Source organism: Mucilaginibacter sp. L196, assembly GCF_009765905.1.
Lineage (GTDB): Bacteria > Bacteroidota > Bacteroidia > Sphingobacteriales > Sphingobacteriaceae > Mucilaginibacter.
This window is the reverse complement of the sequence record NZ_LMUO01000019.1, coordinates 1311661-1369331: the sequence shown is the minus strand read 5'-3', so window position 1 is coordinate 1369331 and position 57671 is coordinate 1311661. Positions and strand designations below refer to the sequence as shown.

At 37.7% G+C, this 57671-nt stretch carries 42 protein-coding genes and 2 tRNA genes (2 of these 44 only partly in view); 33 read left to right on the top strand and 11 right to left on the bottom strand.

Annotated elements, in window-relative coordinates:
- The 3 genes from GSQ74_RS22240 to GSQ74_RS22230 all read left to right on the top strand — a co-directional run.
- A protein-coding gene (locus tag GSQ74_RS22240) for a methionyl-tRNA formyltransferase (protein WP_158996387.1) crosses the window boundary here: on the top strand, positions 1–720 show its 3' portion. Its footprint begins 195 nt before the window's first position; only the last 720 of its 915 coding nucleotides appear in the window; its start codon lies beyond the left edge, outside the window; its stop codon occupies positions 718–720.
- Between the two features lie 85 nt (positions 721–805).
- On the top strand, positions 806–1408 hold the full coding sequence (locus GSQ74_RS22235; protein ID WP_158996386.1) for a phage tail protein: 603 nt from the start codon (positions 806–808) through the stop codon (positions 1406–1408).
- An 83-nt stretch (positions 1409–1491) separates the two neighbouring features.
- Positions 1492–2649, top strand: a complete 1158-nt coding sequence (locus GSQ74_RS22230) for an ABC transporter substrate-binding protein (RefSeq protein ID WP_158996385.1) — start codon at positions 1492–1494, stop codon at positions 2647–2649.
- A 92-nt stretch (positions 2650–2741) separates the two neighbouring features.
- On the opposite strand, the gene GSQ74_RS22225 is transcribed toward GSQ74_RS22230, so the two are convergent.
- Positions 2742–2897: a hypothetical protein gene (locus tag GSQ74_RS22225; RefSeq protein ID WP_158996384.1), complete on the bottom strand. Its 156-nt coding sequence runs from the start codon at positions 2895–2897 to the stop codon at positions 2742–2744.
- Positions 2898–3102: 205 nt separating this feature from the next.
- On the opposite strand from GSQ74_RS22225, the gene GSQ74_RS22220 reads away from it, so the two are divergent.
- Together GSQ74_RS22220 and GSQ74_RS22215 are read left to right on the top strand one after the other, a co-directional pair.
- Positions 3103–4161 (top strand): sensor histidine kinase, encoded by a 1059-nt coding sequence (locus tag GSQ74_RS22220; RefSeq protein ID WP_158996383.1) that lies wholly within the window; start codon positions 3103–3105, stop codon positions 4159–4161.
- A 4-nt stretch (positions 4162–4165) separates the two neighbouring features.
- Complete coding sequence (locus tag GSQ74_RS22215) at positions 4166–4897, top strand: LytTR family DNA-binding domain-containing protein (protein WP_158996382.1); 732 nt, start codon at positions 4166–4168, stop codon at positions 4895–4897.
- Here the strand turns inward: GSQ74_RS22215 and GSQ74_RS22210 are convergent.
- A complete protein-coding gene (locus tag GSQ74_RS22210; protein ID WP_158996381.1) occupies positions 4835–7939 on the bottom strand; it encodes a lantibiotic dehydratase in 3105 nt (1034 codons plus the stop codon). The genes GSQ74_RS22215 and GSQ74_RS22210 overlap by 63 nt on opposite strands.
- A 648-nt stretch (positions 7940–8587) precedes the next feature.
- Positions 8588–10126: a phosphoenolpyruvate carboxykinase (ATP) gene (pckA, locus tag GSQ74_RS22205; protein ID WP_158996380.1), complete on the bottom strand. Its 1539-nt coding sequence runs from the start codon at positions 10124–10126 to the stop codon at positions 8588–8590.
- A gap of 391 nt (positions 10127–10517) precedes the next feature.
- On the opposite strand from pckA, the gene fbp reads away from it, so the two are divergent.
- Positions 10518–11558 (top strand): class 1 fructose-bisphosphatase, encoded by a 1041-nt coding sequence (gene fbp / locus GSQ74_RS22200; protein WP_158996379.1) that lies wholly within the window; start codon positions 10518–10520, stop codon positions 11556–11558.
- An 8-nt stretch (positions 11559–11566) separates the two neighbouring features.
- Positions 11567–12040 carry an Lrp/AsnC family transcriptional regulator gene (locus GSQ74_RS22195; RefSeq protein ID WP_158996378.1) on the top strand — a complete coding sequence of 158 codons (474 nt, stop codon included), beginning with the start codon at positions 11567–11569 and terminating at the stop codon, positions 12038–12040.
- A gap of 18 nt (positions 12041–12058) precedes the next feature.
- Here GSQ74_RS22195 and GSQ74_RS22190 read toward each other — a convergent pair whose 3' ends face one another.
- Positions 12059–13900: an AAA domain-containing protein gene (locus GSQ74_RS22190; protein ID WP_158996377.1), complete on the bottom strand. Its 1842-nt coding sequence runs from the start codon at positions 13898–13900 to the stop codon at positions 12059–12061.
- A gap of 148 nt (positions 13901–14048) precedes the next feature.
- Between GSQ74_RS22190 and GSQ74_RS22185 the strand changes: the two genes are divergently transcribed.
- The 4 genes from GSQ74_RS22185 to GSQ74_RS22170 all read left to right on the top strand — a co-directional run bounded on the left by GSQ74_RS22185 (position 14049) and on the right by GSQ74_RS22170 (position 17380).
- Positions 14049–15113 carry a hypothetical protein gene (locus GSQ74_RS22185; RefSeq protein WP_158996376.1) on the top strand — a complete coding sequence of 355 codons (1065 nt, stop codon included), beginning with the start codon at positions 14049–14051 and terminating at the stop codon, positions 15111–15113.
- 48 nt (positions 15114–15161) lie between these two features.
- Complete coding sequence (locus GSQ74_RS22180) at positions 15162–15734, top strand: porin family protein (RefSeq protein WP_158996375.1); 573 nt, start codon at positions 15162–15164, stop codon at positions 15732–15734.
- Positions 15735–15821: 87 nt separating this feature from the next.
- The gene (locus GSQ74_RS22175; protein ID WP_158996374.1) at positions 15822–16397 is read left to right on the top strand and encodes an RNA polymerase sigma-70 factor; all 576 of its coding nucleotides are present in this window, start codon (positions 15822–15824) and stop codon (positions 16395–16397) included.
- The gene (locus GSQ74_RS22170) at positions 16394–17380 is read left to right on the top strand and encodes a FecR family protein (RefSeq protein ID WP_158996373.1); all 987 of its coding nucleotides are present in this window, start codon (positions 16394–16396) and stop codon (positions 17378–17380) included. The genes GSQ74_RS22175 and GSQ74_RS22170 overlap by 4 nt, the downstream gene beginning before the upstream one ends.
- A 20-nt stretch (positions 17381–17400) precedes the next feature.
- Here the strand turns inward: GSQ74_RS22170 and GSQ74_RS22165 are convergent, their stop codons facing one another.
- The 6 genes from GSQ74_RS22165 to GSQ74_RS22145 form a co-directional block, all read right to left on the bottom strand.
- On the bottom strand, positions 17401–19176 hold the full coding sequence (locus tag GSQ74_RS22165; protein ID WP_158996372.1) for a hypothetical protein: 1776 nt from the start codon (positions 19174–19176) through the stop codon (positions 17401–17403).
- Positions 19177–19519: 343 nt separating this feature from the next.
- Positions 19520–20308, bottom strand: coding sequence for a DUF4249 domain-containing protein (locus tag GSQ74_RS22160; RefSeq protein ID WP_158996371.1), 789 nt, complete (start codon positions 20306–20308; stop codon positions 19520–19522).
- A 4-nt stretch (positions 20309–20312) separates the two neighbouring features.
- Positions 20313–22649, bottom strand: a complete 2337-nt coding sequence (locus GSQ74_RS22155; protein ID WP_158996370.1) for a carboxypeptidase-like regulatory domain-containing protein — start codon at positions 22647–22649, stop codon at positions 20313–20315.
- A 288-nt stretch (positions 22650–22937) separates the two neighbouring features.
- Entirely contained in the window at positions 22938–24191 is a 1254-nt protein-coding gene (locus tag GSQ74_RS22150; protein WP_158996369.1) for an MFS transporter, read from the bottom strand.
- Between the two features lie 56 nt (positions 24192–24247).
- Positions 24248–24466 (bottom strand): hypothetical protein, encoded by a 219-nt coding sequence (locus GSQ74_RS22830; RefSeq protein ID WP_254060951.1) that lies wholly within the window; start codon positions 24464–24466, stop codon positions 24248–24250.
- Positions 24463–25515: an Hsp70 family protein gene (locus GSQ74_RS22145; protein WP_254060950.1), complete on the bottom strand. Its 1053-nt coding sequence runs from the start codon at positions 25513–25515 to the stop codon at positions 24463–24465. Before GSQ74_RS22145 ends, GSQ74_RS22830 begins: the two co-directional genes overlap by 4 nt.
- Positions 25516–25848: 333 nt before the next feature.
- Here GSQ74_RS22145 and GSQ74_RS22140 point away from each other — a divergent pair, with 333 nt between their 5' ends.
- The 9 genes from GSQ74_RS22140 (at position 25849) to GSQ74_RS22100 (ending at position 44128) form a co-directional block, all read left to right on the top strand.
- A complete protein-coding gene (locus GSQ74_RS22140; RefSeq protein ID WP_158996368.1) occupies positions 25849–28389 on the top strand; it encodes a kelch repeat-containing protein in 2541 nt (846 codons plus the stop codon).
- Between the two features lie 326 nt (positions 28390–28715).
- On the top strand, positions 28716–31940 hold the full coding sequence (locus tag GSQ74_RS22135) for a TonB-dependent receptor (protein WP_158996367.1): 3225 nt from the start codon (positions 28716–28718) through the stop codon (positions 31938–31940).
- An 11-nt stretch (positions 31941–31951) separates the two neighbouring features.
- The gene (locus GSQ74_RS22130) at positions 31952–33892 is read left to right on the top strand and encodes a RagB/SusD family nutrient uptake outer membrane protein (RefSeq protein ID WP_158996366.1); all 1941 of its coding nucleotides are present in this window, start codon (positions 31952–31954) and stop codon (positions 33890–33892) included.
- An 11-nt stretch (positions 33893–33903) separates the two neighbouring features.
- Positions 33904–34659 (top strand): DUF3823 domain-containing protein, encoded by a 756-nt coding sequence (locus GSQ74_RS22125; RefSeq protein ID WP_158996365.1) that lies wholly within the window; start codon positions 33904–33906, stop codon positions 34657–34659.
- A 71-nt stretch (positions 34660–34730) separates the two neighbouring features.
- Entirely contained in the window at positions 34731–36917 is a 2187-nt protein-coding gene (locus GSQ74_RS22120; RefSeq protein ID WP_158996364.1) for a hypothetical protein, read from the top strand.
- Positions 36918–36991: 74 nt separating this feature from the next.
- Entirely contained in the window at positions 36992–39271 is a 2280-nt protein-coding gene (locus GSQ74_RS22115; protein ID WP_158996363.1) for a GH92 family glycosyl hydrolase, read from the top strand.
- Complete coding sequence (locus GSQ74_RS22110) at positions 39261–41756, top strand: glutaminase family protein (RefSeq protein ID WP_254060949.1); 2496 nt, start codon at positions 39261–39263, stop codon at positions 41754–41756. Before GSQ74_RS22115 ends, GSQ74_RS22110 begins: the two co-directional genes overlap by 11 nt.
- A gap of 170 nt (positions 41757–41926) precedes the next feature.
- Positions 41927–42949, top strand: coding sequence for an LLM class flavin-dependent oxidoreductase (locus tag GSQ74_RS22105; RefSeq protein WP_158996362.1), 1023 nt, complete (start codon positions 41927–41929; stop codon positions 42947–42949).
- Between the two features lie 309 nt (positions 42950–43258).
- On the top strand, positions 43259–44128 hold the full coding sequence (locus GSQ74_RS22100) for a universal stress protein (RefSeq protein WP_158996361.1): 870 nt from the start codon (positions 43259–43261) through the stop codon (positions 44126–44128).
- Positions 44129–44182: 54 nt separating this feature from the next.
- Here GSQ74_RS22100 and GSQ74_RS22095 read toward each other — a convergent pair whose 3' ends face one another.
- Positions 44183–44974 carry an AraC family transcriptional regulator gene (locus tag GSQ74_RS22095; RefSeq protein ID WP_158996360.1) on the bottom strand — a complete coding sequence of 264 codons (792 nt, stop codon included), beginning with the start codon at positions 44972–44974 and terminating at the stop codon, positions 44183–44185.
- 84 nt (positions 44975–45058) lie between these two features.
- Here GSQ74_RS22095 and GSQ74_RS22090 point away from each other — a divergent pair, with 84 nt between their 5' ends.
- From GSQ74_RS22090 to metN, 13 genes are all read left to right on the top strand, one after another.
- Complete coding sequence (locus tag GSQ74_RS22090; RefSeq protein ID WP_158996359.1) at positions 45059–46399, top strand: TolC family protein; 1341 nt, start codon at positions 45059–45061, stop codon at positions 46397–46399.
- A 1-nt stretch (position 46400) separates the two neighbouring features.
- Positions 46401–47474, top strand: a complete 1074-nt coding sequence (locus GSQ74_RS22085) for an HlyD family secretion protein (RefSeq protein ID WP_158996358.1) — start codon at positions 46401–46403, stop codon at positions 47472–47474.
- On the top strand, positions 47467–49062 hold the full coding sequence (locus tag GSQ74_RS22080; RefSeq protein WP_158996357.1) for an MFS transporter: 1596 nt from the start codon (positions 47467–47469) through the stop codon (positions 49060–49062). The genes GSQ74_RS22085 and GSQ74_RS22080 overlap by 8 nt, the downstream gene beginning before the upstream one ends.
- Before the next feature lie 314 nt (positions 49063–49376).
- Complete coding sequence (locus GSQ74_RS22075) at positions 49377–50297, top strand: family 2A encapsulin nanocompartment shell protein (RefSeq protein ID WP_158996356.1); 921 nt, start codon at positions 49377–49379, stop codon at positions 50295–50297.
- On the top strand, positions 50281–51966 hold the full coding sequence (locus GSQ74_RS22070) for a family 2A encapsulin nanocompartment cargo protein cysteine desulfurase (protein ID WP_158996355.1): 1686 nt from the start codon (positions 50281–50283) through the stop codon (positions 51964–51966). The genes GSQ74_RS22075 and GSQ74_RS22070 overlap by 17 nt, the downstream gene beginning before the upstream one ends.
- A gap of 2 nt (positions 51967–51968) precedes the next feature.
- Positions 51969–52781 (top strand): serine O-acetyltransferase, encoded by an 813-nt coding sequence (locus GSQ74_RS22065; RefSeq protein ID WP_158996354.1) that lies wholly within the window; start codon positions 51969–51971, stop codon positions 52779–52781.
- 29 nt (positions 52782–52810) lie between these two features.
- A complete protein-coding gene (locus GSQ74_RS22060) occupies positions 52811–53569 on the top strand; it encodes an SDR family oxidoreductase (RefSeq protein WP_158996353.1) in 759 nt (252 codons plus the stop codon).
- Positions 53570–53774: 205 nt separating this feature from the next.
- Positions 53775–54575 carry a phytanoyl-CoA dioxygenase family protein gene (locus GSQ74_RS22055; protein WP_254060948.1) on the top strand — a complete coding sequence of 267 codons (801 nt, stop codon included), beginning with the start codon at positions 53775–53777 and terminating at the stop codon, positions 54573–54575.
- A 107-nt stretch (positions 54576–54682) separates the two neighbouring features.
- Positions 54683–55951, top strand: coding sequence for a cation:proton antiporter (locus GSQ74_RS22050; RefSeq protein WP_158996351.1), 1269 nt, complete (start codon positions 54683–54685; stop codon positions 55949–55951).
- A gap of 7 nt (positions 55952–55958) precedes the next feature.
- Positions 55959–56114, top strand: coding sequence for a hypothetical protein (locus GSQ74_RS22045; RefSeq protein ID WP_158996350.1), 156 nt, complete (start codon positions 55959–55961; stop codon positions 56112–56114).
- Between the two features lie 66 nt (positions 56115–56180).
- Positions 56181–56251 (top strand) — tRNA-Cys (locus GSQ74_RS22040).
- 143 nt (positions 56252–56394) lie between these two features.
- Positions 56395–56466: transfer RNA gene (locus GSQ74_RS22035), tRNA-Cys, on the top strand.
- Positions 56467–56754: 288 nt separating this feature from the next.
- Positions 56755–57671: the 5' portion of a methionine ABC transporter ATP-binding protein MetN gene (metN, locus tag GSQ74_RS22030; RefSeq protein WP_305777736.1), read on the top strand. 121 nt of this gene lie beyond the right edge of the window; 917 of the gene's 1038 nt are visible here — the first part of the coding sequence; the start codon lies at positions 56755–56757; the stop codon falls past the right edge of the window.

Below are 57671 nucleotides of genomic sequence, written 5' to 3'. Positions count from 1 at the left end.
GAGTGGCTTACACAACAAGAGCCAGACTTAGTGATAGCATATACATTTTCATATAAAATACCCGCAGATTTGTTTTCAATTCCTGTTTATGGGTTTTATAATGTGCATTATAGTTTGCTGCCGGCATATATGGGGCCATTCCCGGTATTTTGGCAAATAAAAAATGGTGAAAAAAAAGGAGGTATAAGCATCCATCACATGGATGAAAATTTTGATACCGGCCCGGTTTTTATACAGCAAGAAATAGCCATTTTACCCGGAGAAACGCAAGGATTATATTCAGCAAAGCTGAGTGTTTTTTCGGTGAATCTTATACAGGAATTTATAAGTAAAATTAAGATAGAGCAGCCATTAACCTTAACTCCAACCCAAAGCTATCATCCAAGGCCAGAACCTAAAGATTTTACAATTTATTGGGACAAAAATACAGCAAGCGAGATTGAAAATCTCACAAATGCCTGTAATACTGAAATAGGAGGGGCTATAACTAGTTTCAGGGGGCAAATGATTAGGGTTTTAGAGGTTGCAAAAGCAACAGTTAATGGTGCCGCAGCCTCGCTTCCCGGAACAATTGTTTATAGCGATACAGCTAATGGTATATATGTGGCTTGTAAAAATAATGAATATTTGAAATTGAATGTTTTACAAACTGCCGAAGGTATATTCTCAGGAAACAAGTTTGCTTCAATAGGAATACAGGCTGGTGAATCTTTTAATTAATTTTTTTTAAAATATTCTAAAAAGATAAAAAAAAAACTAATTTAGTACTCAATAAAAACTAAACCACAATCTAAAACCTTAAACAATGGACACCTACATGGGAACTATCGTAGCTTGGGCACCAAACTACGCACCACAATCTTGGATGTATTGCCAGGGACAAACGCTTTCAATTAGTTCAAATAATGCATTATTTGCAATAATTGGCACCACTTATGGCGGTAATGGACAGACTACCTTTCAATTACCTAACTTAGCAGGAAGAGTTCCTGTAGGAGTAGGAACAGGAGCCGGACTATCAACTTATGCTTTAGGGCAAGTTGGCGGCACAGAAAAGGTCACACTTAATATTAGTCAATTGCCTTCGCATACACACGCGGCAACAGTATCAGGTATGGTAGTTAATTCTATAACTATTCAAGCATCAAGCCAGGATGCAACAGATCATGCACCTTCTGTTACAGCTAACAGCTTAGCGGCGCCTATTTATCTTGGCGATGGTACCACGGTTGCCGGGTTTAATAATTCAGCACCCGATACTGCACTTAATGTGGCTGCATCTGCAACCATCTCCGGAACTGTAACAAACGCTTTAACTGGTGGCAATCTTCCTGTCCCTATAGTACAACCATACCTGGCGTTAAATTACATTATTTGTGTGCAAGGAATTTTCCCTCCACGTAATTAATATAATTTAATATAAAGCTTCAATTTATATACACTATATTGAAAGGTTCCGGTAATTCCGGGACCTTTTTAAATTAATACCTAATGGCAAAAATAAAAGTAGGGGTATTTGTCCCTTATTCAGGAATATATAGGAATTTAAGATCGGATTTTTTAAATGGTATTGATGCTGCAATCCCGGAAGCGCTAAAAAAAGATATTCTTTTTCAACCTGAATTTATTCAAACCGGCAGCACCAAGCAAGTTGAGGATGCCTTTCGGAAACTTGTTCTTTTTGAATCCGTTGATCTGTTAACCGGAATTGTAAGTACAAGTATACTTGCTAATCTTATCCAATCAATCAATACAGAAAAAATTCCTTGTATTATAAATAATCTTGGTGGCTATATGCCAATTGAAAGGCTTTCATCTCCATACCTTTTTTATAATAGCATGCACCTGTGGAAAAGTGAGTGGGCAATAGGAAAATGGATGCAAAATAAGTTTGGCGGTATTCCGGCCATAGGTTCCCATATTTATGATTCCGGGTATAATATGCATGAATGTTTCAGGATAGGCACTGTGGCATCTGGTGCTGATGAATGCAGACTTCATATTTTAAAATTAGAAGGGTTGCAGGGGTTTGCAGATACCGCGCCATTAATTGAAATTTTCAAGTATGAAGAACCATCTCACGCTCATATCATATTATCAAGTAAAGAAGGTACAGAGTTTATAAATAAATTTTATTCAGATGCTATTGCAGATAAAATACCAATTTCTGTAAGCCCTTTTATGGTTAATGACGATGACATATTTGACTTTAATAAATCGCCAGAAATTATAAATGCACTCTCATGGGATTATAATATTAACAATTCGGAAAATGTCAGATTTAAAAACGATTACGAGCAGGCTTTTGGCACTAAACCAAATGTGTTTGGCCTGTTAGGTTACGAAACAGGGCTAGCAATAACCCAAGCAATAGATAAATTAAATAATGGCCGTCCAGATAAAAATAAACTTACCGAGGCATTAAGCCAAACAGATATGAATGGCCCGCGTGGTAAAATAGCAATAAGTACGATTGATTTGAATACACCACAACCTATATATATCCGATCGGCAAAAATAGATGGAAACAATCGCCAAATTAAAAATGAAGTGATTGATGTTGTTAACGGAATAGAATGGAACGATAAAACATTAGCATCGGTTCGCCATGGCAATCATAGTTGGCAAAATCCATATTTGTGTGTATAATATTATAATAACAGAGTATGCGCTATTTTACAGTCCATACTCTGTTATTAAGATTTAGGTTTGTTTATTATAGGTAGATATAATATTGATAGTTACGCACGGTAAATAACTTGCGTCATTGTTGTTGTTATTATTGTTGTATTAGTAGTTGGATCATTACCAACATTCATCCCGCCGAAATTATCTTTTTTAAAGCCATACACCTGTTTGGTTTTAAGTTTTTTCAATTTTTGTAATGTTGCTTTCATGTCTGATTGTTCTAATTCTCACTCAAATTATGAAAGCATTAACACTTCAAAAAAGTTATTACACCAAATGCGGTATTGTATATATCAGTTGCATTAATTGGCTGATATTATCGGTTTGTTAATATTGAAAATCATTATTGAATTTAATTTTCAAGAGAAAAATTAAATTAGGTATGTTTGTTATGCCTAATAAACATTGTAAACTTTGACTAAAAACGTAAGATTAAGCGACCTAAAACCACATATTATTTTCTGGGCAATATTTATCACTTATGAAATAGTTTTTATTTATTGTCTGGTAAACAGACTTTCAAGTTTAGGTGATTATGTTGGGTCTTATTTTTTAAATATTGGTTTGTTTTATTTTAATGCTCATTTTGTATTTGAATGGGCAATTAATGAGAAGAGAAGAAATTATTTTTTACTTATTTTATTAATTATATTAGAAATTATTGCCTATTTAATTGTAAAGAGAGGATTATATTATATATACGATATATTTAAAATCCCTATTAGTCCTCCTTATACCACAATTAAAGCATTTTTTCTCCAAAGTGTGTGGAGAGGTGTTTATTTTACTCTTTTAAGTATCGGTTACTGGTTTGCATTATCTACACTCAAAAGCAGAAAAAAAATATCTGATCTTGAAAACATTCAACTGAGAAATGAACTTCAAAATCAGGTACTGGAGAAATCATTATTGTCAGCAGAGAACGCGTATTTAAAATCGCAGATTAATCCTCATTTTTTATTAAATACGTTGAATTTCTTATATAATTCAATTGCTAAGTTTTCCGAAAAAACTGCTGATAGTATATTATTACTGTCTGATATAATGCGTTATGCATTAACCAGTACTGATGCGGATGGAAAAGTAAGATTAGATCAGGAAATTGATAATATTGAAAGCTTTTTAAAGTTAAACCAGGCCCGATTTAATCAGCGCTTGTGTATTGATTATGAAACTGATGGCGATACTTATGGTTTACGAATTATTCCGCTAGTGCTAATTACATTTGTTGAAAACGTTTTTAAATATGCAGATTTGTTAAATTCAGCCAGTCCTGCAAAAATTTCTATTCAAATTGTGGGAAATACTTTGATTTTTTCTACATATAATTTGAAACGTAAGTCTGTACAATTCGATAGCCATGGTATTGGAATTGAAAATGTTAAAAGTCGACTGGATAATTATTATCAGTATGAGTTAATCATTGATGATAATGAATCTGACTATAAACTAATGCTAAAAGTTAACCTGTAATATTATGAGTACTTGTTATGTTATTGACGATGAGGAGCACGCTATTGATACGATAGTTGGGTATATTAATAAGTACCCAGGATTAAACCTGATAGGAAGTTCTATTAATCCGCTTCAGGGTATAGAAGATATAAGGAACGCAGAACAAGTTGATATTGTATTTTTAGACGTAGATATGCCTGAATTATCGGGCATGGATGTCGCCGACATAATATCGTCTTTTACATCCGTTATATTTACTACTGCATTTCCTAATTATGCATTGCAGGCTTTTGAGAAAAATGGTTCGGATTTTTTATTAAAACCTATATCCTTTGAACGATTTGTTAAATCTGTAACAAAAGTTCAAAATTTGATTAAAGCAAAATCAACGTTAGACAATACCTCCGAAAACGATCAATATTTCTTTATCAATCCGGGAGTAAAAGGAAAAATGATTCAATTGAATTATTCAGACATATTATATATAGAGGGACTAAAGAATTATGTTGTAATTTATACAACGGATAATAAGTACATCACTTATTTATCAATGAAAGAGGTTGAAAAAGCCATCCCTCAAAATAGATTTATACGAATACACAAATCCTATATTGTGAGTTTAAATAAGATAAAATCAATAGATGGTAATAATGTTATTATGTCGCAAAATAGCGAATTACCAATAGGTATATCATTTAAAGATAGCTTTATTGATACGATTAACACTAAAACCCTCAGAAGTTCCAGAAAGTAATGATGCCGTTTTTGTTCTTCTGGCTTCCAACGATAAATGATGCTTATAAAGCAAATAGTAAATAATAAACTCTTGTTTACGATGGTTTTCTATGAAAACTCTGTTTAAGTGCATGTGAAGCAGGTCCGCTACCAATTTATTAAGCTTCTCATTAGAAAAAGTGCTGGTTTTAGTTTTTAATAAATTTAAAGCTTTTACATAGTTGTTAAACTCTTTTTTTCCTGCAATAATAATTATGTTGTTTTTATTAGCATCCATGTTATTAATAAATGCAGAGTGTTCTCGATATTTATTATCCAATTGAATTTTTACAGATTTGCTATCCTCAAACTCATGCTTCATACTTGCATGAATAAGATGGAGTAAATTAATATACTCTGTCGAAGATTTAAGAAAAACCACAAGTATGATATTTGCTGTTAACAAGGCTAAATGTAATTCGTAATAACCTGATTCTATTTTTGGATTTTTTCTAAGGAAATTAACAACTAGATCACTACTAGCTTCAAACATTCTTTCTGCATATTCAATGGTATAGGCTCCGTATCTTTCTATTTCTCTTTTGTAAGTATCTAATAGTAAGTTACTTACACTTCCTTTTTCAAAACCACTCCGTATGCTTTTTTCAAAATATTGTATAACTGCAGCGGTGTTGTTTCTGTTGATTAGTACCCTTACTCGTAAATGATTGTCAGTATCAATATATCTTATAAAATACCAGCATTTTAATATGTTTTGTTTTCTTAATCCGTTTATAATCTTATTTATGTTTTTTAGTAAGATATTGTTTGATACGGAAGGGTGGCTATATAATTTAAAATATAGCCACTCATCACCAGGAAGATAAGTCCTTTTTGTTTTGCTTTTTTTTATTGATAATGGTTCCATCGACATCGGGTTATATGTAACACTATTACTTATAACAGATGTTATGAATTGCCCGCAAAGAGGCTGATCATCTATATTTTTGACTAATGCAGTAGGGTCAAGGAATACTTCTTGTAGTATTATAGAACTTTTACTGCTGATCACCTGCATAAACATTTGTACCGATTCATGATCATCACAATCAAAATACAGTTGATTATCACCTTCAGTAAGGGCGAAGTTTTTTTTTAGTCTTAAGTTTTTATATAAAATGTTGCTATCACCTGTGTTTTTGAATTCTTTTTTTAATTCGGTGATTTCATCTGTGTTTAATATCCATGTTGCGGGAAAAAGAATGCAATTTTTATATTCAATCCTGGGATAAAAATTAAGGCCGGGGAGTAAAGATTTTAAATCAATGATGTAATTGGATTTTAGCCCCTGATGCTGTAAGTCACATAAAAATCTATATATTGAAAGATCGCTTCTTGTATAATTATAGGCCGAACTTAATCGGGGGATTATAATCTTATTTAACTTCTTAGATCTTATGATGATTTGATCGTTCATTACAGAAACCGTAATATCAGATAGGCTTATTATATTATTTCTGTTTAATGTTGAGTATACGCCAATAGGAATTTCATATTGGCGTACACCCGCATTAGAGTTGATATTAGCCGAGTGTTCGTCGTTAAAGCATGAAATCTCAACAAAAATAACATCTTTGTTAAGTTCCCTTTCCTGTAAGTCAATTGCTTGGCTTTTAGCTAATATTTCGGTATTGAATTGCGTAAACCGACCTAATAAGGATGTTGCGGTACAGCCACCGGCCTGTTCTATCCAAATTTTGTTGCCATATATTCTAAATATGACTGAAAAGCTAGGCGGTGTTTTAGATTCAGATTTATGCTCGAGTTTTTCAAGATCTTTATCTGAAATTATAATAGCTTGATCGTCTTTAACTTTTGAAAGTTTCGATAAAAAAAATTCATGAATGGGTGTCCAACTAAAATTCAAGTTGTTTGACTGGATGTCTAAATGAATGCCATTTAACAAGCCACTGCTAATTAAATTACTTTCCAGTCCTTCATATCCTACACCAGCTTCGCGGTCAAGTGCTACTAATAATGGTATTTCTTGATTTTCAAATCGGGCTATAAACCGATTTTTAAAATTTGTAAGTGATTTTGATTTAGTATCATATGTTAACTTATCAAGACAATTTAAACCCTCTTTTATATCTTGTTGATACTTTATATTAAGTAATGAATTTGTCTTTTTTTCGTAACCCACATAGAACTTAGATTTTAATACTCGCTTACAATTTATAAACTCACTACTTTTAGTTAAGCTTTTAATATTTACATCATTGTAATGCTTAATGTTATCAATAATGTATTTGTACTTTAAAATGCTGTCAGGTAAACGACCATTGGCCGAGCTTTCGGATATCATATCTGTTATTCTTTCAAAGTACCTTTTGCCTGACATGTTTGGATCTAGTTCAGAAACCAACAAGCCTGCATTTATAAGATCGTTAATATAATCATCAATCTCATCATCAAATCCAATTAATTCATTAAGCCAGTTTGTTAATTGAGCCTTAGTTTTTCCGTTTTTACAGAAAATGATAATTTTATTAAGTAAACGATCAGACTTGTAAGAGGAAATTAAGAAAAGGATTCTTTCTTCTTTTATGTCATAATTGTGAGTTAAATATCGCTTTTCATTTTTAATGCTATAAATGGAGTTATTTGAATAGTATTTTAAATTATCAATTATGTTTAATGTTTCAATCTCTCTGGCTACATCAATTATAAACTGAAAATCAGGATTAACATATAAACGATCTTCTCCCAACAAAATACATGATCGTGCATCCTCAAATTTGCACCAGTCAAGTGACGTAAACGCTGAAAACATACCAAATGGAGTTGGGCGGTAACACATCCGGTTGAAATATTTTTGTAGGCTGAATTTTACTTTTTTATCAAGTAAATGGTAATTAAAGTCATGACGCATTAATTCCATATAAAGGCTTTCACTGGCAAAAAAAATTGCTAGTTGAAAAAAATGTAGTTTAATAATACTCTCCGGGTTAGAGTTGTAATCATTATAGCTCAACGTTGGAGTTCTTAAAAAAACATATGAACTAAAACTAACATTAATCATTTGTGAATTGTTTATTAAATCATGAGTATCTATAGACTTATGTAAATATTTTATAGAATTACTACTGAAATTTATATGGAAAAATATAGTCAAAGGTTTTAGATCTGGTATTGAAATATTTTAATATTTCGACACAGCTAAATATACTAAAAGATATATTTAATAGGTTGGATTGAAGAGAAGCTTTTTTATTTTGTATATCAAAAAGCCTAAATGGTATATGTTAAAACCGTATTAGTGTAATTATTTTTCTTTTGGTATAAGGATGGCTATCTTTATATCAACAAAGAGGAAATTGATTGAATTTTATAAGTGAGTATCAATATAGGTTGCACTTTTCTGATCTCACTATACCCGATATATTTAAACAAGAACTTAAACCTTATCACAATTATATCTAATATTTCTATTCAGAAATAAATACTTCCAACACAATTTCAATTATTCTGCTTCAATATTTTAAATATTTTGAAAAGATTATTTAATACCCTTAAAGAGCTGCTATATACAACATTTATTATATAGACATACGATTATGATGCTATTGTTGTAGCATGATTGTATTTAGATATTGCAGCTGGTATAGCTATTAAGTTGATACTTTATCCGAAGGTAGTAATCACTGAAGAAAAATAATAAAAGTTTATCCTAGCTTAATTGAGGATGATTATATAGCTGATGATTTTTATCAAATAATTCAACTAATTTTCTCGCAGTCTCATCATATGCGTTTTTATCAGACCACATATCGCACGGATTCAATAATGCTTGTGATGATAAACCTGGGCAACTTTGAGGTACTGATAAATGAAAGATAGAATGCTCCTGGTAATGTGCCGTATCCAGCTTGCCACTTAATGCAGCATTAACCATAGCCCTGGTATTATTGATGCTAATACGATAACCCTGTCCGTAAGGGCCGGCTGTCCATCCGGTATTCACTAACCACACTTTCACCTTATGCTCTTTTAATTTTTTGCCAAGTAGAGTAGCATAAAACTCCGGGTGTAATGGTAAAAAAGGTGCCCCAAAGCATGCACTGAAAGTTACTTTTGGTTCAGTAATACCAACTTCGGTACCTGCAATTTTTGCCGTGTAACCGTTTATAAAATAAAACATAGCCTGTTCTTCGGTTAAAAGGCTTATTGGAGGCAATACCCCATATGCGTCACAGGCCAGAAAAAATATATTTTGAGGATGGCCGCCTAATGCCGGTGCTTTGGCATTAGGAATATATTCAAGCGGGTAGCTGGTTCGAGTGTTTTCTGTAATGCTTTTATCCGAAAAATCAATATGGTTTGAATTCTCAAATTGTATTGCATTTTCTACCAATGCACCCGGTTTTATTGCATTGAATATTTCCGGTTCGCATTCTGCAGATAGATTAATTATTTTTGCATAGCAACCACCTTCAAAATTAAAAACACCCTGGTTGCTCCAGCCGTGTTCATCATCACCTATCAATTTACGCTGGCTATCAGCGCTTAATGTTGTTTTGCCCGTGCCGCTTAAGCCGAAAAACAAAGCTGTATCTCCGTTTGCTCCTTCATTGGCGCTACAATGCATACTTAATACATTATGTTCATAAGGAAGAAGAAAATTTAGCGCCGTAAACACTGCTTTTTTAATTTCCCCTGTATAACCACTGCCGCCAATTAATATAGTTTTATGCTTGAAAGAAAGAATAGTGAAATTTTTTTGCCGGGTGCCATCAATAATTGGATTTGCTTCAAAATTAGGGGCCTGTATAATCAACCATTCGGCGTTGAAACTCTTTAGCTCGTCTGCATCTGGCTCAATTAACATATTGCTTGCAAAGTGATTTGACCAAGGGTTTTCGTTAATCACACGTACTGATAATTGGTAACGATTATCGGCACAAGCAAAAAGATTGCGGGCCCATATTTCCGGTTTGTTATTAAGATACGCGATAAGTTTATCTTTTAATTGCAGGAAACTGTTTTCGTCAATTGGATTATTAAACTTGTTCCAGTCAACGCTTTTTATATTGATGTTGTCCTCTACTAAAAATTTATCTTCAGGGCTTCGTCCTGTAAAATTTCCTGTTTTTATCAATAGTGCACCGGTATCAGTCAAGGTACCTTCTTGTCGTGCAATAGTTTGGCCAGCCAATTTTTCAATAGGCAATTGCTCGTGTACAAGCGTTGTGAACATTGGGTTATTCATACAGTTATTTTAATCGTTAATAGCTCCGGATTTATAGTTGTTGCTATTGTGGTTTATAATTTGTTTAAAGTGCCAATAATCACAGCCTTTATACACTACAAAGGTGGGTTGTTTGGCAGGTGAAAACCATATGATTGGGTTAATTTGGTGAAAATAACTTTAAAAGCCATTTTTTTTAGTTTTAAAGCGAATTATTGCATGATGATTTGAGCTTGTTTTAGTTTTTTGAACTTTATTTCACTTAATAATCTAATCTCAATACACTATCAATATTTATTTTTGAATGATAAATATTGCTATTTTGTGCTAATAAATTGTTTTATAGATGTTTTTGTGCTTTATTTGCTTATCTGTATTAGATGGTTTATGTTGTACATTTTACACTAAGTATATGTTTGGATTAAAAACTTTAGGACAATTTATTATTGAGAAGCAATCGGATTTTCCTTATGCCAAAGGCGAGCTGTCTCGCTTATTACGTGACATAGGCATAGCCGCAAAAATTGTTAACCGGGAGGTAAACAAGGCGGGACTTATGGATATTTTGGGTAAGGCTGGTAGTACAAATATTCAAGGCGAGCAGCAACAAAAGTTGGATGTGTACGCTAATGATCAATTTATAAGTGCGCTTAGCAGTGGAGGAGAGTGTTGTATTGTTGCTTCTGAAGAGAATGATGAAATAATTCGTATTGATTCAGCAGTTTCTAAAGGTGCAAAGTATATTGTAGCTATTGATCCGCTTGATGGTTCGTCAAACATTGATGTTAATGTACCGATTGGGACAATTTTTTCTATTTACCGACGTAAAAATCTTGAAGTACCAGCTTCATTGGCTGATGTATTGCAAAACGGCACGGAACAAGTAGCGGCAGGTTATATTATCTATGGTTCATCAACCATGTTGGTTTATACAACCGGAAAGGGGGTTAATGGCTTTACACTTGATCCTTCAATTGGTGAATTTTGTTTATCGCATCCAGATATGAAAACCCCGGAAACAGGAACAATTTATTCAATTAACGAAGGTAATTATGTTCATTTTCCTCAGGGAGTTAAAAAGTATATTAAGTATTGCCAGGTAGAGGATAAGCAAACACAAAGACCTTACACGTCGCGTTATATTGGTTCTATGGTGGCGGATTTACATCGTAACTTATTAAAAGGCGGCATTTTTATATATCCTGCCACTGCATCAGCACCTAATGGTAAATTACGATTGGTTTATGAATGTAACCCGATGGCTTTTATTATTGAACAAGCCGGAGGTAAAGCTACAAATGGAGAAAGCCGGATACTCGAGTTGCAAGTAACGGAGTTACACCAACGTTCGCAGATATTCATAGGATCGCGTTGTATGGTGGAAACAGCTGAACGATTCATGCTAGAAGCCGGTAAGTTATCATTTGCTGATATACCTGCTTTAACTATTTAACTTCGATTATGATTAATAAAGAACTTGATAAAATTGATATTGGTATCCTGAATCTGCTTCAAAAAGATGCTACGATTACCCATAAGGCTATAGCGCATATATTAAATATTTCACCCACTCCGGTACATGTTAGGGTAAAACGTTTAGAAGATGAGGGTTATATAAAACGTTATGTGGCCATTATCGACCATAAAAAAGTTAACCGGGGTTTAATTGCCTACACACAAGTGCAGGTTAAGCCACATGCGGAAGAGAACTTGATAGCATTTTTAGATGAAGTAATTAAGCTGGATGAGGTGCTCGAATGCAGTCATTTAACAGGTAAATTTGATTTTTTACTGAAAATTGCTGTAAAGGATATGGATGAATACAATCGTCTGCTCAGAAATAAGCTGGCCAGACTTCCCAAGGTTGATAATATGGAAAGCTTATTTGTAATGTCACAAGCGAAACAGGAAACAGGAATAAATCTTGGTAAATAATTATCAAGATTTATTTACTTAAACAGTTAAATAGTCCCAGGCACTTTGATAACCTCCAATTGATTCTGAATAACTGATTAAATCTGTATAAAATGGCAAACGCGCCAATGTTGAGCTGTCGCCAACTATAACTAGTTTTTTCTTTGCCCTGGTCATGGCCACATTCATCCTGCGGATATCAGCAAGAAAGCCAATCTCCCCATCAGGATTGCTGCGAGTCATGCTAATAATAACCATATCACGTTCCTGTCCTTGAAAGCTGTCGATGGTATTTACAGATATATTAGCCGCCATTTCTGAAAACAGCTCTTTTAACAATCTGATCTGTTCGCGGTACGGTGAGATTACCGCAACAGAGAATGGCTCAATCCCTGGTAGAAAGTTTGTTATATAATTAAATACAAATGCTGCCTCTTCCGGATTAGCCATACTGGTTCCTTCGCTCTTTTCACTAAAACCACAACCGGCCGTATCAATAAAAAGAAAAGGAATGTCATCATTAAAAAGCAAGCCTGAAGCTACGCTACTATGCGCCAGTAATTTACCTCCGTAAAACTCTTGTGACGAAAACTGCATAATGTTCTGGTGCATTCTATATTGCTCATCCAATAATATCACCGCGTTTGGGTGTAGCGCAACGCATTTTTCTAAAAGAGTAACATTCAAACCACCGCGTGCTGCATTATCAGATTTTATGGTAGGGGGGAGTTGATGATGATCACCGGCCAATATTACTCTTTGCGATTTTAATATAGGTATCCAGCAAGCAGGTTCCAGTGCCTGCCCGGCCTCATCAATAAATACTGTTTTAAACTTTTGTTTTCTAATCGTCCAATGATTTGATCCGGCCAGCGTAGCGGTAATAATCTGGGCTTTGCTTACCAGATCATCAATTATAAATTCTTCTGTTTTTGCAACTTCCCGCATAATTTTGTGCGCTTCATCAAACAAAGCTTTACGTTGTTCACGTTCCGCTTTGCCAAAATTGCGCTTATACTTATGCCCCATGTTTTTATATTCGGATGCTTGTTTTTTTAGTTTTTTGCTTTCCTTCATATAAGGATGATTAGCCATCTGACTATCCAAAGTCAATGACATTAGCTTATCAGAAACTCTGGTTGGATTGCCAATTCGTAAAACATTCAATCCTTCTAGCGCAAGTTTTTCGCTTAGCAAATCTACTGCCGTATTGCTTGGTGCTACTACCAAAACCTGTTCAGTTTTTGCCGTTAATTTAATTGCTTGTACAAGTGTTGTAGTTTTTCCAGTTCCCGGGGGACCGTGAACGATAGCCATGTCGTTAGCGGTAAGTATTTTATTAACAGCTAGGTTCTGGCTTTGATTTAAATTAGGGAGTGTTACATCAGAAATGGCAAAGATGGGTTCCCTTATGCCAATTAATGTGTCAACTAACCGATTATCTTTTAATGCTGAGGCTTGTTTAAGGGCCGCCTGCATATCGTCATAACTATTATCGTCAAATAGCAATTCTACACCAAGTTTTCCCTCTCTGCTCCAATCAGGCAACTCCTCAGTGAACAGATTGATTTTTAGTCGATTTCCATTTAGATAAGAAATAATACCTTCTACACGGTACGACGGATCATGATTTGAGAATAATACTGCGGGGCTACCAAAGCGTATTTGGGATATAATATCCAGGTGCGTTTTTCGCTCAATTTCTACATTTAAATAATCACCACGTGTTGGCTCAGTGCCTGTAATCGAAATGGGGTACCAGCAAAGTCCTGCCGACCTGCGATCAGTAACCGAAGTGGATGAAGTAAGTTTCAAATAAGCGTCGCGATCTTCATTGCGTTCAATTTTTAATAATTCCTGTAGCTTTTTGAAATAATCCATAAGGAGCACAACTTAATAAAATTTTATATAAGCTAACGTCTTTTCTTGATTTTACTTGACGTTAGGAGCTACTATAAATTATTTTTCAAAAGCGAGTCAGGGTAAGATATCTATTGTGTGTCATTGCTGTAAATAAACAGAATTACACATGAAAATTGAATTGTACAACCACAAAATTACAGCAGCGCTTACAAAAGCTGCAGTGCTGTTACTAGTGTTATTTACAAATAATAGCATTTATGCGCAAAATAATGAGCGTGCCCGGACTAATATAGGATTAGTCTATCCATTAAGCAGTAACTACACCAACGCGCCCAGAGATACCAATAGCTTTTCATTGAACCTGATAGGAGGGGTGTCTGCCGGGGAACATGGTTTTTCGCTAGCTGGTTTAACAAATGTTGTTCGCGGAGATGCAACGGGATTACAATTGGCCGGTTTTTCAAACCACATTGGTGGCAATGCAAATGACCTTATGATTGCAGGCTTTATAAATACCTATACAACGGGAAAAGGAATAGCTGTAGCCGGTTTTGCCAATATCGACCATGATGACAGCGGGATACAAGTAGCCGGTTTTACCAACATTGCCCATAATAACAGCGGTATACAGGTAGCCGGGTTTCTGAATACGGGTGGCGATGAGGCTGTGTTGCAGGTAGCAGGCTTTATGAATGTGGCCAAAAAGCTTAAAGGTACGCAGGTGGGTTTCATAAACATTGCCGATAGTGCAGGTACACAGGTCGGTATCATCAATATTGCAAAAAATAACGAAAAAAGTATAGGTGTATCTATTGATGAAAATGAAACTACTATGTTAAGTTTCCGCTCAGGTGGCAATCGCTTTTATGGCATTATAGGCATTGGCGGCAATCTCAAAAATAAAAAAGAAAAATATGCCTATGAGGCGGGACTTGGTATTAATATAATAAGGGAAAAAGCATTCAGCCTAAAAACAGAGCTTATTACCAGCGGGCTGGAAAGTTTTAAAGGCGATGAATACTTCAAGTCGTCGTCCTACCTGATGCCTGCTTTCAAAATTACCCCTTCAATTGAAATATTTGCCGGACCATCTTTCAATTATGTAGATACGGATAACGCGGAAGGGAGAGAAATAGTTAAGAAATATATAACCAGCTGGACCAGAAATAACGGCAACGATTTGTACGGATTATATTTTGGTTATACGGCAGGAGTTCAGTTCCACTTTTAAATAAACATCATCTAATTATTAAATACAATTTAAAACAACATCAAAAAAATGAAATCATTTAAATTAATCACTACGGCTATCTTAATTGTACTGGGTATCAGTTCAGTAAAAGCGCAATCTACTACACAGATTGATTTCGGAATAAAAGCGGGTGCTAGCTTTTCAACCTTAAAAACCGGCTTAGATGCCGTTACCGATAAATCGGGTAAAGTTGGCTTTAATGCAGGGGTATTTGCCAGGATAGGTAAGGACTTTTACTTTCAGCCAGAAATTAACTATGTTACTTTTAGTGATAAATACAGCTTTAACGCTAATTCATATGATGCTAAATTTAAACTGATTAATGTGCCCTTAATGGGTGGTTATAAAATAGTTAACACCGAAGCCCTGATTTTTAGAGTATCGGCGGGCCCTGATCTTTATTACAATTTAAAAGATCCGATTGCCCCGGAGGGTTCTAAATATAAAGACCTTACTGCCGGAGCGGTTGTAAATGCAGGTGTTGATATCGGGAGCTTGACACTGGATGCTCGTTACAGTCTGGGGTTAAGTAAATTTAACGAGGGGCTTGGTCAAAAATCAAATATTTTTAGCCTGGGCATTGGGTTTAAATTTCAATAAATAATAAGCAAATAAACCGGATGGCTGTATTATTTATCTGTCCGGTTTATTTAAATAAGGTTAATTTGCCGAACGTAACAGTTAGTAATGGATAGTACGGAAATAAAGATCGGTTTGATAGATAAAACCGAGGCCGCTTTTGAGCTTCTGTTTAAAAAACACTTCAGGGAATTACATGCGTATGGTTTCTCTTTATTGAAGGACTGGGATGCTGCTGAAGAAATTGTACAAGCCTTATTTCTTAAGCTTTGGGAAAAGAATGAATGGGAGCATATACAAACCTCTGTAAAATCATATTTATACAAATCGGTTTATCATGATTGCCTTAATTACATCAGGCGGCAAAAAAGCCATCTAAAATACCAAACACAAACTGTACATACAATGGACAACTATGTAGATAATACTGACGGGAAGATAAAATTGAGTGAGTTGGAACAGCACCTGCAAACGGCGCTGAATAAACTTCCTGAAAAGTGCAGGGCCATATTCCATTTAAGTCGTTTTGAGCATCTTAAATACCAGGAAATAGCTAACCAATTTGAAATTTCCATTAAAACAGTAGAAACACATATGGGCAAAGCATTGCGAATATTGAGAAAAGAAATGAAAGAGTTTCTACCCCTAATTGCAGTAATTATATTTAATATGTTCAGATCATGAAACAGGATATGAGTGAAGATATATTGATCAAATTTATACTTGGGGAAGCCACAGCAGCCGAGGCCAGGGAAGTTAAAGACTGGATAGCCATCAGCAGCGCAAATGCCAAAAAGCTAGAAGATATAAAGGATATCCTTGAAACCAGCGAAAGGTTAGCGCAGATTAGCCCATTAGGAGAAACGGAAGCCTGGGAAAATTTCAAACGCAACAGGGCATCGGCAAACGAGCAACCGGCTAAGGTAATACCCATAAGAACCAATACCAATTGGTTGCGCATTGCTGCGGCGGTTCTGCTTTTGATTGGCAGTGGGTGGGGAGCTCTTTATTTATACAACGGGCAAAAAGGTATAACATCGGAAGAAGTAAACCTAAAGACGACAAACAAAGTGTTAATAGATACCCTGCCTGATGGATCAATAATCCATGTGAATAAAAACTCAAGCATCGCTTATAACAGTGACTTTAAATCACAAAGAGTGGTGAATTTGACAGGAGAAGCATTCTTTAACGTTAAGCATAATGCAGCTGTACCATTTACCGTGCATGTAAATGGCATTAATATAGTTGATGTAGGTACGGCTTTTAACGTAAAAAGTAAACAGAATAATACCGAAATTATAGTTGAAAGCGGCATAGTACGTGTAAGTAAGAATAATAACGCGGTACAATTGCATGCCCGGCAGATGATCAGCATAAAACCAGACGACGAGGCATTTAAAATAGAAAGAAGTGATGATATGCTATACAACTATTACGTAAGCAATACTTTTATAGCCAATAAAACCCCGCTTTGGCACCTGATTGATGTATTGAACGAAGCTTACAACGCTGATATTAAAATTGAAAATAATGCCTTGCACAACGTGCCAATAACAGTTACTATCAGGCTGCAGGATTCATTAACAGATATACTAAACTTAATAAAGGAAACAACACCTGAAATGCAGGTTGATAAGACCGGCAATACAATTGTAATCAGATAAGAAAATAAAGCGGGATGGCCTTACCACATCCACTGTAACCCGCAGGTTATTCCAACGGATACAGTGTTTTTGTGATTATTACTAGTGGAGTTATTGATAATCCATCCATGAACTTTAATCGCATCATCTGCCTCCGAAGAAGCCAAATCTATGGATGGACCTGCAAACAATCCAAGATGTTTGCTTAGTTTATATCCCGTTAAAACTTTCAATGAATTTGTGTAATACACATCATTTTTAAGAGCTGTATTTAACGAGGATGTATTAACATATTCTCCGTTTAAAAAGAACCTGTTATGATTGATGATATGTGCCCCTAATCCAATATCAAATAAATATTTAACTTTATTTGAACCTGATTTATAACCTATTCCCAATACGCTATATAATACATTGCCACCAGAACGAAAATCGACATGTGCATATAGGTTTTCATCAGTACTTACTGCAACACTTTTGCCGCCATTTTTAATAATATTGATGATACCGATCGGGTAATTGCTGCTATCTGCAATATTTAAGAAACTCACCTGAGGGCCTTTAACCTTTTTAGCAACATTCATAAAACCGGACAATTGCATTCCTGCCACATCTCCGCCTATGTTCAAAAATCCGGCTAGCTGTGTACCGCTGCTATCACGGGCGATGTTGGTTAGCCCAGCAACAGTAGCTCCTTTATCGGTATTGTATTTATTTATGATACCAGCCACCTGCAGTCCTTTAGCGGTTTTATCAAAGTTTGCTAAGCCAGCCATTTGTATCCCATTGCTAAATGTATGAGTTTGATTTACCAGGCCCCCAATTTGTATTCCCCTGGCGTTGTTTAACACATTGTTATAAGCGCCGGCCATTTGTATACCTTTGGTACTATCGCCAACAAAATTAAATATACCGGCCACTTGCAAAAAGCGCATACTTTTGCGGTTAATATTAAATACCCCGGCAAGTTCAACTCCATTTATCCCCGCGGTGTATCCGCCTAACAGATTCAGAGAAAAATGATCAATAACTTGGCTGCTATACATACCATGTGTACTTAAGCCGGGTATAAGTGAGGCCTGATATGGGCTTGTTGCAAAAAAATTACCGAGATTTAAATCCTGTACCAATTGCTTCGAACTGATAAAAAACCTGGCAAAACGGTTATGCTCAATTCCTTTGTTCGATCCATTATCCGGATAATAATTGTAATTTTTATTGATCTGCTTATCACTCACAATAACATCAGCCAGCATATACAGGGAAGTATCGCGATAGTTTTCTTTACTTGCCGTAAGCTTTATTGATCCGTTATAGTTCCTTAATTTAAGCTCGAAGTATCCTCTATCGTTAGTGATCGTTGATATCAGTAAGTTTTTTTCATAAACACTGGCTCTTATTATTCCCTTGTTATCATACACATCGCGTACATATCCTTTTATTACAATTTGCGTTCCCTGATCTTTAATTATATCAGCGGTAATGTTCAATTTGTCGGGTGCAAATGTTAATACGATATATCCGGGTACTTCCTTAAACTCGTAGTTTCCCCCCAACAACTGTTCTAAAAAAGTGAAGATTGTTCCATGGAAGCCTGAAACAGACACTAAACTGTCGGCTGGGATAATTCTGTTATTATAGGCAAAGTAAAAATCCTGCTTGCTGGAGATTTTATTTAATATGCTTGCTATGGGTTGTTGTTTTATTTCCTTGATGGAGACTTCTTTCATCAGATAACTTTGGGCCGATAGCCTGATGTTAGAAGTTAGTAAAAGCAATAAAATGATTTGAGATATTCGTTTTAGATTTAAAGTCATTAAGCTTGTGTATTTATAATTTAACCCGCAAAATTGGTTAATGTAACTGGGAGCGTATAAAGACACCTATCTTTTGCTTTACCCTGACTCTGTTTTAAAAATTAATTTTAATTAACATAAACATGCTTATTTAATATTGGAATAAGGCTATTTATATTTCGGCTAATCTACGGAATAGTTGAATTACAAGTCTGGCATCCTAGTCCTTAAGCGAACATGATCCAATAAATCTTTATATGCCGATAGGCCAATAGAAGTTCTTCATAACGAACCGCTATTGACCTATTGGTTACTGAAAAAAATGACCTTTATTATTTTCTTTAAACAGGTCTCATGTCAATCATTATTTTACTACAGCTGACTTACTACTTACTGTTTGTGCACTGAAATAGCCCAGACAGCCGCCAGATATATTTGAAGTGGGAGTGGCAGGTGTTGCCAGCTGGTCATTATAAAACGCAATATTTTCTGCTTCTTGTAAAAAATTATATGCGCCCTTGTCTATGCCGTCAAGATTCACCAATACCAAATTATTCTTCTTAATAGCTCCTGTATCGGTTACCAGGTCCTCATTTATATATTTGCCGTTCATTAGCCGGTCTTCATCCGTTTGAAACCGGTTAAGTTTTACGCCATTTACCGTAATATTGTATTTATAATAATTGACAAACGCAGCCGGATCCTGGTAGTGAACAACGGGTTGAATCATGTTTTTTACAGAGGTATAATCAAAAGTGATGGAATCAAGCGCTACCGGAAGAGGCATTGTAGAAACAGCGGTATAGTTTTTCCCGTTAAGTACAACTTGAAGTTGGTAGGTATGCCCGGGGGTACCGACGATGCTATGCGTAGTGTAAACCCCTGTTGAAGTTTCAGTTAACAGGTCATTTACACCTACTGTTTGATCAGTGATCGTTACCGACGCACCAGATACATTAGGATAGGTATTGTCTGCGTAAAAGCTGACAGTTTTCGAAATGTTAATATGATAAGGTCCGGTAGTATCACTTACCGCGCCTTCAATAACCAGTTGAGGGGCACCGTTGGATAATTGTGGCGTTATTACTTTTTGGCAGGATGAAGAGAACAAGATAAGCAGAACTAGAATTATGATGGGTGTTTGAATTCTCATGATTTTAAAATTTAAAGTTGTAAGTAACTGATGGAACCATTTTAAACAGGGTTGTCTGCTGCACCTGGGTTTTGTTGGCATTATTTGGATCGGCCTGAAAAATTATATCATAAGGGTTTGACTGGCCGTAAAGATTGTAGATGGAAAAGGTCCAGCTGCTTTCATATTTGGTAGTTTTTTTAGCCAAAAGCGTTGCTCCGATGTCGAGCCTGTTATAAGCCGGAAGGCGGTTACTGTTCCTTGCGCCATAATAATATACAGGAGCGCCATCAACAGAAAACTTTCCTGACGGCCAGGTGACAGCATCACCCGTATTGTAAACAAAATCAGCTGAAAATGTCCACTTCTTAGTAGCTTGATACATACCTACCAATGAGATGTGATTCGTTTGATCTTGTGTTGCAGGATAATAATCTCCATTATTTATCCCCGGGATTTTAAGTTCCGTTTTTGATAGCGTATAACTGATCCAGCCGGTAAATTTTCCACTTTTCTTTTTGATATATGTTTCCCATCCGTAGGCTCTTCCCGAACCATAAAGCAGGTCAGCTTCAATATTCGGATTGCCCACCAGGTCAGCGCCATTTTTATAATCAATCTGGTTCTGCAGGTTTTTGTAATAAATTTCGCTTGAAAACTCAAAGCCGTTGTTATGAAAAGTATGGTAATAACCTAAAGCAACCTGATCGGCTATTTCCGGCTTGATATTATTACTACTAGGCAAATAAACATTTGTTGTAGATAAATAAGCTGAGTTATTTAGGAGGTGTATGTTCTGAACATTTCGATCATAAGATAATTTAACAGAGCTGGTCGGATTAAGCTGATAGCTGGCGGCAAACCTTGGTTCCGGCGTAATATAACTTTTAACAATTTTGCCGCTTTTATAATAAGTGCTGTCTGTTTTATTGCCGTCTTTATCATAAGTATAAAAGTTACCGGGTCCCAGTACACTTAAATCACTTAATCTTACGCCATAAGTTATCTTTAGCTTGTCAGATGCATTCCATTCATCGGATAGATATAGTGCGCTTTCCAAAGCATACTTCTTCTCTAAAAAAACATCATTATAACTGGAAGATGCGGTTGCTACTGCTGTGCCGGGTTGTGTGATGTGATAGGTTGATTCTAAGCCAAATCCTAGCTTATTGCTTGCGTTCAGGTAATACGTGAAATCTTGTTTAAAATGATAGTCAGTTATTGCTGAAGATACTTTTATGTTATCTGTATTGTCATCAATATTAACATCGTAAGTATAATTGCTGTAAATTAACGAGGTGTTTGAAAATAGCTTGCTACTGAAAATATGGTTCCATCTTAACGTTCCGGTTGAGTTGCCATAGTCAAGCCCATAACTGTTTCTGAAACTCATAACATCTTTTCCAAAATATCCTGATAAAAAGATGCGGTTAATAGAGTCTAGCTGATAATTTCCTTTTAGATTGACATCGTAAAAATATATTTTACTGTGTTTGGTAGTGGTGTCAGATGCAAAACCGGTAAACAGATCGACATAACTTCGCCTCGCACTGATAATGAAAGAGCCTTTGTTATTAAACAGTGGCCCGTCAACCGTAAGCCTGGATGCGATTAGTCCGATTCCTCCGCTGGCGCCAAATTTCTGATTGTTACCATCGTTCATCTGAATATCCTCTACCGAGGATAACCGACCGCCATAGTTAGCTGGCATCCCGCCCTTGTAAATTGAAATGTCTTTGATCGCATCCGAATTAAATACGGAGAAGAAGCCTAAAAAATGTGAAGGATTATATACGGTGGCTTCATCTAACAAAATCAGGTTTTGATCTGCCGCTCCGCCGCGTACAAAGAATCCGGCATTACCATCTCCTGCCGACACAATACCAGGAAGCAGCTGGATGGTTTTTAACACATCTTTTTCTCCTAATAACACCGGCACATTATTAATATCTTTAATGTTAAGCCGCTGAACACCGGCGGGTGTTGTCAGGATATTATTGCTTCGTGCCGTGCTGCTTTTGATTTTAACCTCCTGTAGCTGACCGGAAGCAGATGCTAAGCTTTTATTAATCAGCATATTTTTAGTTAATAGAATTTTTAGCGTATCTGTAGTATACCCGGTATAGGTGGTTAACATGGTATAAGAACCTTCCGGAATGGAAATAGCATAAAATCCATAAGAATTGCTGGTTACGCCTTTACCCGGCAATTCCACAAAGCTAACTGTAGCTGCCGGTAGGGTTTCGCCGGATGCTTTATCTTTAATGGTGCCTGAAATTGTGAAAGTTTTTTTTGATTGTGCCAGTACCAAACCCGGCGATAGTAACAGTAAGATGATAACAAGGTGTTTTAGCGGTAGCATGTTTAATTATTTCTAGTTAAAAGGGATGATTGAGATAGAAGAAGAGTCATTTGCTTATTTTTTCCCATATGACACGCTTTAGAAGCTTTACCCTGATTACTAAAAGTGAATACTTAGTATTTCTTTAAAATCGTCGCTAACCTGGATTTTGGGAACCACTTGGGACAGCAGGAGCGGAGTTGCTCTTGAAGGTATTTGTACGAAAGAAATAGTGAACAGATTAAACAGGCTATAGTATAGAACGTTAGCAACGTTTAATCTTAAGTATTCTTTATTCAATTAAACGCATTAAACAATTGTTTCCTCAACAACAGGGGACTGCTGTTTCCTTTTTTTAGTCAGGAAGCTCGCGAATCCCAATGCTACAACAATCGATATAATGCCTTGTGCTAATACGGTTGTTGGTGCGCCAATGTGTTCTGATACAGCGCCGATCACCACACTGCCAAGCGGCATCATCCCGAAGATAGCCATTAGTAAAATACTGATAACCCTCCCGCGCATTTGTGGTGCCGATTCAGACTGAACAATAATATTGGATACAGTAAACTGCGCAATTGCACCAAACCCGGTTAAAATAGCGAAGAACATGGCTATGGGGAATTTGGTTATTTGCGAAAAACCGATCAATCCAATTCCCATCATGATGGTACTCACAAATAATATCCTTTTTAAATGTGTGCCGGGTTTACGCGAAGCAAGGAAAATGGTACCCGATACCGCACCTACGCCAATAAAGCTGGTGATGTACCCAAAGGTGGATGCATTGCCTTTAAATATTACTTTAGCGAATATGGGTATAACCGTATTGTAGGGCAGCACAAATAAACTGATGATTGCGAGCATTAATATAACCATGCCGATATCAGGTGTTTTTTTAAGATAGCTAAAACCTTCAGCAAATTCTGTTAGGATCTTTTTCTCTGATTTTTTTGGTTGATGAACAGGTAACTTCATCAACAGCAATGAAATAATAACAGCGCCAAAGCTTGCAGCGTTGAGCAGAAAACAAACGCCAGCACCAAAGGCACTTAAAACAATACCGGCCAAAGCAGGGCCTAATAATTGTGCCAGGCTTGCAGTAGCTGTAGTAAGCGATAAAGCATTTGGAAGGTCGGCCTGATCCGCGACAACATCATGTACTAATGCCTGCCTTGCAGGTACGTCAAAAGCATTAATTATGCCTAATATCACACTTAAAACAAGTATCGCCCACACAATAGTATGGCCTGTAATTACCAATGCGGCCAATAATATCGCCTGTATCATTGATGTGATTTGGGTGAGCTTTATAACCTTGTACCTGTCATAACGGTCGGCTGCAACACCGCCGAAGATTGAGAACAGGAACGAAGGGAATTGCTCTGCAAATATGGTCACCCCTAACAGAAAGGCCGAGTGCGTAATAGAATACACCACCCATATAACCGCAGTGCGTTGCATCCACGTACCAAATTGTGAAACAGCCCTGCCAGTAAAATAAAGCGTGTAATTAACGCTGCGGAATGCCCTGAGTACTGTAAAATCACTGATTTTTTTCATTGCAGATATTAAGGGACAAAAAAAGCGAAAATATCCTGTAAAACAGGTGGGAAATTTTAATTTTCAAATAAGTAACCACTATAAGCTAAACCTTTGGCTACGCTTTTAAAGTTATCTCCCGAGTTTAGGTTAACATGTGGAAATTTGTTTTTAAAGAGTTTTTGAATGCTACCCACCATAGAAGTGCCGCCTGTTAAAAACAAACTATTAATATTTTGAGGATCGATGTTGTTTTGCAGCATAAACTCATCCAGATAGTTTGCAATCCGATTCACGTCTTTTGCGATAATCTGCTCATAATCCGGTAGTGGTATTCCTCGTCAATATTGATATCCATATTGTTGTAGCTAAACACAGCACTATCCGCATTGGTAAGCGTGATTTTTGTTTTTTCGATGGATTGAAATACCGAATAGCCCAAATTATTTTCAATAAGCGTGATTAGGTTTTTAAACTGAGGATCTTCACCTGAAAAGTAATAGTAATCTTCTATGTCTTTTCTAATACGCAAACCATTAAAGAAATTCATTTGTTCCCAAGAACAAATATTTGCGAAAAGTGATTTTGGAACCGTTAATACCTTACCCGGAGTAGCTTCATATTGGGTGTTTTTGCCGAAGTATGGGGTGCCCTTCTCCCACATAAAAGAAGAATCAAAGCTATCTCCCCCTATGTAAATACCACCATTAGCCATCATGTCGTTCTTCCTGTCTTTACTCCCTACTTTTTCAGGATCAAGCACTAAATAAGTAAAATCTGTGGTACCACCACCCAGATCGGCCACCAGTACATTTTCCTTTTTTACGAGGCTTTTTTCATAGGCGAAGGCCGCTCCAATAGGCTCGAATTGAAAACGTATGTCCACAAAGCCAGCGATTTCTGCTGCTTTATATAACCTGGTTTGTGCTAACGTATCTTTTTGCACGTTGTCGTCGTCAAAAAAAACAGGCCTGCCTATTATTGCTTTTCTGCAATCTTGCCCGATCAATTTATCTGCCCGATCCTTCAACTCCTTTAAAATGATAGCCACAAGATCCGAAGCATTATACTTCTTATTATGAATACGGGTTTCTGAGAAACTGCTCCTTGATAATATTTGTTTAACAGACTTGATAAATCGCCCTTTCATATCATCTTTGAGGTAGGCTGTGATCGCCTCTTCGCCTACAACATAATTTGAGGAACTTGCTGCATTGAACTGATGATAGAAATAAATGAGTGAAGGAATAATGATGGTACTATGTATTTCTTTTGACTCTTCATCGTAAATAGCCAAAGCAGAGTTAGTTGTTCCAAAATCAATTCCGTATAAAAACCTTTTCATAGCAGCGGGGTTAAGACAATAAAATTTTAGGGGCGGCGAAGGTATTAAAAAATAGATTAGAAAGGAAATTGATGTTAGGTAAATTGTTTTATCTGAGTGTTCACTAAATCATGGAAATAAGGGAATTAACTTCTACATCCTATGTGTTCTATCAGAATATATAGGTTCAATGTAATTTAACACCTCTTTAATATTTACGCGATATCTACATTGTTTTTTACAAGAAAAAGTACAAAAGAAAGTTATTAATTATTTTTTCGCCCTTTAAAATTCTACTTTAGCAGTATAAATTTAATATTAAAAAAAAATACATTCTATTGAAGAAAACCTTTAATGCGAGAATTATTTAATTGTTTACGTGGCCGTTTTATAGCTTTTAAAATTGGCTTATTCTTTTTATTCTTTCATATAATAGGAGCGCAAGCCCAGGGTTTGATGTTTAATTCAAATGACAGCCTGCTAAACAAGCGCACATCTTATGATGTTTTCAGTACGCACCCCCAATTATTTCAGGATCGTTTATCAATTAGCTTTGATCTTTCGTTATGGGATACTAAAAACCTTGGCTACATATTTAACCTGGCCGGCAAAAATAACTCGTACAGCTTAAGTTATTTATATTTTAACGGGGCAGCCTATTTAAATTTCAATATCGATAGAAAAAGTAATAAACTAAAAATACCTATACAAACATCACAACTGCATCAGCGTAAATGGATAAAAGTTAAGGTGGATTTTAACTTAAAAGAAGATAATGTAAAAATTTATATAGATAACCAGTTATATCATGCTAATGGTTTAGGTTTAGAAGATACGATTACGGCAAAATTAATATTTGGTAAAAACCAATATTATATGGAAGTGCCGGATATGGCAATCAAAAATTTGGTGGTTGAGGATAATCAGAAAAGCTATTCGTTCCCGTTAGATGAATCTGGTGGAAATATTGTTCATAGCGATAATGGCGAAGAAATTGGCTTGGTCGAAAATCCGGTATGGCTAATTAATGATTCATACTACTGGAAACTTAGCTATGAGCATGCTTTTAAGCAAGTAGCCGGATTGAATTTTACACCGGTTGATCAAAACTTGTTTATATATACAAGAGACTCGTTAATGGTTTATGATAGTGAAAAGGGGAGTGCAGTTTCTACGGCTTTTAAAAAGCCAGCGCCGGTAGCAATGTTACTGGGTAAAAGCATATTTAATGCTAAAGAGGATAAATGCTATATCTACGAAGCCTTTAATGTGCCGCCTGGTACACCCAGTATAGCCGCCCTTGATATGAAATCAATGGTATGGGAAACAATAGGCAAGGCACAGTTTATTGGGCAAAGGCATCATCATAATATCTTTTACAATAAAACTCAGGATAGTATTTACCTTTTTGGTGGCTATGGGCTTTATACTTATTATAATAACTTTTTTAATTACAGCCGGAAGGATGATAAGTGGCAGAAAGTTGTTTTTAAAGGAGATACTATCACCCCTCGTTTTTTCTCGGCAGTAAGTAACGTTAATGAGAATAACGAAGTTTATTTATTTGGCGGGTACGGTAACGAATCCGGCAGCCAGATTGTAGGAGGCAGGCAATATTATGATTTGTATTGTATCAATCTTCAAACCCACACTATAAAAAAGATATGGAATATTCATCCTAATGAGGTTTTTGTGCCTGCAAATAACTTGGTATTATCAAGTGATGGTAAATACTTTTACGCTTTATGCTATCCTCACGAAATATTTAAAACAAGTATAAAACTATATAAATTCTCGATTAAAGATGGTTCATATCAAATTGTAAGTGCATCAATACCGGTTGTATCAGAGAGGATAGAAAGTGATATTAATTTGTTTCTCAATAACAAAACCAATCAATTGCTTTGTACTATTCAGGAGTTTACCGATCCTAATAATTCTACTATAAAAATATATTCACTTTCGTATCCGCCGGTAAGCGCCGCCAGCTATTCACAATTCCATAAATGGCAAATTAAACATTGGTTTAAGTTAATATACATTGCGCCATTATTAGTTATTGTATTATTAATACTTGTGCTAATATGGTTGTATAAAAAGAAAACGCCAAGGAACATTATCCCGGTTATTGATGAGTTTGAAGATGAATTACTGGATAGGCAAAAAACAGATGAGCGCAAAATAAATGCAGTTTATTTGTTGGGCGAGTTTATGGTATTTGATAAAAAAGGCAGGGATATTACCTATCTGTTTAGCCCCAAAATTAAACAGTTATTTATATTGATATTATTATACAGCAAAGACAATAACGGTATCCCATCAAAAAAAATATCACACTTACTTTGGCCTGATAAGGATGTTGCTAAAACTAAAAATATTAAAGGTGTTACACTTAATCACTTAAGAAGTGCCATAGGCGATATTGATGGTATTGAGCTTACCTTTTTTAATGATATTTACTTTTTTAATACTGATGAAGTTTTTTACTGCGATTACTATATAGTTTGGGACATACTCAAAAAAGGCGGTAATGGAAAGCAGGAATCAATTATTAATTATTTTGAATTGATTAACCGCGGCTCTTTTTTAAGCAATATGACCGATTTATGGCTCGACGGTTTTAAATCAGATTTTGAAGAACAGCTATTGAACCAGTTGTTACCTCAACTTGATAAATTATACGCTGAAGAGAACTACAAACTATTATTAGAAATAAGCAGGCTTATATTAAACGTTGATGTTTTTAATGATACTGCATTAAAATATCAGTTAAAAAGCTATCGAAGAGTAAAAGGTATTGATTATACCAAAAAAATATATGACCAGTTTGTAACCGAATACAAAAAATCCCTAGGCGTTGATTATGCAATTAGCTTAGATAAAATCTTACACTAAGTACTTTATAGCGGTCTGTATTACTCCATTATTATTAAAATTCCAATTATACATGCATAATATGTACAAAGGGATTGAAAATATCAATATCTTATTTATTGCCTTTTATATATCTATTCATGTTATACGGGCACTTAAATTACTCATTGTGTAAATAATTTAAGGGGATTAATAATATTATTTTGCCTATTAACCCATTTTTTAACCCTTATTTTAATACCACTCAACCTATCATTGTGTAAGTAACCAAGTGGTCAACCCCGAAAAAAAGCCGTCCTGGCTCTCGGTAGGTAATCACAATTATTAACCAATTAACCAAACTTATTATGAAGAAAACTTTTACTAGTTATGGTCGGCTCGTTACACTATGGTCGGCAAAACTAAAAATTATCAGGTCGCCGCAACTGGCTTTGCTGGCGTGTCTTTTAATGTTCTCCGCATCAGTTTTTGCCCAGGGATCAAAAATTCAGGGCAGAGTTGTAGATGAAAAGGGCGATTCAATGCCCGGCGTAAGTGTTCTTGTTAAAGGAACTAACTACGGAACTGTTACTGATATTGCCGGCAATTTTTCTATCAATGCCGATAAAGGCGCTACACTGATTTTTAGCTTTGTTAGTTACAACAAGAAGGAAATTATTGTAGGCGAGCAAAAAACTTTAACAGTTAAGCTAATCCCCTCAACGTCGAATTTAGATGAGGTTGTAGTAGTTGGTTACGGTACACAAAAAAAGGTGTCTCTTACCAATGCGGTATCATCAATCAGCGGACAAGATATCGTTACCACCAAAAATGAGAATGTTGAAAATATGCTAACAGGTAAAGTTGCCGGTTTGCAGGTAGTTCAAAACACAGCTGAACCGGGAGATTTTGCAAATAATATTTCGATACGAGGAATGGGCAACCCATTAATTGTAGTTGATGGTGTAGAGATGCCCGATTTTTCTGTTACAGGTGGTAATGGCGATAATAATGTTGGCACAAGCAATATATTATCAAGGCTAGACCCGAATGATATTGAAAGCATTTCGGTTTTGAAAGATGCCGGCGCTTCCATTTATGGTGTTAAAGCTGCAAATGGCGTAATTTTGGTTACTACCAAAAAAGGAAAAGCTGGTTCGCTTCAACTTACTTATTCAGGTACGTTTGGTGCGCAGGTGCCTTCCGGTTTACCTAAACCGGTGGATGCTACCCAGTATATGACACTTGTTAACCAACAAGACCTGCATAATTCTAATGGTGGAATTATAGCCTATACTCCGGCAGATTTTGCAGCTTATGCAGATGGTAGCAAACAAAGTACAGATTGGTACGATGCTGTTTTCAAAAAATCGGCAATGCAGGAACAGCATAACCTAACAGCAACCGGTGGAAATGAGAATACAACTTATTTATTAAGTGGAGGTTTTCTTGATCAGGATGGTATTTTAACCAGTAATGATCTTAATTACAAACGTTATAATATACGTTCAAATGTTACCAGTAAAATAGGCAAAAACATTACGGTTAACTTAAATATGAGTGCCATAATGGATCAGAAAAATTCTCCGGCACAATCTTTTTGGTACACAACCCGGGAAACCTGGAGGGAATTACCCACCCAAACAATTTATGCCAATAATAATCCTTCGTATTTAAGTGATGGTATAGTTGATGGTGGAAACCCGGTAGCTTACGAAAATTCGAATATTAATGGTTACTCTACACAAAATAATAAATTTTACAACGGTTCGCTTAGTATTGATTATAAGCTGCCTTTTGTTGATGGATTAACTTTAAAGGGCCTTTACAGCTATGACGATCAGATACAGGACAATAAGCTATACCAGATAGCTTATAATCTTTATATTTATGATGGTGCCACACAGGCTTATAACCCGACGCTAAATAATTCGCCAGGCTTTGTACAAAGGCAGTATTACGATTATACACAAAATACGGATCAGTTATCACTTAACTATGCCCACTCTTTTGGAGGCATCCACAATGTAAGTGCCTTATTACTTTATGAAGGTAACGGACAAAGCGGTGATAACTTTGCCGCATACAGGCAGCTTGCAATACCTGTTGATCAACTGATTGCAGGTAATAGCGCATTACAAGCTGCTACAGAAACTACAAACGGATTGTATCAATATGCAACTAACTCAATTGTAGGACGGGCTACTTATGATTTTAAAGGTAGATATTTAGCTGAATTTAGTTTCAGGGATGATCAATCATCTAAGTTCGCACCTAAACAGGGATGGGGATTTTTTCCGTCTGCTTCATTAGGATGGCGTGTATCTGACGAGGATTTCTGGAAAAACTCTTCTGCATTATCGTTTATTGATAATTTAAAGTTTCGTGCTTCGTATGGTGTGCTAGGGGATGACGGACCGCTATATTATCAGTTCCTGAGTGGTTATAATTACCCTGCAAATGGTTCAAACAACCAAGTACCTACCGGTTCAGTATTCAATAACACGTTTATAAATGCTGTACAAAGTACCGGGTTGCCAAACCCAAACATTACCTGGGCAACCTCACATACTTTTGATGTAGGTGTGGATTTTGATGTCTGGAAAGGATTATTCGGTTTTACTATTGATTATTTTATTCGTAACAGAACCGGGTTATTGACTGCTCCTGTATTACAAGTGCCTGATGTTTTGGGTACTCCGCTGCCAGAGGCCAATATTAATGGCGATAGAACCCAGGGCTTTGATTTTGAAGTAACGCACAGAAATCATATCGGCAAATTCACTTATAATATAAAAGGTACTTTTTCTTACACCAATACTATGAATACCACATATGCTGAGTCAAAACAGGGTAATTCATATCTTGATTGGTTAAATAACCTGGCAAACAGGAATCAAGGTATCCAATGGGGAACCAGTGGAGCAGGACAATACCAAAATTATGGTCAGATTGTTAACAGCCCTACTTTTGTTAGCCGCAACACAGTTGTTGGCGATTACATTTACCAGGATTGGAATGGCGATGGCCAGATAGATGGTAATGATAATCATCCAATTGCTTATGGCGGTAACCCTAATGGCACACCATTAATACCTAAAGTAACTTATGGCCTTACTATTGGCGGTGCATATAAAGGCTTTGATATTAATTTGTTGTTCCAGGGGACTGCAATGTACAGCGTTTCCTACATCGAGCAATTAAATATACCGCTATGGGGTGGTGGTAGCGCGTTAACACAATTTTTAAACGATTATCATCCTGCTAATCCTAATGCCGATCCTTATAATCCAAATACTGTTTGGGTGCCGGGCCATTTTGCTTACACAGGCACTACTGCTAATACCAATTCAACATTTAATTTTCAGAACGCGGCTTATATGAGGCTTAAAAGTGCTGAACTAGGCTACACATTACCCGGAAATTTTTTATCACAGATAGGGGTTAAAGGGGTGCGGATATTTACAAATGGTTATAACTTGTTTACCATAACCAATGTTAAATACGTCGATCCGGAGCATCCATCCGGCACGTATGGGTATCTATATCCGCTTGATAAAATATATAACGTTGGTGTAAATGTTAAATTCTAATTGAAAAAATCATGAAAAAATATAACTATATATTATTAACAATTTTGATTCTGGGCACTGCGGCTTGCAGAAAGCTCAATATTCCACCAAAAAATATAATTCAGGATCCGGATGTATTTTCCAATTCAGCAGGTATTCAGGCTTATATGGCACGTTTGTATAGCGAATTGCCTATTGAAGATTTCAGGTATTCGCCACAAAGAGGATTAAATTTCTTTTGGATCATCAGCCCAACCCCAGCTACTACAGGTGAAGCATTAAGTAAAGATCAAACAAGCTCGATGCAGGAGAATTTTGGAGGTTGGACTTGGGATATATGGGGTGGTTCTTATACGGTAATACATGATTGTGACTATTTTATTCAGACATTGCCATCGTATGCAAGTAACTTCACTACGGCACAAGTAAATGCCTGGTTAGGTGAGGCCTATTTTATACGCGGTATGACTTATTTTGCCTTAGTAAAACGCTTTGGCGGTGTACCTATTGTAAATAAAACATTAAACTATGTGGTAGGTACAAGTACCGACGAACTGAAAATACCCCGTTCTTCAGAACAAGCGGTTTGGGACCAGGTAGCCAGCGATTTTGATTTCGCGATTGCTAATTTGCCTGCCGTAAACGCTGATGATGCTGATGGCAGCAGGGCAAATAAATACGTTGCCGCTGCATTTGAATCAAGAGCGATGCTATATGCCGGTACTATTGCTAAATACAACACCACTACCTTATTTGATGCAAATCATAACGAGCTTTGCGGAATGCCTGCTAGCCTGGCAAACGGCTACTTTCAAAAAAGCTACAATGCTGCTGTAATGCTCGATGGTGTGTATAGCCTTTATCTGTCAGCATGGAGCGCAACTGATAAAACTGCTCAATACCAAAACTTTGTAAATCTGTTTTCTGATGCATCAAGTAAAGAAAGCGTATTTGTAAGAGAGTACCAATATCCAAACTCGGTGCATGGTTATGACGCTTATAACGTGCCTCGTCAGTTGATAGGGCCAAATGGTTACTCATCCGAAGTAAACCCAACGCTTAATTTTGTGGAGATGTTTGGCGGTATACCTAAAAACCCAGACGGTACTATTCAAACCCTTAATTCCAGCGGGCAATATAATTTATATACAAATACAATGGATCTGTTTGCAAATGTTGAGCCAAGGCTAAGAGCCACGGTTATTTTGCCGGGAGATGTGTTTAAAGCTGAAAGTATTGAGATACGTCGTGGTATTTATACAGGCAATGCATCGGCAGGTATTAATCCTTTATTGCCGGCAGGTTCAAGGTCGCAATATCCAACTACGAATTTAATAACTTCTGCAACAGCATCACAAACACCCTACGCACTACCTAATGGAACGCTGATGAACCCCGCGGGATTAAGCGGGGTTTTTACTAGCGACGAAGCCTGTGCCATCTCAGGGTTCTCTGTGAGAAAATGGCTTAATCCAAATTTGCCAACATCACAGGTGCTTGAAAACAATGAAACACAAACATGGATTGAAATGCGTTATGCCGAAGTTTTATTAAACCGTGCGGAAGCAGCTTACGAATTATATACTGCTGGCCAAGCTGGTACTACCAACTATCAACAGGATGCCTTTGATGATATTAACCAGATACGCTCCAGGGCAGGCGCAACTTTATTATCGAACGCCGGTTCAATGACCATCGATAGTGTACGTATAGAAAGAAGAAAAGAGCTTGCATTTGAGAATAAGACCTATTGGGATTTAAAAAGATGGAGAACATTCTCAAAAGAGCAAAATGGAACTATATACAGGGTTTTGATGCCATTTTATTCGGCACAGGCCGGCAAATATTTCTTTGATGCACGTACCGATGAGCATAACAGTGTTTACACTTACGACCCAAGATGGTATTATGAACAAATACCCCAAGGCGCAATATCAAAAAGCACAAATTTAATTCAAAACCCAGGCTATTAAATTTATTAAACATGAAAAGACTATTTTATTATACCGCATTATGCCTGGTAGTTGTTGCCGGCAGTTCATGCAGCAAGATTGATAATTATCCGGCCCCATCTGATACTATAAATGGGAGTACGATTGACGAAGTGACAGGTGCTACAGTACAGACAGAAGTAGGGGGTGGAGGTACTCGCGTGGAATTGCTTGAAACAAGCTACAGCAGCAACCCTGTGCCTATTTATTTTCAATCGATGCAGGATGGTACATTTAATAACACTAAAGTATTTGGTGCAACCTATAAAGTTTCAGTGCAAGGTCCATTTGTGCCTCTTATCCTAACTGATAGCGTTGGCAATGTTTTAACAGATTCCAGCAAAACCATCGTTTTAAAAAATACGGCAACTTTAAATTTTAAGGTTCAGCCTTTTTTAAGAGTAGAGTGGGTTGGCAAGCCGGTATTTAATGCTGATAGTACCGTTACAGTACAAGTTAAAATTACACGGGGTACCAATAATCCGAATTATCAGCAGCCAATAACTGATGTTAACCTGTACGTATGTAATACACATTACGATGCTAATAATAATTATGATCCAAGGTACTCAACATTAACCTCGTACAGCGGTACGTCAGGTAATAGTATTTTAGGTCAGGTTATTACCATAACCACTACAGGCGGAGCTTTGCCAGCACAGGATGTATTCTTCCGGGTTGGGGCGAGGATAAACGCAGTGTATGATGAATATAACTATAGTACTCCTGTAGGCCTCACTTATCCATAATTTCTTTTTATCAGGGCAGGCTTTCAGTCCGCCCTGATAAAATTACGATCATTAAATAATAAAAAATACCTATGAAAAAAACTATCCTTTTTTGCGGGCTAATAACTATCTCATGCGTTGGTTTGGCACAAAATAAGTCAACCGTTATTAATGAGCCACGACAAAAAACAGCTTTTCAAACCAGCATTGGCTGGATACCCCAAATCGATGTGCGCTCAGATGTAGCCATTGTATATGGCACGAATGATAGAAAAGGTGAAACGTTTGAGCAACGTGTAAAATCATGGCGCGACCGTGGCTACCAAACTGCTTTTATGACGGGTATTGCCTGGGGATCATACTATGATTACTTCCTGGGTAAATGGGACGGAAAAAATCACTTGGGTGTAGGCCAGGTAACGCAAAAAGGTGATACTATTTTTCATGGCAGAAATATGCCTTACGTAGTGCCGGTACAGTCGTTTATTGACTATATGAAGTCTGCCGTTGTAAAAAGGGTTATTGATGCCGGTATTACTACAATATTTTTTGAAGAGCCCGAGTTTTGGGCACGTGCTGGATATAGCGCACCGTTTAAAGAGGAATGGCAAAAGTTTTATGGATTCCCGTGGAGGCCGGAGGATGCATCTGCTGAAAATACGTATCTGGCAAGCAAGTTAAAATATCAACTGTTTTATAATGCTATAAAACAGGTTTCAAACTATGCCAAAGCTTATGGCAAGAGTAAAGGCAAAAATATTAAAGTTTATATAGCTACACACTCGCTTGTAAATTATTCTTCATGGCAAATTATAAGTCCTGAGGCAAGCCTGGCAACATTACCAGGTATTGACGGCTATATAGCACAGGTTTGGACCGGAACATCGCGCGAGCCGACTTATTTTAATGGCCAGGAAAAGGAAAGGGTATTTGAAAATGCTTTTCTTGAATATGGCTCAATGGTATCCATGACGGCACCTACAGGCAGGAAATTATTCTTTTTAACCGATCCGGTAGAAGACAGGCCGCGCAACTGGGCCGATTACAAACAAAATTACCAGGCAACCATTACCGCAGAATTATTATACCCGACGGTAAATAATTATGAGGTAATGCCATGGCCTGAACGTATCTATACCCATCCGTATAAATTGGCTAATAGCGATTCAAGCGTATTGATACCTAAATATTATTCAACCCAAATGCAGGTGATGATAAATGTGTTGAATGATATGCCTTTATCACCAAACAAAGTAACCGGGGTAAATGGCATAGGTGTGCTGATGAGTAATTCGCTGATGTTTCAGCGTTTTCCAACACACAATGGTTTTGAAGATCCGCAATTTTCAAACTTTTATGGCCAAACCTTTCCACTGTTAAAGCGTGGTATACCGGTGCAAACGGTTCATATGGAAAACCTTGCCTACGCTAATACGCTTAAAAATATTAAGGTTTTAGTGATGAGCTATTCCAATATGAAACCTAACAGCCCTCAGGTACATCAGTATATTGCCAACTGGGTAAAACAGGGTGGTGTTTTGATCTATTGCGGCAGGGATAATGATCCTTATCAAAGCGTAATGGAATGGTGGGATACTAAAGGGAATAAATATACCGCACCGTCACAACATCTTTTTAAACTATTGAATATTGATACTACCGGTAATAAAAAGGGTTATAAAGTTGGTAATGGCATGGTATACATTGTTAGGCAAAATCCTAAAGAATTTGTGTTGCAGGCAAATAATGATGATAACTACATAAACCTGGTAAAACAAGCTTATGAAAAAGATGCCCATGCCGGTAAAATAGCCTACAAAAATAGCTTGTACCTTGAAAGAGGGCCGTATGATATTGTTTCGGTGATGAATGAAAATGCTGATAGCAAGCCTTACACCATAAAGGGCCCGGCTATTGATCTTTTTGATCCGCAATTACCGGTTTTAACTCAAAAAACGGTTCCTCCGGGCGAGCAGTCATTATTGTATGCCCTGAACCGCGTTGTAAATAAAAAACAACCGAAAGTTTTAGCTTCAGCATCAAGAATATATGATGAACATATACAAGCTGACAGTTACTCTTTTGTGGCAAAAAGCCCGATAAACACAGTAAACAGCATGCGTGTGCTGTTGCCCGTACAGCCAAAGCATATCAGGGTTACGGATAACACAGGTAAAATTATTACAGATGTTAAATCATCATGGGATGTAAGCACTCATACATTATACCTGGGGTTTGATAATAGCCCTGATGGCATAAAGGTTAATTTAAAATGGTAAATTCTTAATATCTGATTTACGCTGAGCTATATAACAAAATCCAAACGGGCCATTGCCCGAAACAAATTATTTTGATGAAAAGAATATTCTTTATTGCATTAACCTTTTTACCGCTCATAACATTAGCCCAGGTAAATAAACAAGCCGATCTCACCGATTATGTAAACCCGTTAATGGGAACAGCATCCAAACCCATCATGTCAAACGGGAATACCTATCCGGCTGTAGCTGTACCCTGGGGTATGAATTTTTGGACACCACAAACCGGTAAAATGGGAAGCGGCTGGCAATACACCTATGATGCCGATAAAATCCTCGGCTTTAAACAAACCCACCAACCATCGCCATGGATGAATGATTACGGGATGTTTTCCATATTCCCCGAAACCGGTAAAATAAAGCTGGATGAAACGGAACGTGCCAGTTGGTTTTCGCATAAAGCCGAAACCTCCAAACCGTATTACTACAGCGTTTATTTGGCGGATTATGATGTCACTACTGAAATTACACCAACCGAACGGGCGGCCAATTTCAGGTTCACTTTCCCTCAAAGCGATAGTTCGCATATTCTGATCGATGCTTTTGATAAAGGATCATACGTAAAGATCATCCCTGAAAAGAATGAAATAATAGGTTACAGCACCAAAAATAGTGGCGCAGTTACTGAAAACTTTAAGGATTATTTTGTTATTTATATTGATAAGCCTTTTAAGGATGCATCGGTATGGCATGATCTGAAAATGGACGCCGGCGTATTGGAATATAAAGGCAACCACGTGGGCGCGTTACTCAGCTTTAAGACCAGCAAAGGGGAACAGGTACACCTTAGGGTAGCATCGTCTTTTATCAGCATAGAGCAAGCTGAGTTGAATTTAAAGCGTGAACTGGGAACCGATAGCTTTGATGTTACCGAACAAAAAGCAAAAACCATATGGAACAAAACATTAAACCATATAAATGTACAGGGTGGTACCATCGATCAAACACGTACTTTTTACTCCTGTTTGTACCGGATGCTTTTCTTCCCGAATAAATTGTATGAGGTTGATGCTAATGGCAAGTTAGTACATTACAGCCCTTATAACGGCAAAATAATGCCGGGCTATCTGTTTGGTGGTACAGGTTTTTGGGATACCTTCAGAGCGTTATATCCTTTTCTTAACCTGGTTTATCCATCCATCGTTAAAGAAATGCAGGAAGGTTTAGTAAACGATTATAAAGAAGGTGGATGGCTGCCGGAATGGTCGAGCCCGGGTTATGCCGATTGTATGGTGGGTAACAACTCCGCATCGGTGGTTGCCGAAGCTTATTTAAAAGGTCTTCGCGGATATGATATTGAAACTTTGTACAAAGCATTAATACACGGTGCCAATAACACCGGGCCAAACGCCACAGGCCGCCGTGGGGTTGATTATTATAACGAGTTAGGTTACGTACCCTATAATGTCGGCATTAATGAAAATGCAGCCCGTACCCTGGAGTATGCTTATGATGATTTTTCTATTTACAGTTTAGGTAAAGCACTGGGTAAACCAGCATCAGAGATCGACATCTACAAAAAACGGGCGATGAATTACAAAAACCTGTATGACCCTAGTATTGGGTTAATGCGTGGTAAAAATAAAGATGGTTCATGGGAAACACCTTTTAACCCATTTAAATGGGGCGATGCCTTTACTGAAGGTAATAGCTGGCATTACACCTGGGGCGTTTTTCAGGATATTCAAGGTTTAATAAATCTGACGGGTGGCAAGCAAAATTTTGTTGCTAAGCTTGATTCGGTATTCACGCTTCCTCCTGTTTTTGATGATAGTTATTACGGAACTGTTATACACGAAATACGCGAAATGCAGATAGCCGATATGGGGCAATACGCACATGGTAACCAGCCGATACAACACATGATTTATTTATACGGTTATGCGGGTGAACCCTGGAAAACCCAATACTGGGCTCGTGAAACAATGAACCGCATGTATAGGGCAACACCTGATGGTTATTGCGGCGATGAGGACAATGGGCAAACATCAGCATGGTATGTGTTTTCGGCAATAGGTTTTTATCCGGTGTGCCCGGTTAGTACACAATATGTATTGGGTGCACCATTGTTTAAAAAAATAACAGTTAATTTGGAAAACGGTAAACAGTTAATTATTAATGCGCCAAAAAATAGCGCAGATAATAAATACGTTAATACCATGACCTATAACGGCAAGTTTTATGATTTAAACTGGGTGGGCCATGCTGCATTGTTACAGGGCGCAATTATTAATATGGACATGACAGCTAAACCAAATAAACAAAGGGGTATAAAAGCAGCAGATGTTCCTTATTCTTTATCAAATGAAAAATAAAAATATTACATTGATTTATAAGCACAATAACTACATGAATAAATTTGGTTTTTTACTCCTGTTAACGTTTTTAAATACCAGTGTATTTGCACAAATTGAAAAGGTTCCGGCTTATCCGTTAATTACGCATAATACCTATTTCAGCATCTGGTCTTTTTCTGACACGTTGAATACTTCTACAACCCATCACTGGACCGGGAAAGATCAATCGTTGCTTGGTTTTATTAAGGTTGGTGATAAAGTGTATCGTTTTATGGGAAAAGAACCCGAGGTATTTAAAACAATACTCCCGGCAGCTGATGAAACCCATTACCCAGTAAAGTATACCGAAATCGAACCCAAAGGCGATTGGACCACAATACAATACAAAACTACAGAATGGAAAGATGGTTTGGCACCGATAGGTACCGATGAAAACATAGATAAAACCATTTGGAAAACGCATGATATTTGGGTTAGGCGCATATTCTCTGCATCAAATGTGGGTGATATTAATAAACTGATACTGAAACTATCACACGATGATGATATAGACGTTTATTTAAATGGCGAGAGAGTCTATCAAAAAGTTGGGGTTACCAACGATTATGGTATGGTGCCAATTACCAATACCTTAAAAAATGGCGAAAATATTTTAGCTATACATGTTATTAATACGGGCGGCGGTTCCAGACTGGATATTGGGCTGGTTGATATGGTAAAGAAAAAAGCGCGACAAATAGAAGCGGCTAAACAAACCAGTGTTGATATAAATGCAACACAAACCATATACAATTTTAAATGTGGTGATGCTGATCTGAAGCTAACTTTTACTTCACCATTATTATTAAATGACTTGGCGCTATTATCAAGGCCAGTATCTTATATTTCATATAAAGTAAAATCAAATGATGGTAGGCCACACAATGTAAAAGTGTTTTTTAGCGCATCAGCAGATATTGCCCGCAATAATCCCTCGCAACCGGTAATTGCCGAAAAGGTTGTTTCACCAGGTTTATCTATGTTAAAAGCGGGTACAGTTGAACAACCTATTTTGAAAAAGAGTGGCGATGATGTACGGATAGATTGGGGATATATGTATGTAGCTACACCTAAAAATAGTAATGCGATACAATACATAGGCAGCAGTATTGAGGCAGTTGGTTCTTTTGTAAATAACGAGAGCAAAACGACCGTTAAACAAGGTACGGATGTTGTTTTAAATACTGTAATACCGTTTGGTATAGTTGGTAAAGCTCCTGTAGCGAAATTTATAGAAATGGGTTATGATGATATTACCCCGATCCAATATTTCCATACCAATTTAAAACCATGGTGGCAAAATGCACAGCAAAAAACATTTGTGCAGGTGTTAACAACCTCGGCTACGGAATATCCAACTGTAATAAAAAGATGCGAGGCATTTAATACCTCCATGTATAGCGATGCTGTTAAAGCAGGCGGGGAGAAGTATGCCAAATTATGTGCATTGGCCTATCGCCAAAGTATTGCAGCACATATGCTGGTAAAAAGTCCGCAAGGTAAGTTGCTATGGCTATCTAAGGAAAACTTTAGCGGTGGCTTTATAAATACGGTTGACGTAACCTACCCATCGGCGCCTTTGTATCTAATTTACAACCCCAAATTGCTAGAGGGAATGCTTAATGGTATTTTATATTTTAGCGAAAGCGGTAAATTTAACAGAGATTATGCTTCGCATGATCTGGGAGAATATCCGTTGGCCAATGGTCAATTATATGGCGAGGGTATGCCGGTTGAGGAATCGGGTAATATGATTATTTTGATAGCGGCCATCGCGAAAGCAGAAGGTAATGCTGATTACGCTAAGCCTCATTGGAAAACATTAAGTAAATGGGTTAATTATTTGGTTGAGGAAGGATTTGATCCTAAAAATCAATTATGTACCGATGATTTTGCAGGTCACCTTGCACGTAACTCCAACTTATCAGTTAAGGCCATAGTTGGTATTGCCTGCTATGCGCAATTGGCTGATCAGTTAGGTGAGAAGGAAACAGCGACTAAATATCGTGAGATAGCTAAAGGAATGGTTAGTAAATGGATAAAGTTATCAGGCGATGGTGACCATTCTACTTTAACATTTGAAAACCCGGGTACATGGAGCCAAAAATATAACATGGTTTGGGATAAAGTACTAGGGCTTGATCTCTTCCCGCAAGATGTTTATGATAAGGAAGTGAATTTCTATCTAACCAAACAAAATGAATTTGGATTGCCATTAGACAGCCGTAAGACCTACACAAAATCTGATTGGATAATGTGGACCGCAACATTAGCAGGTAACCAAAAAGATTTTGAAGCACTAATTGACCCGATTTACAAATATGCTAAAGAAACCCCAACCCGTGTGCCATTAAGTGATTGGCATGAGACAACCGATGGTAAGCAGGTTGGTTTTCAGGCAAGGAGCGTTGTGGGAGGATATTTTATGAAATTGTTAGATGAAAAGATGTCTGTTAAAAAGTAAATAAAGGCGTTTATCTTCCCGTAGGGTTAACTGATATTAGAAAAAGAAAGGCTATTCAACAATAGCCTTTCTTTTTCTAACACTAAATTTTAATGAGATTATCCTGCTATTTAAATCATTTAAAAAACCGAACTTTGAATTAAGTGTTGCAACAACTAAATTCAAATATAATGGAAATTGGAGTAGATAGCTTTGCCTCGGCGATGTATGGTAGTAACTCACTAAGCAGCGTTGACGCGATGGAACAATTATTGGATAGGATAGTGTTTGCCGATGAAGTAGGTCTGGATGTTTTTGGGATTGGTGAACATCATAAAAAGGAATTTTTGGATTCCGCCACTGCGGTAATTCTCGCCGCGGCTGCTGCACGAACCAAACGTATCCGCCTAACCAGCGCTGTTACTGTATTGAGTGCCGCTGATCCTGTTCGTGTATACCAGAGCTTCGCTACACTTGATCTGATTTCTAAAGGCAGGGCGGAATTAGTAGTTGGTCGCGGCTCATCTATAGAAGCTTATCCATTGTTTGGCTTTAGCCTGAACGACTACGACGCTTTATTTAGAGAAAAACTTGACTTGTTGCTTAAAATACGCGACCATGAGTTTGTAAGCTGGTCGGGTAAGTTTAGGGCGACTTTGGACAATCTACCGGTTTACCCAAGATCGTTACAAGAAAAATTACCTGTTTGGCTAGGTGTAGGCGGCACACCGGAATCATTTGCGAGAGCAGGAACACTGGGGCTACCTTTAATGGTTGCTGTTATTGGTGGCGAAACACATCGTTTTCGCCCATTAGTTGATCTTTATCGTGAAGCCGGGCACCGGGCAGGATTTAAACCGGAACAATTAAAGGTCGGTTTACATTCACCTGGTTATGTTGCTGCGACCAATGAACAGGCGATAACTGATTACTATCCCGGTTACGCAGAGCTTTGGACAAAGTTGGGAAGAGAACGTGGCTGGCCACCGGTAACCAAAGGGCAGTTCGATTCATTAATTGCGCCAAAAGGTGTACTTGTTGTTGGCGGGCCAGAGCAGGTTGCAGAAAAATTAATACGCCATAGTGAAGCATTGGGTGGGGTTGACCGGTTTACCTTCCAGATGGATAATGCCGGGCTGACGCATAGTCAATTAATGAGCTCGATAGAACTAATTGGTAGAAAAGTTATACCATTGATTAAAGCTAACGGTTAAAAACCAGAAAGTAGCAAATATCTAAGAAGCTGTTTAAAAACTATTAAACTATCGTCATTGAGCGAAGCGTGGCAATCCCAAGCTATGCAGAGCCGCCCTGTAAGTAGGGGATTGCCACGCTCCGCTCAATGACGCTTTGTTTTTATATAAAAACAAGATTCAACCGTTTTTAAACATCTTCTAAAATTTTATAAATTAAAAATACAAAATGGCGAAAATGAATAAATAATTGGCATAGTATATGAAATTAATTTTCAGGTGATTCTTGAGCTTTGTACCGGCTTATTAAGCTGCTTAAAAGATCAAATCATGAAAAAAATATTAATTCCAATTGATTTCAGCCGCTCATCTAACAACGCAGTTAATTACGCGGTTGCATTTAGTGAATACCATCCGGTAAATCAAATTATTTTGGTGGTGAATGTTTACACCACTGAATTTGAGCAAATAATACCTACTGCTGATTTTATTCAGTATTCAATGGATAGCGCAGCCGAATTGGACGGCCACTTAAAGGTTCAATTTGCAGAACTTAAACGAAGCATATTGCATAAATTAAAACAGCATGTTAGGGTTAGCTTTATTTTAAGTAAAATTCCCTTCTTGCAGTCTATAAGAAATCTCATTGACCAGGAACGACCGGATTTAATGGTCATCGGCAGTAATCATGGTGTTTCGGGTGAGGAAAGTTATATCGGCGATCATCTAATTAAAATTGCCAAGGCAAGTACAATACCTGTACTCATTGTGCCGGAACTAACCCGTTACCAGAAAGTTAAGCGTGCATTGGTGCCCTTTAACTTCAGCAATATTTCTTCAGTAAAATTGATAAGTAAGATGAGCCAGCTGAAAGAATTGTCACGTCCGGAATTGCTTTTTTTAAATGTAGATAACACATCCGATGCGGTGATTGCCGATGAAGATAATTATAGAATAGCATCAGAAATCAAACAAAACCTTCAGGACTATCCTCATCATTTTTATTATTCTACTGAAAAGGATGTCTTAAAAAGTGTCAATCATTTCTCATTTGCGAACGAACTTGAACTCATTATCGCATTACCCGGTAAACACAGTTTTTTGTATAACCTAACGCACCGCAGCATCATTAAGGGGCTTGCACGGAATAACTATAAACCGGTATTAATTCTTAAAGATCCTAATGGAGATGATGTATAGATATGAGAACATGGGTGAATTGTATATCTGATCACAACCCAATTGCTGAAAGTCTTATAGTTGTAGTTGCTTCGCAAATTCGGATGGCCTGGTTCTGGTTAGCTGGTAAAATATATTACTAAAAGCGGATAGATTGTTATAACCTAAAGTATAGGCTATTTCGCTCATAGACTTATGTGTTTGCAACATCATTTCGATGGCTTTAACCATGCGCAATAATTTGAAATACTGTAAAAAGGATATTTTCATCGTTTCCTGAAAAAGACGGGATAGCGTTCGTTCACTAAAGCCTGTTTTAGCACAAAGTGTTGTCAGCGTTAACGGTTCCAGCAAATGATCTTGGATATATTGTATTACCGGCTGCATCCTTTCATTTTCTGTAGTAGGCAGTGCAATTGGTAATGCCTTTTTACTGATTTCGGGCAATATGTTTTTTATTCCTGCTAAAAAAGCGTAGGCTTTATTTCCTGGTTCAATATCACCTTCCCATCTGGTAGTATAGGAGAGCATCTGCATTAAAAGAGTATTGATAGGGTAGATACCGCCTTTGTTAAAGAAAGGATGATCTTCATCGTCATCAGCATAAAAATAGAGGGATATAATGATAACTGACTTATGCATTTCTACATAATGCTTTATTTCTTTAGGTATCCATACATAATGTCTTGCCGGAATGATCAGCGTTTTTTCGGTAAGATGGATATAGGCTACTCCTCCTTCAATATAAATTAGCTGCCCTTTGTGGTGGGAATGCCAGGGCAGCAGGAATTCGCTACGCTCATGCATCACATAAACCGATTCAGGTATCAGGTCAATTGCTCTTAAAAAACTGGAAGTCTGAATCATGTTTTGGCCGGAATGAATAAATTATTGGCAATGTAGTTAAAATTTAAGTCCCACAATACGCCGAATTTTGCTTTCTCAAAAGATATGAAAGTAATATATAAATTTTTACCCCTGGTGCTATTAGCGATCCTTAATGCTTATTCCACTTCTGCCCAGCAGATCAGGGTTGATTCACTGCCTGCTTTGCCGCTAACCCTGGCCCAGGTATGGGAAAAGGCGGCCACCTTTAGCAAGTCTGTGCAAATGAAACAAATAGGTGTGGAAAGCAGCGTAGAGCAAATTAAGGACGCTAAAAACGAAAGGCTACCGGAAGTGACCGCCGAAGGCGAATATGCCCGGATTAGTAATATGCCGGTTTATGAGAATGGTTTGTTTAAAACACCCGAACAATTTGAGGTAATACACTCTACTTATACCGTGGGTGCCGAAGCCTACTTAAACCTGTATAACGGCAATAAGTTAAACATTGAAATTGATGCCCGGAAAAGCGAAAATAAAATCGCATCTGAACAAAAAAAGCTAACGCTATCAGAAGTGAAACTTCAGGCCGCCGCATATTATCTGGATATGCAACGCAGTATAATTTTCAAAGATCTGTTACTTAAAGACCTTGCTGCTCAGGAAAAGCAACTTGTTCAGATACGGACTTTAAAAGCTAATGGCGTTGTTTTAAAAAGTGACGTATTACGGGCTGAATTAAAACTATCACGTCAAAAATTGTCGCTGGTACAGCTAAATAATGATTTGACTATTGCTAACCAAAAGTTAAACATATTAATTGGTTTGCCGGATGAACAGCGAATTGAGCCAACCGAAGGAAATATGCTGGATTCCACCAAAGTGAAATCCAATGGGGAGTATCTTGCCGAAGCCGGAACTAATTCTTATCAAGTTAGGATTTCTACCCAGGAAACTGAATTGCGCAAATTACAGCTTCAAAATGTGCGGGCCAATATATCGCCAAAGGTAGGGTTGTTTGCTACATACAATTACAGCTATCCCCAGATATTTTTATACCCTTATTCGCCATATGTATATGGCATTGGGCTGGCCGGTATTAAAGCTTCTTTTTCTATTTCTTCCTTATATCATAACTACCACAAAACTAAAGTGGCACGATTAGAATATGAGAGTCAGGAAATAGAACATTCACAAACCGAGGATAATGTAAGGCAGCAAGTTAATGAAGCCTACCTGCGCTATCAGGAGGCGCTTAACCGGGTTGAAGTAAGCAAAACCAATATTATACAGGCTACCGAAAACCGCAGGATTGTAAGCAATACTTACTTTAATCAAACTTCGCTGATTACGGATCTGCTTGATGCGGATACCCAATTACTACAAACACGCTTTGATTTGGCTGCGGCAGAAATCGCGGCTCAGCTCCAATATTTTCAATTACAAAACATCACAGGAAATTTATAAAATGAACACGCAAAATACTTATACGCAAACAGATAAGATCATTACCAAAATAACGGCATGGATTGCCGGCTTCATCGCTTTGGCCTTATGTGTATGGGGCGTAATAACCCTATATGACTTTTACAATTATGATGAGACCAACGATGCCCAGGTTGAATCCTACATCAATCCGATTACGTCGCGGGTTAGCGGCTATATCAAAGAAATCAGGTATGACGAGAACCAGGACGTGAAGAAGGGTGATACTTTACTGATAATTGATAACCGTGAATATGCCTTAGAGCGCGAAGAAGGCGAAGCCGGGCTACAAAATGCGCAATCGCAGGTGAGGGTACTGGAGAGTAATGTGGAAACCGCATCTAAAATGGCGCAGGTTAATAACGCACAAATAGCCGCAGCAAAAGCCAAATTAACCAGGCAGCAACAGGAATATGACCGTTACCAAAAGCTGTATGATGCAGAGTCGGCAACGAAGCAGCAATTGGAAAATGTGAAAAGCGCTTTAGATGTTGCACAATCTGATTATGAGGCTGCATTAAATAATTACCAGGCATCCTTATCAAAAGTTAATGATAGCAAATCACAAATATCCCCTGTACTTTCTGAAATAAAACGCAGGGATTTGATGCTGCAACGCAATCAGCTGGATTTTTCTTATACGGTGATCACTGCACCTTATAACGGCAAGATGGGAAAGAGGACGATTCAACCAGGGCAGCAGATACAGGTAGGCCAGACATTGGCTTTCATTGTTGACAACGAGACAGGTAAATGGGTTGTCGCTAATTTTAAGGAAACTCAATTGGAGTATCTTCAGGTAGGAAAAAAAGTAGAGATCACGACTGATGCCTATCCGGATATAAAAATAAAGGGTGTTGTAGTTTCTTTTTCACCGGCTACGGGTTCCCGTTTTTCTTTGTTACCGCCGGATAATTCTACCGGAAATTTTGTGAAAATAGCGCAGCGTATCCCGGTAAAAATCAAAATTACAGACAATAATCCTACAGTGGGCCTGCTAAGCGCAGGTATGAATGCTAGCGTAAGGGTGAACAAAACCGAAGCTGATCATGAGTAATACGATACCTGTGTTTAAATCCTGGGTTCCGGAATGGCTGATCCGCTTTGGCTTACTGATAGTGGTGTTGCCGGGGGTAGTGCTTTTTGCTTTATCAATTAGTAATGTGAACGCGGCGGCGGGTTATTACGGTATCTCTCCGAATGATGTACAGTATTCGTTAATTATTCTTTATGGCTCAATGGCCAGTTTTATTGTGCTGGAAGGGCGCTTCTTTAAAAATATGGCCAGTAAAGAGTATTTGCTGGTAGGGGTTATCCTCCTGATCGCAACCTGCTACTTGTGTTACCTTACCCATTCATTTTTCCTCCTTTTAGTGATGAGGTATATCCAGGGCTTGTTAACTTGTGGAACGATCAATATTACATTAACCTTAATGTTCAGCAAGCTCCACAGCGAGCGATCAAAAGAGATTGGATATTCTGTGGTATATTGTATTCTGTTATGTGTGTTACCTGTTACCACACTGATCACCGCTTCGATTATAGATACTTTTGATTATAATGTCATCTACAAATGCGCCATGTATTCCTATGTGCCTGGTGCTGTACTGATGTTCTTTATTATGAACAACGTCAGACTCAATAAAAAAATCCCTTTATACAGGCTTGACTGGTCGAGTTTCTTACTTTATTCTGCCGGATTATGCCTTATTGGCTATGTATTAATTTACGGCCAGCAATATGACTGGCTCGACGATCCCCGTATCTCTTATCGGCTGATAGCCATCGTATTGCTTATGGGTATTTTTATTATTAGACAGTTAAGTCTTAAAAAGCCATATTTATATTTACAGGCATTTAAAAATCCTAAATTTACTTTAGGGGCCGCACTGCTTTTTATATTTTATATTGTCCGTGGTTCGTTTGGCATCACTACTTCGTTTCTGGGAGGGATATTGGGCCTCGATCCCATACATATCGGCCTGTTATTACTTTATAATATCGCCGGTATTATTATCAGCGTTATTCTCGCATCGCGATTAATCCTGTTGAAAAGATCAACCAGATTGATCCTTATATCTGGTTTCGTTATCCTGCTTGTTTTTCATATCTGGATGTCAACCCTGTTTACTACACAGGTAGATACTGCGGATCTTATTGTTCCATTAATCCTTCAGGGAATGGGCGCAGGAATGTTGATGGTTCCGATCATTCTTTTCTTGATTTCCTCCTCACCTGTACAATTTGGTAATACAGGTTCGGCCGTTGGCATCTTCGTCCGTTTTCTGGGTTTCACTGCCAGTATAGCATTGATCAACTTTTTTCAGCTTTTCGGGCAGCGAGATCATCTCAATCGCTTGCAAGATCAGGTGAATTCACTAAATCCAGTTGCAGTTCAAAGATTGGCTGACTATAAAGGAGCATTGATGAGCCGTGGCAGCGCCCCGGAACAAGCTATAAAAACAGCAAACGGGCTTTTAAGTAGAAGTATGTCTGCACAGGCGCAATTGAAGTTTTCTGTTGATTATTACCACTGGATCAGTTGGCTGCTTGTAGGGACAATTCTAATGCTCGCTCTTTTTCCTTCAATAGGGGATACAACCATTAAAATTAATGAGAATCAGCCTGCGTCGGTAGCGTTTTGATCGTCTCGTTGTTCTATAACCTGTTCCGATGTTAAGGGCATAGGTCGGTGAGATCATAAAATGTGATAGTTCGTTTATGTATTCTACATAATGTCTTACTTATCAATGTTTTATTAAAGATGAGTTAGTGTTCTCTTTTGCAAGTTTCAAAAGCTGGCTTGTATTCAACTCGTGTGAAAGAAACTCAACTATCTTCTCATTATTTATTTTTGCTAAAATAAAGACTATAAAATACGTAGATTTTATAGTCTATTTATTATACTTGCAATATAGTATACCAAAGCATAAATAAATTTATCTAAATCCCAGTTAAAATGGCAGATCAAAAAACAAAACAAACCGCATTAGGCGACGTTGCCGCGAGGCAGTTAGCTATAGCTACACGTACCGTTCCTCAATTATCAAGAATTACACCGCGCTGGTTACCTCAACTACTGAACTGGGTGCCGGTTGAATCGGGTGTATACCGTTTGAACAAAGTAAAAGACGCGCAAAATGTAGAGGTTGATTGCTCCTCACGTGATGAACGCGAATTACCATCAACATTTGTTGACTACGTTGAAGATCCCCGTGAATATAATTTAAGCGCTGTAAATACCGTATTAGATGTTCATACAAGGGTATCTGATCTATATAGTAAACCTTATAACCAAATAAGTGAACAGCTGCGATTAACTATTGAGATTGTTAAAGAAAGGCAAGAAAGTGAACTGATAAATAACCAGGAATATGGATTATTACACAGCGTAGTTCCTAGCCAAAAAATTAAAACCAGGTTAGGGCCGCCTACGCCTGATGATTTGGATGAGTTGATCACTAAAGTTTGGAAAGAGCCTGGTTTCTTTTTACTGCACCCATTGGCAATTGCCGCTTTTGGCAGGGAATGTACTCGCCGGGGTGTACCGCCGCCAACGGTTTCTCTTTTCGGTTCACAATTTATTACCTGGAGAGGTATACCGCTTATCCCATCGGATAAATTACCTATCGAAAATAATAAATCCAAAATTATACTATTGCGTACCGGCGAAAGCAGGCAAGGCGTAGTCGGGTTATTCCAACCGGGTTTACCTGGAGAGCAATCGCCAGGCCTTTCTGTTCGATTTATGGGCATTAATAATAAAGCTATAGCATCGTACTTGGTATCATTATACTGCTCTTTAGCTGTTTTGGTGGATGATGCTATTGCTGTTTTGGAAGACGTTGACTTAGGAAACTATCATGAGTACAAATACTAATTCGGGGAATTTACCCGATATTCAGGAACTGCAAACTCTAGCCAATCAACTCTTTAAGGCACAGCCCAATGAAGATATTGTTTTACCTGAGTATAATCCTTATGATGCCACCAAACCGCCTGTTTCAGTAGCAGGTAGTGGCGTTAGTCCATCGGGTATCCATCATGGCAATGCGGTTAATCTTCAGGACCCGCAAACAGGTTTTAATGATCCTGGGTTGAATGCTTCTATTCAACCCGTTGAGCAGGATTTGGGGCGCAGTTTTTTACCGTTTGAACTAATTCCTGATAGTCTTTTTCATTTGCCTTTTCAACAAGAGCAGCCATTTGAAAAGCAATTACAACAGGTGTTAAATGGCATTGTAACTACCCCCAATTTACCACAAATACCCTTAACCGGATTTGGCACCGACCCCGCTGCTTATTATTTTTTAAAGGATAAGCCCGCGGCGACACTTCCCGGATTTGACGTAAATTTCATCAGGAAAGATTTTCCGATACTTTCAGAAAATGTAAATGGTAAACAGCTGGTATGGCTGGATAATGCCGCCACTACACAAAAGCCAAGGCAGGTTATTGACCGTATTAGTTATTTTTATGAACACGAGAACTCAAACATACATCGTGCAGCGCATGAATTGGCAGCCCGTGCCACAGATGCCTATGAAGGTGCCCGCAAAAAAGTTCAAGGATTTTTAAATGCCGGTTCGGTTAATGAAATAATTTTTACGCGTGGTACAACAGAGTCTATAAACCTGGTAGCAAAAAGCTGGGGAGAACAGTATCTGCATGCGGGCGACGAGATCATTATAAGCCACCTGGAGCACCATGCTAACATTGTTCCGTGGCAGCAATTGGCGGCTAAAAAAAATCTAACAATTAAGGTTATACCCGTAGATGATGATGGACAGATTTTGCTGGATGAATATGTAAAACGGATAACGCCTAAAACCAAATTAGTTTCCTTTACTCAGGTATCAAACGCACTGGGGACGGTAACACCTGCTGCACAAATTGTTCAAATAGCGCACTCAGCGGGTGCTAAGGTTTTGGTTGATGGCGCGCAATCTGTTTCACATATGCCGGTTGATGTAAAATCGCTTGATGCCGACTGGTTTGTTTTCTCCGGCCACAAGGTTTTTGGGCCAACTGGTATTGGTGTGCTTTATGGCAAAGAAGAATTACTAAATGTCACACAGCCCTGGCAGGGTGGTGGCAATATGATAAAGGATGTAACTTTTGAACATACTACTTATCATAATGCACCGGGCAGATTTGAAGCAGGTACAGGCAACATTGCCGACGCTGTAGGATTAGGCGCCGCCATTGACTATGTTACACGAATTGGCATGGGCTTCATTGCGCAATACGAACATTTTCTGCTTGAATACGCAACTGGTCTGTTGAAACAGGTTCCGGGTTTACGACTGATTGGTACCGCTGCTGAAAAAGCAAGTGTGCTTTCGTTTGTACTGGATGGTTATAAAACCGAAGAGGTTGGCGCCGAACTAAACAAACAGGGAATCGCGGTACGTTCAGGACATCATTGCGCGCAGCCTATTTTGCGCCGTTTGGGTGTAGAGAGTACGGTAAGGCCTTCGCTAGCATTTTATAATACCTGTGCTGAGGTTGATTTACTTGTAAAAACACTCCACGGTCTTAAAAAATAAACATGGAAGAAAACCGCATAAGCACATTTATTGAGCACCTGTACCAGGTTCACAAGGCAGAGTGGGAGGCAACCCCATCTTTTAGGCAAGCGGTAGATTGGCTATCAGATCTTTTTGAATTTCTTTTCCCCAATAACCGTTTAAACAGGCAGGCTATATATGAGGGACAGCTTAAAAAGAACCAAATTGATCTTGAAAATATTTTGTTGAGTTACCTTGACCCATCAACCATTAATATAGATGAGGTTGTTTATAAGTTCTACGCTTCGCTTGAAGAGATCTATCAAAACTTGAGGTTAGATGCAACAAAAATTTATGAAGAAGACCCCGCCGCGATCAGTATACATGAAGTAATAGTTTCTTATCCAGGTTTTTATGCAACAGCGGTTTATAGGATTGCCAATAGGTTATCACAATTATCAGTTCCTATTTTACCTCGTATACTAAGTGAGCATGCACATGGTAAAACTGGTGTGGATATTCATCCAAATGCCCAAATTGATGTTCCTTTTTTCATTGATCATGGCACTGGCATTGTCATTGGTGCCACGAGTATTATTGGTAAAAATGTTTGTATTTATCAGGGTGTTACTTTAGGAGCGGCGCAGGTAAGCAAGGTCTTGTCTGATGTTAAAAGGCACCCTACCGTGGAAGACAATGTGATTATTTATGCCCGAAGTACTATACTTGGCGGAAGAACAGTTATAGGGCATGATAGCGTTATCGGCGGTAGTGTGTTTTTAACAAAAACGGTGGCCCCATATTCAAGAGTTTTCAATACACATCAATTAAGGATTGAAGTTAACGAAGAATAATAGCCATATTCAGAAATTAACATTGTTATATGGATTTATACGCGATAATTACGGGGGCAAGTAAAGGAATAGGTCGGGAGATATCAGTCTTATTAGCAAAAAAAGGATATAAATTAATTCTGATTGCACGGTCGGCTCCTGAACTTGAAGAGCTGGCAACTAAACTTCCGGGAGAGGCATTGTATTTTACCATTGATCTTTCCGAAGTTGGTGCTGCAAAAAAAGTGGCTGAATTTTGCAAGAACCTTCCTGTTTCCATTTTAGTCAATAACGCAGGTTACGGTTTGTGGGGTAATTTTGATGAAAGCGACATTGGCCAGCAGTTAAACATGTTGCAGTTGAATATAAACGCAGTTATTGAGTTAACGTATTACTTATTGCCGCAGTTAAAAAAACAACCTTCTTATATCTTAAACGTATCCAGTACGGCAGCGTACCAGGCGGTTCCAACATTAGCTTTATACGCTGCTTCCAAAGCTTTTATACTCTCGTTTAGCAGGGCTTTAAGAATAGAATTAAAAGGCTCGGTATCGGTAAGCTGCCTTTGTCCAGGGCCTACCGATACCGGCTTTGCAAAACGCGCCGGTATGGATTCCTTAGCAGAGCTTGCTGAAAAATTTAACATGCAACCCAATGAGGTGGCAAAAATAGGGGTAGAGGGAATGTTTAATCAAAAAGCAGAAATTATCCCAGGTTTGCTAAACAAGCTATCTGCAACTGGATCACGTTATATTAATAAGTCATTAATTGAGCGTATTACGGCCGGTTTATATAAAAAAGTAAAATAAATTTTTGTTTTATAAACATTTGTCTATATTTGAAATGTCTATAAAGTTAGTAGACATTTAAAATGAATCAAAACAGTAAAATAAACACCGCAAAGTCCATGCGAATGCCATCCACCCGGATTGGCTTGTGTTGCTGTTGTTGTTATTAATGCCACAAGTATTTAATTAACTAATTCATTTATTTTTCTTTTTATTTTTCATGGATATGGCCTATCAAAGGTTCAGCCTTGGCGCTGAAATTACTGCCGAACAACAAACTTTTTTTAACCGTAACGGTTTTATACACTTTAAGAATTTTATTAACCCCGAAACTGTTACAGACTTTATACGGGCCTCAGAACAGGTGCAACAAAACTGGATCACTAACAAAGTTGAGAAAGTAAATGGTGTACCTATTAAGTACGGAAAGGATTTAGATGGATCTGCCATTGTGCAGCGTTTCGCGTTTATTAATCTGCATCATCTTATATTTTCTGAGTTTACAAAAGATCCAAGGTTTAATGTATTGCTTAACCTGGTAGGGGCGGGAGCAAGGTTAGGTGCTACCGAAAAAGACGGAATGGTATTTAATCATTACGTAAATGGCCCTGATAGTGGCTTCACCAAAATGGGCTGGCACACTGATGGTTTGCGGGACGTTTTCCAGGGTCAAAAACTAAATCCGATGCTCAATGTTGGGATCCACTTGGATTCGCTAAAGCCTGAAAATGGCGGCTTAAGAATACTTCCCGGCACACATAAACAGAATTTGTATCGCATGTTGTTTCGTAAAAAATATTTCCTTGATAACGGTGCTGATAAAAACGAAATAGCAATTATTCCGGAGGCTGGAGACTTGACTATACACGACGGCCGTTTATGGCATCGCGTAGCGCAATCATCTATATCGGGTGAGGCTAGCCGCAGGAGAGTGATTTATATCCCCATCATCGCCGGGAAATTTGAACCCAAACACGAAGGTAGCCCTACCGCATTCTATCAACGTTTTGCAGGCCTCGTTAAATAAAATAGCTATGATCATTGCAATTATTATAGGCTACTTTATCAGGAGGAAAAAACTAGCAGCGGTTAAGTCAAAGCATTTAGTTCAGCCATATATTTAAAAAGACACTTATGATTAGTAAACTCAGCTCTACAGAAATCATCCATTTTTTATTGATTCTACTGCTTATCCTGATACCAGCAAGATTTCTGGGTGAAATTTGTCGCAGGTATAAGCTCCCGGCAATTATTGGTGAAATTTTCGCAGGAATAATTGTAGGGCCTACTTTGCTGGGCACTCTGTTCCCTGAGCTATTTAAAAGTATATTCATTGCCGCCCCAGCTGCTAGTGGCGCATTTGATGGGATAGCTAATATTGGTATAATCCTTTTAATGTTTATAGCGGGTTTCGAAGTTGATTTAAAACAGATAAGGCAAAATGGTAAACAGGCGATTGCCATTAGCTTATCCGGGATATTGTTTCCGTTTGCCATTGGGTTTTTAACAGTATGGGTTCTGTTTAAAGATCATTTTGCTAATGGTGTCAACAATCAGTTGGTGACATCGCTATTTTTTGGCACCGCGCTTTCCATTACTGCGCTGTCTGTCATTACTAAGATATTGCTTGATTTGGATATCCTTAAAACGAGGATCGGTAATATTGTACTGACCGCAGCGATGGTTGACGATTTTCTGGGGTGGATATTGTTTTCAATCATTATCCAGATGATGAACTCGGGAAAAGAGCAAGTTTCCTTTTGGTCGGTTATCTCAGTTGTATTATTCGCTGTCTTTATGCTTACCGGCGGGCGTTGGGTTATACACAAGTTACTTGCCTATGCCGGTAAAAGCGGGAAGGCGAGTAATGTATTTACTGTGGCTGTTTGCCTTTGTTTTATAGGCGCCGCAGTTACCGAAGCCTTGGGTGTACGCGCAGTTTTCGGTGCATTTTTAGTGGGTGTTGCCATTAGCGACTCTGAATATTTTACTGAAGCGCATAAACAGGTATTGCACCAATTTACCCTAAACGTTTTGGCCCCTCTCTTTTTCGCTTCAGTAGGTTTAAGATTAAATTATGTAGCCAATTTCAACTTCGAAATTGTAACCCTCATCCTAGTAATTGCATTTATTGCAAAGCTGATAGGAGCCCGCATTGGAAGTTCTTTAAGTGGAATGACCAGGAATGAATCGGTGGCTGTGGCTTTCGGAATGAATGCCCGTGGTTCACAGGAGATCGTTTTGGGGCTAATCGCTTTACAAGCAAAAATTATAAGCGGGCCTGTATTTGAAGGATTGGTTGTAATGACGGTGGTTACCATGGTTATTTCGGGGCCAATAATGAAGTATTATTTTTTGAAGGAACAAAAATTACAAGATAAGCTAAAATTGACTATAGCATAATATAATAATGAAGAATTTGCTAAAATGGCTAGCCTATTTAAAACCGATTGATAAGTTTCCTTTATTACAGGATAGTTTCAGCAATCATGTTAGGTTTAGTATTGAAGAATTATATAATAATGAAGAATTTGCTAAAATGGCTAGCCTATTTAAAACCGATTGATAAGTTTCCTTTATTACAGGATAGTTTCAGCAATCATGTTAGGTTTAGTATTGAAGCATTTTATTAGGTCAGATGGCCGAGTAGTTAGGCACAGGTCTGCAAAACCTGGTACAGCGGTTCAATTCCGCTTCTGACCTCGATTATCTAAGCGGAAATAGATAATCAAGTGATTTTCAGTTTTTTTATTCAGAACAAACAAGGGAGAGTGGCAGATAGCTGCTCCTATTGGTCGCTTTTCCTGTTTTTCTGAATAAATTGTCAATCTAATTTTAAACAATAAGGCGGAGTGGCCGAGTGGTTAGGCGGGAGTCTGCAAAACTCTTTACAACGGTTCGAACCCGTTCTCACGCCTCATATGAGAACTCGGAAAATGGGTTAAACAATAGGCTAAATAAATATTGATCTTCAGGAATTATAATTAAATGTTCCAGGTTATGTTCAGATAATTGATACCAATGTCAGTTTTATAATTATCTTTTTATCTATAGGTTTTATAGGATATATTTGCCGGAATTTAAAAGTAGTGCGGCCATTTGTTATTTCGCATGAACATTCGGGTTGCTTTAATCCATTGTTCACTGAAGTTTAGGAATGTAAAATACCCTACCAAACAGTAAATCGAAATTAAATCTCTGCTCGCATGGAAATGATCGAACTAAAAAATATCACCAAAACTTTTGTTAAAAAGAACAGCCAGGTAACGGCTCTTTCAAACGTATCACTCATTGTGCCGCAGGGAAAAATACTCGGTGTTGTTGGCGCCTCTGGTGCAGGAAAGAGTACTTTAATTCGCTGTGTTAACTTACTCGAACGACCAACATCTGGTGAGGTACTCATTGGAGGGGTCAATCTTATTAAACTTTCGTCTGGTGCGCTTGCTAAAGCAAGACGAGAGATAGGGATGATCTTTCAGCATTTCAACCTGTTATCCTCTCGAACCGTAGCGGGAAATGTGGCCCTTCCTTTGGAGCTAAGCCATACACCGGTGCAAGAAATAAAGAAACGTGTAGCTGAATTATTGGATTTAGTAGGCCTTTCGGATAAGGCTAATGAGTATCCGTCAAACTTATCCGGTGGGCAAAAACAGAGGGTAGCTATTGCCAGAACGTTGGCGACTAACCCTAAAGTGTTGCTATGTGACGAGGCTACAAGTGCCCTTGACCCTGCGACTACGCGTTCTATTCTAAACTTATTAAAGGATATCAATAAGCGGTTCCAGATTACTATCCTGCTGATCACGCACGAAATGAATGTGGTAAAAGCTATTTGCGACGATGTAGCGGTTATTAGTGAAGGCAAACTGATTGAACGTGGTTCAGTAAGCGATGTGTTTGCCTATCCGGAAACTACCATTGCAAAACAATTCGTCGCATCCTCGTTGCACGCGGTTTTACCTGCCGAATATGAACAGCGGCTTTCACCAATCCCTATAGGTAAAAACCATCCGGTTATTAAACTGGAATTTAACGGGCACTCAGCCGAAGCGACCATTTTATCTGAGGTTAGTAGAATGTTTAATGTAGATAATAACATCATCAGCGCACAAATGGATTATAC

Bases quoted from the DNA above. Each gene is read 5' to 3' on its own strand.
- GSQ74_RS22235 (WP_158996386.1), top strand. From the start codon at position 806: ATGGACACCTACATGGGAACTATCGTAGCTTGGGCACCAAACTACGCA.
- GSQ74_RS22230 (WP_158996385.1), top strand. From the start codon at position 1,492: ATGGCAAAAATAAAAGTAGGGGTATTTGTCCCTTATTCAGGAATATAT.
- GSQ74_RS22225 (WP_158996384.1), bottom strand. From the start codon at position 2,897: ATGAAAGCAACATTACAAAAATTGAAAAAACTTAAAACCAAACAGGTG.
- GSQ74_RS22215 (WP_158996382.1), top strand. From the start codon at position 4,166: ATGAGTACTTGTTATGTTATTGACGATGAGGAGCACGCTATTGATACG.
- GSQ74_RS22210 (WP_158996381.1), bottom strand. From the start codon at position 7,939: ATGATTAATGTTAGTTTTAGTTCATATGTTTTTTTAAGAACTCCAACG.
- pckA (WP_158996380.1), bottom strand. From the start codon at position 10,126: ATGAATAACCCAATGTTCACAACGCTTGTACACGAGCAATTGCCTATT.
- fbp (WP_158996379.1), top strand. From the start codon at position 10,518: ATGTTTGGATTAAAAACTTTAGGACAATTTATTATTGAGAAGCAATCG.
- GSQ74_RS22195 (WP_158996378.1), top strand. From the start codon at position 11,567: ATGATTAATAAAGAACTTGATAAAATTGATATTGGTATCCTGAATCTG.
- GSQ74_RS22190 (WP_158996377.1), bottom strand. From the start codon at position 13,900: ATGGATTATTTCAAAAAGCTACAGGAATTATTAAAAATTGAACGCAAT.
- GSQ74_RS22185 (WP_158996376.1), top strand. From the start codon at position 14,049: ATGAAAATTGAATTGTACAACCACAAAATTACAGCAGCGCTTACAAAA.
- GSQ74_RS22180 (WP_158996375.1), top strand. From the start codon at position 15,162: ATGAAATCATTTAAATTAATCACTACGGCTATCTTAATTGTACTGGGT.
- GSQ74_RS22175 (WP_158996374.1), top strand. From the start codon at position 15,822: ATGGATAGTACGGAAATAAAGATCGGTTTGATAGATAAAACCGAGGCC.
- GSQ74_RS22170 (WP_158996373.1), top strand. From the start codon at position 16,394: ATGAAACAGGATATGAGTGAAGATATATTGATCAAATTTATACTTGGG.
- GSQ74_RS22165 (WP_158996372.1), bottom strand. From the start codon at position 19,176: ATGACTTTAAATCTAAAACGAATATCTCAAATCATTTTATTGCTTTTA.
- GSQ74_RS22160 (WP_158996371.1), bottom strand. From the start codon at position 20,308: ATGAGAATTCAAACACCCATCATAATTCTAGTTCTGCTTATCTTGTTC.
- GSQ74_RS22155 (WP_158996370.1), bottom strand. From the start codon at position 22,649: ATGCTACCGCTAAAACACCTTGTTATCATCTTACTGTTACTATCGCCG.
- GSQ74_RS22150 (WP_158996369.1), bottom strand. From the start codon at position 24,191: ATGAAAAAAATCAGTGATTTTACAGTACTCAGGGCATTCCGCAGCGTT.
- GSQ74_RS22145 (WP_254060950.1), bottom strand. From the start codon at position 25,515: ATGAAAAGGTTTTTATACGGAATTGATTTTGGAACAACTAACTCTGCT.
- GSQ74_RS22140 (WP_158996368.1), top strand. From the start codon at position 25,849: ATGCGAGAATTATTTAATTGTTTACGTGGCCGTTTTATAGCTTTTAAA.
- GSQ74_RS22135 (WP_158996367.1), top strand. From the start codon at position 28,716: ATGAAGAAAACTTTTACTAGTTATGGTCGGCTCGTTACACTATGGTCG.
- GSQ74_RS22130 (WP_158996366.1), top strand. From the start codon at position 31,952: ATGAAAAAATATAACTATATATTATTAACAATTTTGATTCTGGGCACT.
- GSQ74_RS22125 (WP_158996365.1), top strand. From the start codon at position 33,904: ATGAAAAGACTATTTTATTATACCGCATTATGCCTGGTAGTTGTTGCC.
- GSQ74_RS22120 (WP_158996364.1), top strand. From the start codon at position 34,731: ATGAAAAAAACTATCCTTTTTTGCGGGCTAATAACTATCTCATGCGTT.
- GSQ74_RS22115 (WP_158996363.1), top strand. From the start codon at position 36,992: ATGAAAAGAATATTCTTTATTGCATTAACCTTTTTACCGCTCATAACA.
- GSQ74_RS22110 (WP_254060949.1), top strand. From the start codon at position 39,261: ATGAAAAATAAAAATATTACATTGATTTATAAGCACAATAACTACATG.
- GSQ74_RS22105 (WP_158996362.1), top strand. From the start codon at position 41,927: ATGGAAATTGGAGTAGATAGCTTTGCCTCGGCGATGTATGGTAGTAAC.
- GSQ74_RS22100 (WP_158996361.1), top strand. From the start codon at position 43,259: ATGAAAAAAATATTAATTCCAATTGATTTCAGCCGCTCATCTAACAAC.
- GSQ74_RS22095 (WP_158996360.1), bottom strand. From the start codon at position 44,974: ATGATTCAGACTTCCAGTTTTTTAAGAGCAATTGACCTGATACCTGAA.
- GSQ74_RS22090 (WP_158996359.1), top strand. From the start codon at position 45,059: ATGAAAGTAATATATAAATTTTTACCCCTGGTGCTATTAGCGATCCTT.
- GSQ74_RS22085 (WP_158996358.1), top strand. From the start codon at position 46,401: ATGAACACGCAAAATACTTATACGCAAACAGATAAGATCATTACCAAA.
- GSQ74_RS22080 (WP_158996357.1), top strand. From the start codon at position 47,467: ATGAGTAATACGATACCTGTGTTTAAATCCTGGGTTCCGGAATGGCTG.
- GSQ74_RS22075 (WP_158996356.1), top strand. From the start codon at position 49,377: ATGGCAGATCAAAAAACAAAACAAACCGCATTAGGCGACGTTGCCGCG.
- GSQ74_RS22070 (WP_158996355.1), top strand. From the start codon at position 50,281: ATGAGTACAAATACTAATTCGGGGAATTTACCCGATATTCAGGAACTG.
- GSQ74_RS22065 (WP_158996354.1), top strand. From the start codon at position 51,969: ATGGAAGAAAACCGCATAAGCACATTTATTGAGCACCTGTACCAGGTT.
- GSQ74_RS22060 (WP_158996353.1), top strand. From the start codon at position 52,811: ATGGATTTATACGCGATAATTACGGGGGCAAGTAAAGGAATAGGTCGG.
- GSQ74_RS22055 (WP_254060948.1), top strand. From the start codon at position 53,775: ATGGCCTATCAAAGGTTCAGCCTTGGCGCTGAAATTACTGCCGAACAA.
- GSQ74_RS22050 (WP_158996351.1), top strand. From the start codon at position 54,683: ATGATTAGTAAACTCAGCTCTACAGAAATCATCCATTTTTTATTGATT.
- GSQ74_RS22045 (WP_158996350.1), top strand. From the start codon at position 55,959: ATGAAGAATTTGCTAAAATGGCTAGCCTATTTAAAACCGATTGATAAG.